We start from the raw sequence: 56,370 nt of genomic DNA on the forward strand, positions 1-56,370 counted from the left end.
CATCACGTGGCCGAGGCCGACTGGCTCTGGTATAACCTCGCCACCCCGCCGCGCCTGGGCCTTGCCGCCCCGGTCAAAACCTTGCTCGAACGCGCGGCCGCCGTATTGAACGCAGGAGAGTCGTCATGACCCGCACCATCATGTGCCGCAAGTACAAAGAAGAACTGCCAGGCCTGGAACGCGCCCCGTTCCCGGGCGCCAAAGGCCAGGACATTTTTGACCACGTCTCGGCCAAGGCCTGGGCCGACTGGCAAAAACACCAGACCCTGCTGATCAACGAAAAACGCCTGAACATGATGAACGCCGAAGACCGCAAATATCTGCAGGGCGAGATGGACAAGTTCTTTTCCGGCGAGGAATACGCCAAGGCCGAAGGCTACGTGCCGCCGGCCGAATAACCCACGAATTTCGTAAGCGACGGAATTAATTTAAGAAATTTTAAAAAAGTCGTTGACGTAAATCCGAAAAACCCTTTTAATGCGCCCCGTTGCCCAGATAGCTCAGTCGGTAGAGCAGGGGATTGAAAATCCCCGTGTCGGCGGTTCGATTCCGTCTCTGGGCACCAAATACCGAAAACCCTGAATCGCAAGATTCAGGGTTTTTTTATGCCTGCGGTTTGATGAGGCTCAATCCCGGAGCATCGAAAGGCAAGGCGCCCCTCCCCTCCCGCGCCTATCAATTTTTTGTTCGCAATACCGCACTAGCTCTCGCCATTCCAATGGAAGACCAGGTTACGAGCGGCACCGCTGCCGACATCCGCAACATCACGTCGCACCTCGCCGTTGCGTGTGGCGATGACGTTGTACTTCCCGGCTGGCAATTGCACATACACCAGTGGTCCGGCGTCGTGCAGTGTCAGTACGGTTTGCCCCTGGGCCTTCTCTATGACCACATCCACATCGGGAATGTATTTGTTCTCCGCCCCGATCGCGAAGGTCATGTGCAGGTTATAGCCAGTCGTTTGCTGGATAGCCTTTGCCTCATCCTCGCCAATCCCACCGGACAGATAGGTGATGCCATTTTGTTCCTGCCGCTGAACCTGAACGCCGGAGCTGTCGACGGGCTCAAGACTTGCGGCGGGCGCCATTGCAGGAAACAGCAGCATGCCGATGGCGGCGAGGGGCAACATGAATGAATGGAGGATTTTCATGATGACGACTCCCGGGCTCTGAAAAGCCCAATCGTTACCTGAATTTTGATCTCCCGCACATTGGTGATGTTTTAGATCGATTGGTACTTGTGCTGACTACGAAACGTACTACGTGATTTGCTCAGCAGGCTTGCTCTTCCGTCAGATCGATCCTGCTTGCGGCCCCGGCGATTCCTTCCGATATCTCAGCCGTGCCCTGCATCTTCGACCCAAGCTCTCTTGCCATCCTCTTTTGCCTGATCAATCAGCCGCAGAAGACCTCATGAACGACCTCAGAACCGAAGACACAAAAGACCCGCAACTCGCTTCGCTTGTCGGCAATCTTGGCGAACTGATACGCCAGGCGCGCCAGAAGGTGCTGCGGGCCGTCGACACCATTCAAGTGCAAACCTGTTGGCAGATTGGTCGGCATATTGTCGAATTCGAGCAGGAGGGTGCTCGGCGGGCAGGTTATGGCAAGCGCTTGCTTGCTACATTGGCTCACGCTCTTACCACCGATTATGGAAAAGGTTTTGACGAGCGCAACCTGCGATATATGCGGGATTTTTATCAAACATTCCCAATTTGGAACGCAGTGCGTTCCGAATTGAGCTGGACTCATTACCGGCGACTATTGAGAGTCGACAGCGAAAGCGCCCGACTGTGGTACATGAACGAGTCCGCCACTCAAAACTGGTCAAGTCGAGCACTGGAACGCCAGATAAACACACTTTACTACGAGCGCCTGCTTGCAAGCCGCGATCGCGCCCCCGTGATGCTGGAGGCAGCCACCCATATTCAGCAAATGAAGGCCAGCCCTCGGGAGTTCATTCGTGACCCGGTGGTGCTGGAGTTTCTTGGCCTGCCCCATGCCGGCAAGCTTCAGGAAAGCGAAATCGAACAGGCACTAATAGAACAACTGCAAGGTTTCCTGTTGGAGCTGGGCAAAGGTTTCGCCTTCATCGCCCGCCAGCAACGCATCAGCACTGACAGCAAGGACTTCTTCATCGACCTGGTGTTCTACAACTACCTGCTCAAATGCTTTGTCATATTCGATATCAAGCGGGGCGAGCTCACACACCAGGATGTCGGCCAGATGGACATGTATGTACGCATGTACGACGACCTCAAACGTGGAGCAGAAGATGGTCCCACCGTCGGCATCATCTTATGTGCGCAGAAAGATGAATCGGTGGTTCGTTATTCGGTTCTGGAAGGTCACGAACAACTTTTTGCCAGCAAGTACCAGTTGATATTGCCGAGCGAGGAAGAACTGCGTGCAGAGCTTGATCGAGAGCGCGCACGACTTGACGAGCGACTCGATCAGACACCGTGATGGCTCTCATGGATTGTTCATCCGCAGCTTGAAGACTATCGTTGGCATCTCCCCGCAAAGGTCCAGCGCCCATGAATTTGCAGGACATGCCCCCTCTGGCCCCCGTTCAAATCGAGCTGCCATTGGTAACTGACGCCGTTGCCGAGCCCTTCGAGCAACCCGCAGAAGACGGATTCATCATCGGCGGTTTCACCTGGCGGCACGCTGCCCCCGATAGCTCTCGCCCGGTGGTCATCATCAATGCGGCCACCTCGGTACGCTGCCGGCACTACTCGCGCTTCGCCGACTACCTGTTCGCCAATGGCCTGGATGTGATCACCTATGATTACCGCGGTATAGGTGAATCACGCCCGCCGTCACTAAAAGGGTTTCAGGCTTCATGGACTGACTGGGGTGCACTGGATTTCGAGGCGATGCTACGGCGCGCAAAGCGCGAGTTTCCGAATCAGCCCATCGATGTGGTGGGCCACAGCTTTGGAGGCTGTGCAGCAGGACTGGGGGCCTCCGGAAATGCGATCCGGCGCCTGGTGACGGTCGGTGCGCAGTTCGCCTACTGGCGCGACTATGCACCGGCCCATCGCTGGCGGATGTTTGGTAAATGGCATGTGCTGATGCCACTGCTGACGATGATCTTCGGTTACTTTCCCGGCAAACGCCTTGGCTGGCTGGAAGACACGCCTGCCGGTGTCGTCCGTGACTGGAGCTTCTCCACTGCACGTTACGAAAAACGCTTCAGCGGCAGCGTCATCCACGCAACCGCCGGTCGCCTGCCCTTTGCTGGCGTGACCGCGCAAACCCTCGCCATCAGCATCTGCGACGATCCCTACGGCACGATCCCGGCCATCGAGCGCCTGCTCGGTTACTTCACCGGCAGCACAAACACCCACTTGCGCATCGCCCCGCAAGACATCGGCGAAACAGAAGTTGGACATTTCGCCTTTTTTCGCAGCGCATACCAAGCCACACTATGGCCCATCGCATTGTCGTGGCTGCAAAACGGCGAGCTGCCCCCCGACACACCCGGGCGGACGGTGCCACGCAGCAATCCTACTTAACGCATACGGAACAACCTCCATGGCCTCCGCCAACAAGCAGCAAAAACGCGCCTCCCGCGCCAAGGCCAAGGCCAAGCAGAACCGCACCCAACGCGCTGCCGCGCCGGTCGAACTGGACCCGAACGATGACCGTATCGACTTCGAGTCGGTCGACCTGACTGAACTGTTCAAGAAAATGATCGACGCCGAGAAAGTCAGCCAGCAAGCCATGTGTGTAGCTTTCCTCGAAGACCCGTTGCTGGAACTGGTCTACGAACAGGAAGGCGAAGAAGGCGCGATGGACTTCATCCTGGCGGCGCTGATCGAGTATCGCCAATGGTCCACCGAAACCGACGAAGCCGGCGCCTTGGCGTGGATCGAATCGCCGGCCTTCCAGGCCGACTACGTGGCAGCCTCCGATGCTATCGCCGCGCAAACCCAACAGAAACCGAACTGAGCTCCCATGGCCTCCCTGAACAAGCAACAGAAACGCGCCAAGCGCGCAAAAGCCAAAGCCAAGCAAATCCGCATGGTCGGCAGAAAACCCGCGAACCTGGACGATGATCTCGGCCACCTCGCCGAGCCGATCCCGGAATACACCTTGGCGATGTTCAGCAAGATGCGCGATGCGGAAGCCATCAGCCGCAGTGAAATGCTCTCGGTTTTGCTGACCAACCTGGCCTTCATCATCATCGACCATCCAGAACTGCTGGACATGGAAAACGCCGAAGACGAAGGCATGGCCGCGACTCACCTGGCCGCCGACATGCTGATCGATTACCGCATGTGGGCCGACGGCATGGACCGCGAAACCGCCCAGGCCTGGCTGAGCGAGCCGCAATTCATCACCGACTTCGGCGATGCCTTGGACATCTACAGCCGGTCGCTGGAAGCATCGGAAGAAAAAGCCGAATAACTACCGGGTTTCGGCAAAAAAAACGGCCGCTTGTCTCCACTGACAGCGGCCGTTTTTTGTGAAGCGGCCAGTCAGAATGATCAGAGACCTCACTCACCACCCGCTTTGTATATCCCATTGACATATCCACAAAAAAATCTACTCTTTGGAGTACACCCCACAATGGCGGAGGAGGCAAAAATGGAACAGACCACCCTTTTCATGAGCAATCGCAGCCAGGCCGTTCGCCTTCCCAAAGCCGTAGCCATGCCAAGCGACGTAAAACGCGTCAACGTAATCGCCATCGGCCGATCCCGCCTCATTACCCCCGCCGAAGAAACATGGGATAGCTGGTTCGACGGGGATAGCGTGAGTGCTGACTTCATGCCTGATCGCGACCAACCCACCGATCAGGAGCGCGAGTCGTTCTGATGATCAAATACATGCTCGACACCAACATCTGCATATTCACCATCAAGAACAAACCGCAAATCGTCAGAGAGGCCTTCAACCGCCATGACGGGCAGCTATGCATCAGTGCTGTCACCCTCATGGAGTTGATCTACGGCGCCGAAAAGTCAGCAGCACCAGAAAAGAACCTTACCGTCATCGAGGGTTTGGCAGCCCGCCTTGAGGTCCTGCCTTTCGACAATGAAGCGGCCGCGCATACCGGAATGATTCGATCCGAGCTGGCGAAGGCTGGAACACCCATCGGCCCATACGACCAAATGATCGCCGGCCACGCGCGCTCACGTGGGTTCATCGTAGTCACGAACAACCTGCGGGAATTTGAACGGGTTCCTGGGTTACGCGTAGAGGACTGGGTGCATCCCCGTTGAATTTAATGAAGACATAAAAAAAACGGCCGCTTGTCATCACTGACAGCGGCCGTTTTTTTGCGTCATGCGCTACGAATCAGTTGAGTACCACCGCACCCGCCTTCTGCAGCTTGCGACGGCGAGCCACCAGCAAACCGGAAGCCACTACCAAAACACTGAGCAGGCCCGTCGCGAGGATTTCCACACGGTGGGCGTCCTGGAACAACATGATGGTCAGGGCCGCGACGATGAAGACGATCACCGCGTAGGTCAGGCCCGGGAACAGCCACATGCTGAAGACGATTTTTTCACCGCGAGCCATGCGCTGCTTGCGTATACGCAGTTGCGAGATCGCGATCACCAGGTACACCAGCAGTGCAATGGCACCGGAGCTGGCCAGCAGGAATTCGAACACCGCAGCCGGTGCCACGTAGTTGGCGAACGTGGCCAGGAATGCCGCGCCCGTGGACAACATCACCGCCCAGTAAGGCGTGCCGCTTTTGTTGGTGCGGGTGGAAACGGCTGGTGCATCGCCGCGCTTGCCCAGGGAAAACAACATGCGCGAAGAGGTGTAGAGCGCCGAGTTCAGGCAACTGGTCACAGCAACCAGTACCACGATGTCGACGATCATCTTGGCGTTCGGGATGCCCATGCGCTCAAGCACGGTCTGGTAGGAGCCCAGGCTTGCCAGTACAGGGTCGTTCCATGGCACCAGGGCCACAACGATGAAGATCGATACCAGATAGAACAAGCCGATCCGCCAGATCACCGAATTGGTGGCCTTGGAGATTTGCTTGCCAGGGTTTTTCGACTCCGCGGCCGCGATGGTCACGATCTCGGTGCCCATGAAGGAGAACATGGTGGTCAGGATCGCGCCCAACACCGCACCCATGCCGTTTGGCAGGAAACCCTGGGTATCGAACAGGTGCGAAACGCCGCTGACCTGGCTGTTCGGCAAGAAGCCGAAGATTGCCGCTACGCCGAGAATGATGAAGCCGATGATCGCCAGGACTTTGATCAGGGCGAACCAGAACTCGAACTCACCATAGTTCTTCACACTGAACAGGTTGGTCACGGTCAGCAGCATGGTGATCACAAGAGCGAAGGCCCAGATGTCCACACCCGGGAACCAGGCATGCAAAATGGTTGCAGCGGCGTTGGCCTCCAGCGGGATCACCAGAACCCAGAACCACCAGTACAACCAGCCGATGGTGAAACCGGCCCAGTGACCGATCGCCCGATCGGCATAAGTCGAGAAGGAGCCAGTGTCCGGCGAGGCAACAGCCATTTCACCGAGCATGCGCATCACCAACACCACCAGCATGCCAGCGGCGGCATAGGCCAACAGCACGGCAGGGCCTGCAGCAGCGATAGCATGACCCGAGCCCACGAACAGGCCGGCGCCGATAACCCCGGCGATCGACAGCATGGTCACGTGACGCGGTTTAAGCCCCTGTTCGAGGCCGTTAGAGCTTTGGGTACTGCTCATTGAAACTACCTTTGTAAGGAAAAGCGAATGCGTGCAGCTCCCGAAAATTCTCTCTTGTAAAAAGAAACAAACGGGGCGTTCCGGAATCTGCACGCAATAATTGCGCCAAAATATTTCAAAACCTTCTAATCCGGCGATCTCATCCTGACCGGACAGTCTTCGCAAGTCATTGAGATTAATGGCAATTTGCCAGAACGTTACCCTGCGACCCACTTTCAGGAACGCATCAAGGCAACAGAAACACACTTCAAAAACGCTCAGCGCACAATAAAAGTGCGTTTGGCCGGTTAGCGCTTCCCACCCCCTGCCAAAGCTGGCAACATCGCGCCCTTTTTGTGAAAGCCGCTGGGTTTTTGAATTGAAACTCAGGTTCAAACGGCTGTTCGGTTGTTGATGGGGCGACAGTCTGCTGTGCCGATGCGACAACCTGCCACATGCCACCCGTTTACTGCCCCCAGCGCTGTTGGCTGCCTTGGAAACGCTATGCTAGCTTGGCCGCCTCGCCAGGAAGGCCACCAACAGCAGGAGCGAAACACATAATGAGGAACGCACATGGCTGAGGCCACGCCCGCGCTTGAAATTCGCAACTTGCACAAACGCTACGGCTCGCTTGAGGTGCTCAAAGGTATCTCGCTGACCGCTCGCGACGGCGATGTGATCTCGATCCTCGGCTCCTCCGGCTCCGGCAAGTCCACGTTCCTGCGCTGCATCAACCTGCTGGAAAACCCGCACCAGGGCCAGATCCTGGTGGCCGGCGAAGAGCTCAAGCTCAAAGCCGCGAAAAACGGCGAACTGGTGGCCGCCGACGGCAATCAGATCAATCGTCTGCGCAGCGAGATTGGTTTTGTGTTTCAGAACTTTAATCTGTGGCCGCACATGAGCGTGCTCGACAACATCATCGAAGCCCCGCGCCGCGTGCTCGGCCAGAGCAAGGCCGAAGCCATCGAAGTGGCCGAAGCCCTGCTGGCCAAGGTCGGTATCGCCGACAAGCGCCATGCCTACCCGGCGCAACTGTCCGGTGGCCAGCAACAACGCGCGGCCATCGCCCGCACCCTGGCCATGCAACCCAAAGTCATCCTGTTCGACGAGCCGACCTCCGCGCTTGACCCGGAAATGGTCCAGGAAGTACTTAATGTCATCCGCGCACTGGCCGAAGAAGGCCGCACCATGCTGCTCGTGACCCACGAAATGGGCTTCGCCCGTCAGGTCTCCAGCGAAGTGGTGTTCCTCCACCAGGGCCTGGTAGAAGAGCAAGGATCGCCACAGCAGGTGTTTGAAAACCCGCTTTCGGCGCGCTGCAAACAATTCATGTCCAGCAACCGCTAACGGAGCTACCCACATGCAGAACTTCAAAAAGGTCTTCCTGGCTGCCGCCGTCACCCTCGCGTTCAGCGCCGGTGCCATGGCCGAAACCCTGAAGATGGGCATCGAAGCGGCTTACCCGCCGTTCAACAATAAAGATGCCAGTGGCAATGTCGTCGGCTTCGACAAAGAGATCGGCGACGCCCTGTGCGCCAAGATGAAAGTCGAGTGCACCGTTGTCACCTCCGACTGGGACGGCATCATTCCGGCCCTGAACGCCAAGAAGTTCGACTTCCTGATCTCCTCGATGTCGATCACCGACGAGCGCAAGCAAGCGGTGGACTTCACCGACCCGTACTACTCCAACAAACTGCAATTCATCGCGCCGAAAAACGTCGATTTCAAAACCGACAAGGCTGCGCTGAAGGGCAAAATCATCGGCGCACAACGCGCAACCCTCGCCGGCACCTTCCTCGAAGACAATTATGGTGACGACATCACCATCAAGCTCTACGACACTCAGGAAAACGCCTACCTCGACCTGACTTCCGGTCGTCTGGACGGCATCCTCGCCGACAAATACGTCAACTACGAGTGGCTGAAAAGCGACGCCGGCAAATCCTATGAATTCAAGGGTGACCCGGTAGAAGAAAGCGACAAGATCGGTATTGCCGTACGTAAAGGCGACCCGATCCGCGAGAAGCTCAACGTCGCGCTGAAAGAAATCGTTGCTGACGGTACCTACAAGAAGATCAACGACAAGTACTTCCCGTTCAGCATCTATTGATACTGACCTGCCGGACCGACGCCGCCTTATGACGGCGCCGGTTCTTGGCATTGCCTGCCGCGATTTGAAAAGAAATCCATGATTATCGACCTCTACGGATTCGGCCCGGCGCTCGCCGCTGGCGCGCTGATGACTGTGAAACTGGCACTCTCGGCCCTGTGCCTTGGGCTGGTGCTCGGTCTGCTCGGTGCCTTGGCCAAGACTTCCCCGTACAAGCCTCTGCAATGGCTTGGCGGCACTTACTCGACCCTGGTTCGCGGCATCCCGGAATTGCTCTGGGTGTTGCTGATCTACTTCGGCACGGTCAATTTGATGCGTGCCCTGGGTGAGTTTTTCGGCAACCCCGACCTTGAACTCAACGCCTTCGCCGCCGGCGTGATTGCGCTGGGCCTGTGCTTCGGTGCCTACGCCACCGAGGTATTTCGCGGCGCGATCCTCGCCATCCCCAAAGGCCATCGTGAAGCCGGCGTGGCATTGGGCCTGTCGAAGTGGCGCATTTTCACCAAGTTGATCATGCCGCAGATGTGGCGCATCGCCCTGCCCGGCCTGGGCAACCTGTTCATGATCCTGATGAAAGACACCGCGCTGGTTTCGGTGATCGGCCTGGAAGAAATCATGCGTCACGCGCAAATCGGCGTGACCGTCTCCAAACAACCGTTCACCTTCTATATGGTCGCCGCGTTCATGTATCTGGGCCTGACCGTTCTGGCCATGACTGGCATGTACTTCCTGGAAAAACGCGCCGCTCGCGGCTTCGCGAGGAGCACCCAATGAACTGGGAAGTGATCATCAAGTGGCTGCCGAAACTGGCTCAAGGCGCTACCCTGACCCTGGAACTGGTGGCCATCGCAGTGATCGCCGGCCTGCTGCTGGCGATTCCGCTGGGCATCGCCCGCTCTTCACGTTTGTGGTGGGTGCGGGCGTTTCCCTACGGTTACATCTTCTTTTTCCGGGGTACGCCGCTACTGGTTCAATTGTTCCTGGTCTACTACGGCCTGGCGCAGTTCGATGTGATCCGAAACAGCTCGATGTGGCCGTACCTGCGCGATCCGTTCTGGTGCGCCACCGCGACCATGACCTTGCACACCGCTGCCTACATCGCCGAGATCCTGCGCGGCGCCATTCAGGCGATTCCACCGGGCGAGATTGAAGCCGCGCGAGCGCTGGGCATGTCCAAGACCAAGGCGCTGATCTACATCATCCTGCCGCGCGCGGCGCGTATCGGCCTGCCGGCCTACAGCAACGAAGTGATTCTGATGCTCAAGGCCAGCGCCCTGGCCAGCACCGTGACCTTGCTCGAACTGACCGGCATGGCGCGAACCATCATCGCCCGGACCTACTTGCCGGTGGAGATCTTCTTTGCCGCCGGCATGTTCTACCTGTTGATGGCTTATGTGCTGGTACGCGGCTTCAAGCTGCTGGAGCGCTGGTTGCGCGTCGATGCCTGCCAGGGACGTTGATTCACAAGTATTGACGGGCGAGGCCTTGCTCGCCCGTTTCATGCGCCTGGATGCGTTTCTGATAGAACATCAGGCGCTTTGGAAGCCTCGACCGTTCACACATCTTCAGCTGCCGTGGGAAACGTCCCACCCGGAACTGGCAGCCTGGCTACGCGGGCGGTCATTGGAAGATGCGGAACACGCTCACAACCAACCAGCCCTTCTGAACGCGCCGGAACCCTTTGCATCATTGGCGGCAATGTCTGTTGCACTCAGTGCCGTGGGTGAACTGCCCGCCCATACTCTCGCCACAGCGGGTCATCGATTGAATGTCGACGTACCGGGACGCAAGTGGCAACAAATCGAAGCCTTCGCCAGCCGCTTGCAATTCGCCGATGCTCCCGGGCATTGGCTGGATTGGTGCTCGGGCAAAGGGCATCTTGGACGCCGATTGTTGCAAGCAGGCCAACAGCTGACCTGCCTGGAATATGACCCGACGCTGGTTGCCAGCGGCCAGGCCCTCAGTCAACGGCATCAATTGCATGCGTTGCATGTTGAACAAGACGTGCTCGACGTGACTGCGGCCTCGATGTTGGGCTCTGAGCACACACCCGTTGCCCTGCACGCTTGCGGTGATCTGCATGTGCGTTTGATTCGGCTGGCCAGTGCCTCTGGCTGCAGGCAGCTCGCAATCGCTCCTTGCTGTTACAACCGGACAAGCCTGGTTGATTACGCCCCCATGTCCTCTGCCGCCCAACGCTGCGGCCTGCAACTGTCGCTCGACGATCTCGCGCTGCCCATGAGCGAAACCGTCACCGCTGGCGCTCGCGTTCGACGTCAGCGCGACCTGTCCATGGCCCGACGCCTGGGGTTCGATCTGCTGCAACGGGAACTGCGGGGCATCGACGAGTATCTGCCAACCCCCTCCCTGCCCACCGCCTGGCTGGACAAATCCTTCGCCGATTACTGCCATCATTTGGCCGAACTCAAAGAGTTATCCACAATCGTCCCGCAAGACTGGTCGGCACGTGAAGCCGCTGGCTGGCAACGACTGGCGCACGTGCGCAATCTGGAGCTACTGCGCGGGCTGTTCCGACGCCCCCTGGAAATGTGGCTGGTTCTGGATCGAGCGCTGTTCCTTGTTGAACAGGGATACTCGGTTCGCCTCGGAACCTTCTGCGAAAGCCCGCTCACACCCCGAAATCTACTGTTACTGGCAAACTCCCATAAAACGCGAGAGCCTGTGGATAACTCTGTTGATGAAATTATCGTGGATCCAATATTTACAGCTGTTTCAGGGGTGAAACCAATCTGTTCAGTTTTCGTACAGCCCAATAAAAAACCCGAAAAACAGGCATTTGCGAACAGATGAGAACGAATCCACAAATCCTCATCAAATCCCGTGCATCTGAAATTCCGTTGTGCATAAGCATTCAATCAAAAGGACATAACTGCCAGAATTGGGTCGGCATGGGCAGAATATGCAGAAGCTGACTCGCCTTCGAGAAATGCGAATCAGCCGGCATGGACAGGGGAATTTGAGCGGCACCAGCGGCTGTCTACCAACTCCGTCAGATACGACGTTTCTCAAGGCCCGATGACGACTCGGGCGTGTCAGAAATCAGCAACAGAGGCTTGCGCAAAAATAGTCAGAATTCAGGGGTTTACAGAACCTGCCCAATCGCTATAATCGTCGCCCTGACACGCCGGTATAGCTCAGATGGTAGAGCAACTGACTTGTAATCAGTAGGTCCCGGGTTCGATTCCTGGTGCCGGCACCATACAAAACAAAGCCCTCGTAGCAATACGAGGGCTTTGTTGTTTCTGGCGTTTACCAGTCAGAGCTTAGTGACCCGCGCTCTGCCCGCCATCGACGTGGAGGATTTCGCCAGTGACGAACTTGGCGTTGTCCAGGTACACGACGGCTTGGGAAATGTCATCGATTTCGCCCATGTGCCCGACCGGGTGCAGCGCGCCCAGGGCGGCGTGGGTTTCTTCGCCGTGCATTGGGGTCTTGATGATGCCAGGGCTGACCGCGTTTACCCGGATACCGCGTTTTGCGTACTCGATGGCCAGGGATTTGGTCGCGGCGTTCAAGCCACCTTTGGTCAACGATGCCAGTACCGATGGCACGCCGTCGATGGCGTGGTCCACCAGGCTGGTGGTGATGTTGACGATGTGGCCGCTACCCTGTTTCTCCATCTCGTTGATGGCCAGCTGGGTGATGTAGAAGAAACCGTTGAGGTTCACCGACAGCACGTTGGCGTAGTCTTCAGCGGTGTACGCGGTGAATGGCTTGGCGACGAAGATGCCCGCGTTGTTGACCAGGGTGTCGACGCGGCCGAAACGGGCGACTGCTTCACTGATTACGCGCTGGGCGGTTTGCGGTTCGCCGATGTCGCCGGCCACGGTGAGAATGTCCGGATCGGTCGAAGGTTTGATCGAACGCGAGGTGGCGACGACTTGATAACCGAGTTCACGGAAAGCCTTGACCATGCCATCGCCCAGACCTTGGGATGCGCCAGTGATTACGACAACTTTTTTCGAATTGCTCATGATAAATACCTCTAACTAAAGTGGGGTTTGAAATTTGATGAATCAGGCTTCGGCAGATGCCTTGGCCATTTGTCTCAACATCTGTTCGTAGTACTCGACCGATTGCGAACCGGACACCAGGTGCCGACCGTTCAACACCATGGCAGGAACCGAATTGATGCCGTGCTGTTGGTAAAACGTCTCCAGTTCACGCACCTGGGCAGCAAATTCGCCGGATGCCAACACCTGGCGTGCGCGCTCCTCGTCCAACCCGGCTTCACCTGCCAGGCGCACCAGCGTCGACTGGTCACTCGGATTCGCGCCTTCGCTGAAGTAGGCACGCAACAGGATCTTCTTCAGTGCCACCTGGCGTCCTTCTTCCAGCGCCCAGAGCAGCAGGCGGTGAGCGTCGAAGGTGTTGTAGAAGTGCGTACGTTTTTCCAGGTCGAACTTGAAGCCGATGGCATTGCCGCGCTCGATCTGCATCGCTTTGCCATTGGCGACGTCCTGAGCGGTACGTCCGTACTTGCGCATCAAGTGCTCGACGGCTTTTTCGCCTTCGGGTGGCATGCTCGGGTTGAGCTCGAAAGGCTTGTAAGTCAGCTCGACCGACACCTCACCCGCTACGTTCTCGATCGCCTGCTCCAGCGCCGTCGCGCCCAGAGCGCACCATGGGCACACCACATCGGAGACGAAATCGATGGTGACCGACGGCGTCATGACTGCCCCTCTTCCGCCAGCTGCTTGCGGTACTGAGTGGTGGTGATCCCGGCGTAGCCCCAGTTATCGGTATCGACTTCCTCGATCACGATATGGGTCAGGTCAGGGCGTTTGTTGAGCACGCGCTCCAGTGTTTCAGTGATCTCGGCAATCACCTGAGCTTTCTGCTCAGTGGTAACGCCATCGCGGGTGATGCGTACGCTTACGAAAGGCATGAGGGAAACTCCAGTGACCTTCCCGTCGGGATGATGGGAGAGGCGTTGGAGCTCAATGTATGGCGTTAGCTGGAGGGGATAAAGATGGGGATGGGAACATCATTAGTGACTTAGTGTAATGAATCAAAGCCCGATCCTTCCGTGGGACTTATTGCTCGGGTTGACAACAACTGCGCAGGCAACAGAAAATCGGCACAAGAGCGCGAAACCGACTGCTTTCAGGTGGCAATAGTCGGCGTTAGGAACCCCGTTGATGACCTGAACCCAACGCCCGGGTGAGACCTCTTCTCCCCTGCTTGAGGGAGCACAATATCAAGCAGCGTACTCCGGAAAAGCAGCCTACTCAGGCTGCTTTTTTTGTTTTTGCCTTGAGTTTCGCTGATGAACCAGCTCACCATGACGGTGCTTGTTCAATGCCTTTTTATCGCAGTTCATGAAGTTCCAAAGCACATTGCCCCGGTCAATGTGAACCACAACCAGCATTTGATACTTGGAAATGTATGTACCAATAAATGCGAGACGGCTGGAGCCATCGGTGTAGGAAACTTGCCAGATTTCGAAAGGATTACGTACGGTATCCACTGCGAACTCAGTAAAACGCTCCCGAGCGTTTGGACGTTTTTCCACGATGTGCAATAAATGCTCACGTCGAATCATCACAGGTACATATGGCGTTTCGATCAACGCCGTCTCAGACCCTGCCTGCAATCCAAAACCTTGTGCGACCTGCTCTAAAGCAGTGCCAAAGTCGGCTGCGCCCGGCAGCTCCCGCGCGCTGTGAAGCAACGGGCAAATAAAAACGTCCCGTAAATCAAGCAACCCTAGATCTCTCCAGTTTTTCTGATCCGGAGCCTCCTTTACTCCAGGTTTCTTCATTCGATGTTCTCTTTAGGCATCAACCACTATTTCAGCCAGTTGAGTGCTCACGAGAAATCAGGCAAGTCTTCGTCTTTCCTCAGAGACTTCCGACAATCTTGCAGGGCATTGCCATCCAATCAGCTTTTAAGATTCTTGAGGGCAAAAAAAACCCGAACAAGTCGGGTTTTTTACCGGAGAACTCAACCCATCATCAGAAAATATTGATCGGGTAATCCACAAACACACGCACTTCGTTACCGCTGACGTTGTACTCGCTCGACTTCTGCGACACGCGCAGGATCGAACTGCGCAGTTTCACGCTGAGGTCTTTCGCCGGGCCGCTTTGTACGACGTATTTGAACTGGTTGAAGATTTCACGCTCGGTGCCGCCTTCGCTGGTGGAGGTGGTGATGTTGTCACCGCGCACGTAGGCGAAGTTGTAGCTCAGGCCTGGAACACCGAAGGTCGTGAAGTCCAGACCGTAGCCCAGTTGCCAGCTGCGTTCGTCTTCGGCGTTGAAGTCGGACCAGTAGGAGTTCGCCAGGTAGATGGTATTGCCACCGTCGCCGACGCGGTTCTGTTCTTTTTGGTAGCCGCCGTAGGCATAGCCCAGGTTGCTGTCTCCGGTGCTGCGCTGGTGCGCCAGCGTGAACGAGTGTGGACCGGTGGCGAAGGTGGCTGCCAGGCTCCAGATCTTGTTGTCATCGCCGGTGACGCCGTTGTCGCGAACGTAGGAATCGTCCAGCTTGGTACGGTAGCCGTTGAAGTCCAGGGTCAGGGACTGATCCTTGGCGAGCGGGAACACGTAGTTGGCGTTCACGTACTGCTTCTTCAGCACGTCTTCGACGTCCGATGCGTACAGGGACGCCTTGAATTGTTCGGTGAACTGGTAGCTGCCGCCCAACACGTTGATCGACTTCAAGCCGCCGCTGTCACGACCTTCAGCGCTCTTGCGCGATTCAGCGGTGAAGCGACCGGCATTCAGCTCCAGGCCCTTGATCTCCTTGGAGGTGATCAAAGTACCGGTGTAGCTTTCCGGCAGCAGACGCACGTTGTCGTAGCTCAATACCGGCAGGGCCGGCATCTGGTCGCCATAGGTCAGTGTGGTGCTGGACAGACGGAACTTGACGGCCGCGCCGCCCTTGGACAGATCGTCCGCTGCGTTGCCGCTGTCACCTTGTTTAAAGAAATCGATGCCCTGAGCGCCGCTTTTGCCCTTGCCACCGTCCAGGCGCAGCGCGTACAGACCAAAGGCATCCACGCCCACACCGACAGTGCCCTGAGTGAAGCCGGAAGAGAAGGTACCGATGGCCGCTTGGCCCCACTCGGCTTTGTCGGCTCGCCCATCCTTGTAATCACGGTTCATGTAGGCGTTGCGCAGCAGCACCTTGAGGCTGCTGTCTTCGACAAATCCCTTGGATTCGGCCTGGTCGTTAGCCATGGCCTGTGTAGCGCTCAAAATCCCCAGAGCGATCAAACTGATTCGCTTGTTCAACATTTTGTTTTCCTTATTACGGGTTGAAACGCGCTGTGTCGAACGGCTGAAACGGCACTATCGCGCTCTTTTTTCGTTCCGCAAACAAAAAGGCCCGCACACGAATTCTCGCGGCGGGCCTTTTTCTTATTTTTTTTAGGCATGGCGGTTGGCCACAGGCGTTGGGCAGAATCGTAGCTGCGGTCTCCACAATGTGTCAATTTCATGAATCGTCTGGAATTAGGCGAAAAACATCTAAGAAAGCCCTTTACGCGGCAGAAACATTCAATTGCACTGTATTTCCCCAGTCAAACTTGACGCTCCACAATCGACGATTCAGTGGGCGCCACAGCGGGATATAGGGTGATAACCGGTAACTAAAATCTCTAAAACGACAAGAGCAATGGTGATCGCTAAACTTCGCGCAAAAAAAAACGCTGCCATCCTGGCAGCGCTTTTTTTTTGATCAATCCGTTGTTTTTCTTTTTATCCTTCCATCACATCCCACAACGCATCCAGTTCCGCCTCGCTGAACAAACCAGCGGGGTAGCGCTCGATCATCGTCCGGCGCGGATCAGTTTCACTGATCGGACGCGTTCCATTGGACTTGAACCAATGCGCCAGAATCTGGAGCGATTCGCTGTTTACCGCCAGGGGATGCATTGCCCGCTCGCTCACTACATTCACTTCGGCGTTCATTTCAGCGCTCTCTCCCGGTTTGTGAGCGGCTAACTTATCCAAGGTTTATGACAGAACAACTGAGTTCTCCCCTCCCTGTTTTGCCCCATGTGCAATACAAGAGCTATGCCAATGTGGCTGGATGGTCGACCAGCGGATACAAAAAAACCCGCAGTCCTTGGTGGCTGCGGGCTTTGGGCGATGCAAAGAACGAAAACGTTTGCCTGAGCCGATTTAGCAATGAACTCAAGCTGTTACAACTGCACTCACTCTTTGTGCGGCGCTGGCTGTTGTTGGGTAAGGCAGTGGATATTGCCGCCTCCCAGTAACAGTTCGCGGCCAGGCACCATCACCACTTCGTGCTGGGGGAACAGGTTCTGCAAAATCTCTTTTGCCGGACCATCAAGCGGGTCGTCGAAACTCGGTGCGATGATGCCGCCGTTGACGATCAGAAAATTCACGTAGGAACCGGCCAGACGTACTGACGGATTGCGCTCCTGGGTGCCATCCACCGGATCGACACCGGCACATTCTTCCTCGGTCGCGTACAGCGGACCCGGAATCGGCATTTTGTGCACTGTGAATGGGCGCCCCTTGGCGTCGGTGCTGCTTTGCAGCACTTTCATCGCCGCCTGGCAGCGCGGGTAGTTAGGGTCCTGCGGGTCGTCAGTCCAGGCCAACAGCACTTCGCCAGGACGCACGTAGCAGCAGAAGTTATCCACATGGCCGTCGGTTTCATCGTTGAACAGACCGTCCGGCAGCCAGATGATTTTATCCACAGCCAGGTTGGCACTGAGCACCGCTTCGATTTCCGCGCGGTTCATGTGCGGATTGCGATTGCGGTTGAGCAGGCATTCTTCGGTGGTGATCAACGTGCCTTCGCCATCGACGTGGATCGAACCACCTTCGAGCACAAAGCCTTCGGTGCGATAGCGCGGGCTGCGCTCGATCTCGAGGATCTTGCCGCCCACCTGCGAGTCGCGATTCCATGGCGAATACAGGCCACCGTCAAAACCGCCCCAGGCGTTGAAATCCCAGTTCACGCCACGGACTTCGCCGTTGTTGTTGATGACGAATGTCGGGCCGGTATCGCGGACCCAGGCGTCGTCGCTGGACATCTCGACAACGCGGATATTCGGCACGTCCAGGCGGGCGCGGGCGTTTTCATACTGGCCGGCGGAAACCGCCACGGTCACGGGTTCGAAACGGGCAATGGCCTTGGCTACCGCGACGTGCGCGGCTTGCGCCGGTTTGCCGCCCAGGCGCCAGTTGTCCGGGCGCTCGGGCCAGACCATCCAGGTCTGGGTTTGCGGTGCCCACTCGGCCGGCATGTAGAAGCCGTCTGCGCGAGGGGTGCTGTTCAAAGTGGTCATGGCAGTCAGGACTCCAGGGATCCGTCGAGGGTTTTGATAGCACCATACAGGTTCGGACGGCGGTCGCGGAAGGAACCCCAGGCGCTGCGAGTGTGTTCGAGTTTGTCGAGGTCGAAACTGTGGACCAGTACGCCCTCTTCGGTCTCGTTGAGTTCTTGCACCTTCTCGCCGAATTGGTTGGCGATAAACGACGAGCCATAGAACGTGATGTCGTAGCCGTCCTGTTCCTCGTTGCCAATGCGGTTACTGGCAATCAGCGGCATCAGGTTGGCGCCGGCGTGGCCCTGTTGCACACGCTGCCAGTGATCACGGGACGAAATGGTCTTGTCGTGCGGTTCGCTGCCGATGGCGGTCGGGTAGAACAGGATTTCCGCACCTTGCAACGCCATGCTGCGCGCAGCTTCAGGGAACCACTGATCCCAGCAGATGCCCACGCCGATTTTCGCGTAGCGGGTGTTCCACACCTTGAAGCCGGTATCACCCGGGTTGAAGTAATACTTCTCGTGATACCCGGGACCGTCCGGAATGTGGCTTTTACGATAAATCCCAAGGTTGCTGCCGTCGGCATCGATGATTGCAATGCTGTTGAAACGCGCGCGACCGGCCAATTCGTAGAAGCTGATCGGCAGCACCACTTGCAGTTCCCTGGCGACTTTCTGGAAATGCTTGATCGCGACGTTGTCTTCCACCGTCGTGGCCAGTTGCAGGTAATCCGGATTGGGCTTCTGGCAGAAGTACGGCGCCTCGAACAGTTCCTGGATCAGGATGATCTGTGCACCTTTGGCGGCGGCTTCACGGACCAGCCGTTCAGCCACTTCGATGTTGCCTTCAAGGTCCCAGGAACAGGCCATCTGAGTGGCGGCGACGGTAACGATACGGCTCATGGATCATCTCCGGGCAAGTGCGTGACGTTCGGGCATGGTTGATCCACGCCCTGGCAATGGCGACTTTATATCCGATAAAAATCGGCTTTTAAAGCGATAAATATGCCTTGCGTCTAAAAATACCCACTTAAACTCGATAACAATCGAACTAAAACCCCAAAAACTGTAGGAGCGAGCCTGCTCGCGATAGCGGTTTTTCAGCCACGAATTCTGTGACTGTCACAACCTCATCGCGAGCAGGCTCGCTCCTACAGGGGGCCGTGTTTACAGGCCTTCCGACAACACCTTCGAGAGCATGTCGACAAAGAAATCCACGCTCTGGCGCGAAGTCACCATCGGCGGCTTGATCTTCAGGACGTTGAGGAAATCACCGGTCGGCTGCATGAAAATCCCCAGCTCACGCAAGCGATCGCACAGCGCCGTGGTTTCTTCGGTGGCCGGCTCCAGGGTCTCGCGGTTGCGGATCAACTCGACCCCCAGATAAAACCCGGACCCATGCACGGCACCCACCAACGGATGAATATCGATCAGCGCTTCAAGGCGTTCCTTGAAGTACCCGCCAACGACCTGGGCGTTTTCCCAGAGTTTTTCTTCCTCCATGACATCCAGCACCGCCATGCCAACTTGGCAACTGACCGGACTGCCGCCCGCCGATGAGAAGAAATAGCCCTCGGCCTCCAGCGCTTCGGCGATTTCCCGGCGAGTGATCACCGCGCCCAAGGGCTGGCCGTTGCCCATGCCCTTGGCCATGGTGATGATGTCCGGCACCACGCCCTGCTCTTCGAACCCCCAGAAGAAATGGCCCATGCGTCCATAGCCGACCTGCACTTCGTCGGCGATGCACACGCCGCCCTGGGCGCGAACCATTGCGTAAACCTGCTTCAAGTAACCCGGCGGTAGCGAGATACCGCCGGCATTGCCATACACCGGCTCGCAAATGAAACCGGCCAGTTGGCGCTTCTGTTCGGCGATTTTCGCCAGGTTGTGTTCGACGCTGCGCACGTAGTCCGGCGCGCTGTCCGGCCCACGGAACTCGCCGCGGTAGGTATTCGGGGCGGTCACCGGATGCACCCAGTCCGGACGGCTGCTCAAGGCCTTGGGATTGTCGGCAATCGACGTCGACACCGCGTCAGCACCCACCGTCCAGCCGTGATAGGCCTCAAGCACGCTGAGCATGTCGCGACCGCCGCTATAAGCCCATGCCAGACGGATCGCCAGATCATTGGCCTCGCTGCCGCTGTTCACCAGGAACACGCGGTCCATGGAATCCGGCGCCAGCTTCAGCAATCGCTCGGAAAACTCCGCGACCGCGGCATAGTTGAACCGCGAGTTGGTGTTGAGCAGCGACCACTGACGGCTGGCGACCGCGGCCATGCGTGGATGACCGTGGCCGAGCACCGCGACGTTGTTGAGCATGTCGAGGTAGGAACGGCCCTGCATGTCGATCAGGTGATTGCGCCAGCCGCGCTCGATACGCGGCGGGTCGACGTAATAGTGTTTTTGTGTGCGGGCGAAACTGGCGTCGCGGCGGGCCAGCAGGGTTTGCGAGTCGAGCTCTATTTGCGCATCACAGGCCAGGCCCAGCAATGCTGCCGGTGACGGACACAATGCCTGCCACGCTGCCGCACGCGACGGCGTGCAAAACAACGGCGCACTGAACGAAGACCCTCGGCACAACTGCACGATCAGCGGTCCGCTGACCGAGCCCAACACCTGGCCTTTGACCAATGCCGCACCTGCATGCAATGACGGCGTGACACCCCAGAGCCGCACGCTCAGTTGTGGACCGTCGAGTTGCAGCACATCCGGCAACGGCTGGTGAACCACGCCGGCAAAGGGTGCCTCGATCGTCGTGCCCGCAGGCACCCGCAACTCGACGTGCAACGGACAAGTGTCCGGTTCGGCGGCGCAATCCGGACGGGTGCGGGACAACCGGTATTGCCCGTACCGACTGGCCGCCAGACCGTGGACGGCGGCAGCTTCGTCGAGCAATCGCTGATCGGTGCCTGCTTGTTCCCAGTTCCCCGCTTCGAAGTGCGGGCTGAGAACGCCCAGGTCAATCAAGGCAAATTCACGCCCGACCAGGCTTGGCAGCAACGGCGCAAAACCTTCACTGCCAATGTCCGGCAGGTTCTGGCCAACCGCCGTCAGGATGGCCGCTTCCATCAGCGCCAGCGGCACCGAAGTCGCCACGCGGAAAATCTCCCACTCGTGGCTCAAATTATCGCGGCTGTAGGTGTTGCCCGGATCGATGCTGACCTGCTGTTCACCGCTGAGTACCAATACCGCGGCACGGGCGACGATCAGCGGCCACAACGCCAGCAACTCCTCGTGGGTCAGCGGATTCACCGCATGATAGGCCTGCACCGCCGGCAGTATGCAGAACGGATCGCCTTCACCGTGATGCAACAGCGCCGCGCAAGTCACCGACAAGTCAGTGATGCGCCAGGTGCGCACCAGATCGCCGAAATCGATCACGCCTTGCAACTGCCAATGACGCTGGGCATCACGCTGCCACACCACGTTGTCATCGGTGATGTCCATGTGAATGGCTTGCACCGGCAGCTTGTCTTCCAGGGGTTGCAGACGGCGTTCTGCCTGTTCCGCGGCTTCGGCGATCAGCCGGCGCTGGTTTTCGTCCTGGATGACCGGCAACAAATGCGTGATCAGGGCCTGCGCGTGGCGCGCATCCCATTGCAGCGTGCGCACCAGCCCCGGATGGTCGAAATCCGCCAGCGCCAGGTCCATCTCGCCGCACAAGCGACCGAAACCGGCCACCACCGTGGAGTTGAAGTATTCGAGGTGGGTCAGCGACTGGCCTTCGATGTAGTCCAGCAGGCGCACATGTACCGCCTGGCCCGCGACATTCAACGAGAGTAGATCCGCACCGTTTTTGGCCGCGATTACTCGTGGCACATGCACGTCGGGGTGCTGCGCCAAATGTTTGAGCCCGGCATGCTGGGCCTGTAACTCCAGTGCCGAGTAGTCTCCGCGACAGATTTTCAGAACAAACCGGCCCTGCTCGCTATCGACGCGGTAGTTGAGGTCCTGCTGGCTGCCAAGGGCCTGCAATCTGCCGCTCAGTCCGTAATGCTCCTGCAACAGCTCTAGCGCTTGCTCCGCAGACACTTGCGGGCTGGGCAAACTGGCGCGATGAATCAACGTGGCGAGCGGCATACAACGACCCCTGAAATGTTTTTAGGCGCCTATATCGCCACTGCCGAAGACGATACGCAACCCCCACCCCTCGCTTCGATCGGCCCCTTGCGCAAGAATGTCGGGCATTAGCCCATTTCTGGAGAAAGCCATGAAAGCCGTCACCACCGACCTGCCCGGTGTGCTGATCCTTGAACCCACCGTCATGGGCGATGAGCGCGGCTTTTTTTTCGAGAGCTTCAACACCCGCGCTTTTCAGCAAGCAACGGGGCTGGCCCCAACGTTCGTCCAGGACAATCATTCCCGCTCGAAGAAAGGCGTACTTCGAGGCCTGCATTACCAGTTGCAAAACACTCAGGGCAAATTGGTGCGCGTGGTCATTGGCGAAATGCTCGACGTGGCTGTGGACATCCGCCGCAGCTCGCCCCACTTCGGCAAGTGGATTGCGGTGCGCCTGTCCGCCGAAAACCGTCGCCAACTGTGGATTCCCGAAGGTTTTGCTCACGGCCTGGTGGCGTTGAGCGAGGTTGCCGAGTGCCTCTACAAAACCACTGACTATTACAACCCGGCCGCCGAACACAGCATCCGCTGGAACGACCCGGACCTGGCCATCGATTGGCAACTGGACTGCGCACCACAACTGTCGCCCAGGGATCAGAATGCAACACTCTTCAAGGACGCCGACGTCTTTGCCTAGGCATAATGCGTCGATATCCACAGGCGCTCGATGCTCATGACTCCGACCCTCCCCCGCAGACCCCGCTGGCGCAGCCTGGCGCTGCTGGCATTGTGCCTGGCGCCGTTGCTGTGGCCGCTCGAGCATCTGGCCGAGCGCTACTACCGCAGCGAACTGGCCGGGCAAAATCGCCAGACCCTCGACCTGTACGTCGCCAACCTGCTGGGCACTTTGCACCGCTACGAAGTATTGCCACAGATTCTCGGCGATCTGCCGGCCCTGCGCGCCGTACTCGGCGCTCCCGACGATAGCGTCACCCAGGGCAATGCCAATCGTCTGCTGAAAAACATCAGCACGCAGACCGGCGCCGAAGTCATGTACCTGATGGACACCACGGGCAAGACGCTGGCCGCCTCCAATTGGGACAAGCACGACAGTTTCGTCGGGCGCAATTTCTCCTTCCGCCCGTACTTCAGCGAAGCGATGGCAGGGCGCCTGGGACGTTTCTTCGGGCTGGGCACCACCTCGGCCAAACGCGGCTATTTCTTCGCCGCAGCGGTGCGCAATGGCGAGAAAATCACCGGTGTGCTGGTGGTCAAGGTCGACCTCGACCACACCGAAAGCCTGTGGGGCAAAACCCCTGAACAACTGCTGCTGACCGATCACAACGGCGTGGTGATCCTTACGTCGCGGCCGGAATGGCGTTTTCGCGCGACCCGACCGCTGAGCGAAGAAGAGCGCAAGGCAATCAGCGCGATCCAGCCCTATCCAACCCGTGATCCGCGACCGTTGAAACTCAATCCAAACGCCTGGCTGACCCAGTCCCAAGCGATTGCAGAAACCGGCTGGAACGTCAGCATCCTCGCCCCTCGCACCCTGATCGACCGCCCGGTGCGCACCGTGGTCGCCATCGGCGGCGCCACGCTGTTGGTGTTGATGCTGCTGCTCGGCCTGATGATGCAGCGCCGGCGCCACTACCTGGAACGTATCGCGTTCGAAGCCAAGGCCCGGCGCGAACTGGAAGGTCGGGTGGCCGAGCGAACCAGCGATCTGGAAGGCCTCAACCGTCGCCTGAAACAGGAAGTGCTGGAACGCGAGCAGGCTCAGCAAGACCTGGTGCGCGCCCAGGATGACCTGGTGCAGGCCGGCAAACTCTCGGCGCTGGGCACCATGTCGGCGAGCATCAGCCACGAGCTCAATCAACCGCTGGCGGCCATCCGCAGCTACGCGGAAAACGCCGAAGTGTTGCTCGACCATCAACGCACCGAAGATGCCCGCGGCAACCTCAAGTTGATCAGCGAACTGACCGGGCGCATGGCGTCGATCATCGCTCACCTGCGGGCCTTCGCCCGTCGCGACCGCCACGCGCCGGAAAGCGTGGCCTTGCAACCGGCGCTGGACGATGCCCTGGCCTTGCTGGCCAAGCGTCGACGCAGCATGGAAGTCGAGTTGATCCGTGACTTGCCTGCCGCGACATTGTGGGTCGAAGCCGGTGAAACCCGTCTGCGCCAAGTGCTCGGCAACCTGCTCGCGAATGCACTCGACGCCCTCACGGAAAAAGGTCCGCCACGCAAACTCTGGCTGAGTGCCCAGACCACTGCCGATGGCGTCCACCTGTACATTCGCGACAACGGCCCCGGCTTTTGCATGGAAGCCCTTGGTCGCGCCAGCGAGCCCTTCTACACCACCAAGACCCGTACTCAGGGGCTTGGCCTGGGCCTGGCCATTTGCGAGACGCTGATGCGCGCCTTCGGTGGTGAACTGTCGTTCGCCAACCACAAGGAGGGCGGCGCGTTGATTACCCTGAAGCTACGCGCAGGCGCACCCGGTGTGAGCCTGCAACCGTCCGAGGACCGAAGTGCATGACCATCGACAATCGCATTCAGGTCGTGTTGATCGACGACGATCCCCACCTGCGCCAGGCCTTGAGCCAGACCCTCGATCTGGCCGGCCTGAAAATCCTGCCGCTGGCCGAAGCCAAGGGCCTGTCCGGGCAACTGGAACGTGACTGGCCGGGTGTGGTGGTCAGCGACATTCGCATGCCGGGCATGGACGGTCTCGAACTGCTGACCGAACTGCACGCCCAGGACCCGGAGCTGCCGGTACTGTTGATTACCGGTCACGGCGACGTGCCGCTGGCGGTGCAAGCCATGCGCGCCGGGGCTTATGACTTCCTGGAAAAACCCTTCGCCAGCGACGCCCTGCTCGACAGCGTGCGCCGCGCCCTGGCCCTGCGCCGGTTGGTGCTGGATAACCGCAGCCTGCGTCTGGCACTGAGCGATCGCAATGAGCTGAGCACTCGCCTGGTCGGGCATTCGCCGTCGATGCTGCGCCTGCGCGAGCAGATCGGCGCATTGGCGGCGACCAAGGCTGACGTGCTGATCCTCGGCGAAACCGGTGCCGGCAAGGAAGTCGTCGCGCGGGCGCTGCACGACCTGTCGAGCCGGCGTAACGGTCCGTTCGTGGCGATCAATGCCGGGGCGCTGGCCGAATCGGTGGTCGAAAGTGAACTGTTCGGCCATGAACCGGGCGCTTTCACCGGCGCGCAAAAGCGTCGCATCGGCAAGTTCGAATTCGCCAACGGCGGCACGCTGTTCCTCGATGAAATCGAAAGCATGAGCCTGGATGTGCAGGTAAAACTGCTGCGTCTGCTGCAAGAGCGGGTGGTCGAACGCCTGGGCGGCAATCAACTGATCCCGCTGGACATCCGCATCATCGCCGCCACCAAGGAAGACCTGCGGCAATCAGCCGATCAGGGCCGTTTCCGCGCCGACCTGTATTACCGCCTGAACGTCGCGCCGCTGCGCATTCCACCGCTGCGCGAGCGCGGTGAAGATGCGCTGGTGCTGTTCCAGCATTTTGCCGATGAAGCCAGCGCTCGCCATGGCTTGCCGCCCCATGAACTGCAGCCGGGGCAACGTGCACTGCTGTTGCGCCACACCTGGCCCGGCAATGTGCGCGAACTGCAAAACGCTGCCGAACGCTTCGCCCTCGGCCTGGAACTGGCACTGGACAACAATGAGCCGCAGGGCGCCGTCGGGACCGTGGTTGAAATGGTCAGCGGAGGCTTGAGCGAGCAAGTGGAAAACTTCGAGAAAACCCTGATTGCCGCGGAACTGGCGCGCTCGCACAGCTCGGTGCGCAGCGTTGCCGAAGCCCTTGGCATTCCGCGCAAGACCTTGCACGACAAACTGCGCAAACACGGTCTGAGCTTCGCCGACAGCGGTGCCACCAGCCACACCGACGACCTCGATTGAGCCTCGTCAAACCATCAACTGCCAATAAGAGGCCCTGAATGAGCCGCGAAAGTCGTCAACTGGAATCCGTCCTCCACCACGACATCCCCCTCACCCGGGACATGGGCCTCAAGGTGCTCGACTGGCACGATCAGCAACTGCGCCTGCACTTGCCACTGGACGCCAACGTCAACCACAAGAGCACCATGTTCGGCGGCAGCTTGTATTGCGGCGCCGTGCTGGCCGGTTGGGGCTGGCTGCATTTGCGCCTCAAGGAAGAAGGCATCACCGACGGGCACATCGTGATTCAGGAAGGGCAGATCAGTTATCCGCTGCCGGTGACGGGGGATGCCAATGTCATTTGCCAGGCGCCGGATCCGGTGATCTGGAAGAAATTCCTGACCACGTTCCAGCGATACAGCCGAGCGCGATTGACGCTGCATACGCGGGTCTTCAATGAAGGCCGTGATGAGGATGCTGTGAGGTTTACCGGACAATATGTATTGCACCGTTAAACTTTCGGGCAATGAACAACCCTGTGGCGAGGGAGCTTGCTCGCGCTCGGCTGCGCAGCAGCCGTAAACAACGGAAATGGGGCCGCTTCGCGACCCAGCGGGAGCAAGCTCCCTCGCCACAAGTAAACTTGAAACTCAGGAGCGCGCGAGTTCCAGCAACCGCTCGCGCCATGCTGCCTTCGCCGGCAACGCCAGGAAGAACTCATTCAACAGCGATTCCCGCGCCGGATAACAGAACCGCGCGCCGCTCAAATCCAGCACCTCACCGCCCGCGCCTTCAAGCACACCTTGCGCCGCCGCGGTATCCCATTGCGAAGTCGGTGCCAGACGCGGGTAAAAATCCGCTGCGCCTTCAGCCAACAGACAAAACTTCAGCGAGCTGCCGATGTTGGCCAATTGCAATTCGCCAAGGCTGGCGCTCAACCCCGCCAACAAACGCTCCTGTTCCGGGCTAGTATGGCGGCGACTGGCAACCACGGTGAACGGCTGACCGGGAGCCAAGGCATCGCGCACCTGGATCGCCACCGGCGTAGCGCCTTTATCACCCCGCCACGCGCCGAGCCCGGCACCGCCGACATAGAAGCGTCCATTGGTCGGCATCGACACCACGCCGAACACCACTTGGCCGTTTTCAATCAGGGCAATGTTCACGGTGAACTCTTCGCTGCCGGCAATGAACTCCTTGGTGCCGTCCAGCGGATCGACCAGCCACCAACGCTGCCATCCCGCACGCACGCTTTGCGGGATATTGGCATCCTCCTCTGACAGCACCGCAATGCTCGGGTCCAACGCCGTCAGCCCAGCCAGAATCAGATGATGAGCCGCCAGGTCTGCCGCCGTGACAGGCGAGTCATCGGATTTGGCCGTCACCGCTGTGCCAGTTCGCCAAAACGGCAGGATCGCTTCACCGGCCTTCAGGGCCAGTTCAATCACGGGGGCCATCAATGGGTGAGGGAACGTCATGGCAAAAACACTCCACGCTGAGTCAAAAGATCACGGGCCAGATACAGCGCCGCCAAGGCACGGCCTTCGGTAAATTGCGGGTTTTGCGCCAGCGCCGACAACTCGCGCAGGTTGACTTTGCCCAGGCCCATCGGCTCCGGTTCGTCACCTTCCAGACGCTCTTCGTAGAGATCGGTGGCCAGCACCACCTGGATTTTCTGGCTCATGTAGCCGGGCGACAGCGACAACTCGGTCAGATGCTCCAATTGCCGCGCGCCAAAACCTGCCTCTTCCTTGAGCTCGCGCTCAGCTGCTGCGAGTACGTCTTCGCCCGGCTCGATCAGGCCTTTGGGCAGCGATAATTCGTACGCATCCGTGCCACCGCAATACTCCTCGACCAGCACCGCGTGATCGGCATCGAGCATCGCCACGATCATCACCGCGCCATACCCTGCACCCTTTCCAACCAATCGCTCATAGGTGCGCTCAACGCCATTGGAAAAGCGCAGTTTCAGCTCCTCAACGCAGAACAAACGGCTGGTGGCGACAATCTCGCGGGCGAGGATGGTGGGTTTCTGGCGCATGAGCGGCTCCTTGGCGTGAACGGGTTACTATACCCGGCCTATCCTGATTGTTTACCTCGGATATCTTTTTACCGCTGGAGAAGTTTTTTATGTCCCTGCTGCCCTGGCGCGACATCGACACCGTTCTGCTGGATATGGATGGCACGCTGCTGGACCTGCATTTCGATAACCACTTCTGGCTGGAGCATTTGCCCCAGCGTTATGCAGACCTGCACGGCGTGAGCCGGGCCATGGCCGAGATGGAGTTGCAACCGTTGTTCGAGCGCCATGCCGGTCAGTTGCAGTGGTACTGCCTGGATTTCTGGAGCGCCGAACTGAAACTGTCGGTGCGCGACCTGAAACTGGAAACCGCTCATCTGATCGCCCTGCGCCCGGACGCGGACACGTTCCTGGCGGCGATCAAACAGGCCGGCAAACGCGTGGTGCTGATCACCAACGCACACCGCGATTCGCTGTCCTTGAAACTGGAAAAAATCGAACTGGCGCCCTACTTCGAGCGGTTGATCAGCTCACACGATTACGGTTTCCCCAAGGAAAACCCGCAGTTCTGGGAGGCGTTGCAGGCCGACATCGACTTCGACCCGGCGCGCAGTTTGTTCATCGATGACACCCTGTCGATCCTGCGCAGTGCGCGAAACTTTGGCGTGGCGCATTTGCTGGCCGTAAAAGAACCGGACAGCCGACAAGGGCCGAGGGATACGGCGGAGTTTGCGGCAGTTGAGGATTATCGGGATTTGATTGCCGGGCTTTGAGACCTTGTGGCGAGGGAGCTTGCTCCCGCTCGGCTGCACAGCAGGCGCACTTCAGCTGACATGATCTATCAGAAAGAACACATCAGCCGGATTGGGAGTGCTTCGCACGCCAGCGGGAGCAAGCTCCCTTGCCACGGGTTTTGTTTTTACTCGGGAATCCGCAACGACTGCCCCGGATAGATCTTGTTCACATCCTTGAGCATCGGTTTGTTCGCCTCGAAGATTTTGTTGTACAGGTTGGCATTGCCATACACACGCAGGGAAATGGCGCTCAAGGTGTCGCCCTTCTCGACCACGACGAACTTGGCGGCCACGACCACAGGTCCAGTAACAGTGATCTGGTCGTCAACAGCGCTGACACCGGCAACGTTGCCCAACGCCAGGAGGATCTTTTCTTTCTCTTCCTGGCTGTTTGCTTCGCCAGTGGCGATGACTTTATCGCCTTCGACCTTGACCTGGATCTTTGAAGTGTCGATCCCTGTCAGCGCGCTCTGCACGTGTTTGGTCAACGCTTCACTGTTGGCTTCAGCCTTGTCGGGCGTCAGTGCATCGAGGATTTTTTCACCAGCTTCTTTCAGAAAACTGAACAGGCTCATCGTGTGCTCTCCTTGGGAATTGATTGTTCCAGACGCAAAAGCCTAGACCACCGCCGTCACTTGCGAATCCAACCCGACCAATGACCCCGCTTGCGATAGAATCCGTAGCTTCCCGACCCCTGGAGCGAAGATGGACATCAAGCAGCTGAAATTCCTGATCGCTCTCGACGAAACCCGGCACTTCGGCCAGGCCGCCGCGCGTTGTCACATCACCCAGCCGACGCTGTCCATGCGCCTGCGCAGCCTTGAAGAAGAGCTTGAGCTGCCACTGGTCAATCGCGGGCAACGCTTCGAGGGCTTCACCGCGCCGGGCGAACGCGTGCTGGCCTGGGCGCGGACCGTGTTGGCCGCCTATGACGGCTTGTACGCCGAGGCAGCGGCCTGTCGCGGCAATCTGGTGGGGACTTTGCGTTTGGGAGTGGTGCCGCTGTCGAGCTTCGATCCGCTGCCGTTGATGCAACGCCTGCACGCCGAACACCCGAACCTGCGCTTTGAACTGTCGGCACTCAGCTCCGAACAGATCCTCGAACAATTGGCGAACAATCGTCTGGATCTGGGAGTTTCCTATCTGGAACGCCTGGACGGCGAACACTTCGACTCGCTGGCCTTCAGCGAAACCCGCATGGGTCTGCTCTACGATCAGCGATTCTTCAGCTTTGGCGAGGCGCCGCTGAGTTGGGAGTCGCTGATCGAATTGCCGCTGGGCATGCTCACCAGCGGCATGCACTTTCGCCAGTCCATCGATCACAACTTCCACAGCCGTGGCCTCACCCCGCAGCCCCTGTTACAGACCGACGCCGTGCATCAACTGTTACAAGCTGTGCATGGCGGCCTGTGTTGTGCGGTGATGCCGCTGGAGGGGGGTCTCGAAGGCCTGACCGAGCACTTGCGCCTGCAACCGATTGCAAATGCCCAGACGCTCGGCCGGTTGGGGTTGATCATGCGTCGCAGTGCTCCACGCTCGGCTTTGGCAGAAGCTTGCTTTGCGATCTATCAGCAATCGTTGACCCAAGCTTGATCGACGGCATCTATCGGCACATCAGTAATAGCGATTAGACGCGACAGTTTGCCGCGCCTAGTCTTAAAGCTGACCAAACCGTCGGTGATGCCATGAAAGCCAAGCGCCCTGCCTGCGCGGCGCCTGCCCTCGAAACGCCCGCGCCCGCCGCCAGCCAGACCTATAGCTACAGCAATCTTGAATATTCGGAATCGGACAGCACAGCGCTGGCCGAAGAAGTCGCGTTGGCGATTGCCTATAACGGCATCAGCCAGGCCGTGATGCTGGTGACGCCGACTGACCTCGAAGACTTTATTGTCGGCTTCAGCCTGGGCAGCGGCATCATCGAGGACGCCAATGATATTTATGATTTGCAGCTCAGCGGTTCAGGGTCAGCTCAATACGCGCAAGTGACCATCGCCAACCGTGCGTTCTGGAACCTCAAGCAGCAGCGTCGGCAACTGGCCGGCACCAGCGGTTGCGGCCTGTGCGGCGTAGAAGCGGTGGAGCAGGCCCTGCCGGATCTCAAAGTGTTGTCCGGCGCCCCGCTACCGCCCGCCGAATGGCTCGACGGCCTGCGCCAGCGCATCGGCGCGTTCCAGCCTTTGGGCCAGCATTGCGGTGCAGTGCATGCCGCAGTGTTCATGAATGACCGCGGCGAATTGTTGCTCGGTCGTGAAGACATTGGCCGGCACAACGCCCTCGACAAGCTGATCGGCGGACTGGTTCGCCAGAACATTTCGATTGAAGGCGGGCTGGCGATTGTCACCAGCCGTTGCAGTCTCGAATTGATTCAGAAAGTCTTGCGCGCCGGCATCCAGACCCTGGTCAGCCTGTCGTCGCCCACGGGCCTTGCCGTGCAGTGGGCCCGACGACACAACCTCAACCTCATCCATTTGCCACAGAAAAATGCGCCACGGGTTTACAGCCCTGCTTTGGAGAATCAAGCGTGAGTCAACACCGTCAAGCCGACCAGACACCCGTTCCTCGCTACAAACCCTACAAAGGTCCGGCCGGTGGTTGGGGCGCACTGATCAGCGTCGCCCAGGCCTGGTTGACCAGCGACAACGCGCTGAAAAACCTGCGCATGATGCTCAAGACCAACAAGAACGGCGGCTTCGACTGCCCCGGTTGTGCCTGGGGCGATTCCAATGAAGCCGGTATGGTGGCGTTCTGTGAAAACGGCGCCAAAGCGGTGAACTGGGAAGCGACCAAACGCCGGGTCGATGGCAAGTTCTTCGCCAGACACAGCGTCACTTCATTGCTGGAGCAGAGCGACTACTGGCTCGAATATCAAGGCCGTCTGACCGAGCCGCTGCGTTACAACGCACAAACCGATCGCTACCAGCCCATCAGCTGGGACGAAGCCTTTGCACTGATCGCCAAACACTTGAAGGGCCTGTCGAGCCCGGATCAGGCCGAGTTCTACACCTCGGGGCGGGCCAGCAACGAGGCGGCTTTTCTTTATCAATTGTTTGTGCGCGCCTACGGCACCAACAATTTTCCCGACTGCTCGAACATGTGCCACGAGGCCAGTGGTGTTGCGTTGTCGCAAAGTGTCGGTGTCGGCAAAGGCACCGTAACCTTCGATGACTTCGAACACGCCGATGCGATTTTCGTCTGGGGACAGAACCCTGGCACCAACCACCCGCGGATGCTCGAACCGCTGCGTGAGGCGGTGAAGCGCGGCGCACAAGTGGTGTGCATCAACCCGCTCAAGGAGCGCGGCCTGGAACGTTTCCAGCATCCGCAACACCCGATCGAAATGCTCACCAATAGTGACAAGCCAACCAACACCGCGTACTTCCGCCCGGCACTGGGCGGAGACATGGCGATCATGCGCGGCATGGCCAAGTTTCTGCTGCAGTGGGAACGCGATGCGCAAAAGACTGGCGCGCCGGCGGTGTTCGACCACGACTTCCTCAACGAGCACAGCGTCAACGTGCTGGACTACCTGGCTGTCATCGACGACACCCCGTGGGAGCAGATCGTCGCGCAATCCGGCCTGCCGCTGGTGGAAATCGAGCAAGCCGCGCGCATGTACGCCAAGGGCAAGAACGTCATCATGTGCTGGGCGATGGGCATCACCCAGCATCGCCACTCGGTGGCAACTATCCAGGAAATCGCCAACCTGATGCTGCTGCGCGGCAACATCGGTCGGCCGGGCGCAGGCCTGTGCCCGGTGCGCGGCCACAGTAACGTGCAGGGCGACCGGACCATGGGCATCAACGAACGTCCGCCGGTGGCGTTTCTCGATGCGCTGGAACGGCGCTTCCAGTTCAAGGTGCCCCGTGAAAATGGCCACAACGTGGTCGAGGCCATCCACGCCATGGCCGAAGGCCGGGCGAAAGTGTTCATTGCCCTGGGCGGCAACTTCGCCCAAGCCACCCCCGACAGCACTCGAACCTTCCAGGCCCTGAGCAATTGCGACCTGACCGTTCAGATCAGCACCAAGCTCAACCGCAGCCATTTGGCTCACGGTAAAGACGCGTTGATTCTGCCGTGCCTGGGCCGTACCGACATCGACCGGCAAACCGAAGGCCCGCAAGCGGTGACCGTCGAAGACTCGTTCAGCATGGTCCATGCCTCCAATGGTCAACTGGAGCCGCTGTCGAACCAGATGCGCTCTGAGCCGGCGATCCTCGCCGGCATCGCCGCCGCAACCCTGGGCAATCATCCGGTGGACTGGAACTGGCTGGTCGGCGACTACCGCCGCATCCGCGACCTGATCGCCGAGACCATCCCCAACTTCAAAGACTTCAACGAAAAGATCAAGAACCCGGGCGGCTTCTACCTCGGCAACAGTGCCGGTGCGCGCAAGTGGAACACCGTATCGGGCCGGGCCAATTTCAAACCGAACCTGTTGCCCAAGGACCTGGTACACGAACGCACTCGCGCCACCGGCAAGCTGCCGGACCTGATCATGCAATCGATGCGATCGCACGATCAGTACAACACCACGATCTATGGCCTCAACGATCGTTATCGCGGAGTGAAGGGTCAGCGCGATGTGTTGTTCGTCAACGAAGCCGACATCATTCGCCTGGGCTTCAAACCGGGGCAAAAGGCTGACATCGTTTCGCTCTGGGATGACGGCGTTGAACGCCGGGTGAAAGGCTTCACGCTGCTGGCATTCGACATCCCGGCCGGGCAGGCGGCGGCGTACTACCCGGAAGTGAATCCGTTGGTGCCGCTGGAAAGCACCGGGGACGGTAGTCATACGCCGACGTCGAAATTTGTGGCGATCCGCCTCGAAGCGGCGAGTGAGACCGGGTTGATCATGGCCAGGTCGGCGTAACGCGACGTCTGATCTGCCCCCATCGCCAGCAGGCTCGCTCCCACATTCGATCTTCAGTGAACACATCATTGGTGTTCGACGGAAATCCACTGTAGGAGCGAGCCTGCTCGCGATGGCGCCGGACGGTTCAATCCATGTTTCAATACTGTCGAAAAATTTCCAAACGCCCACAAAAAAGGCCGTTTTCTAACGAAAACAGCCTTTGCGAAGTAGTAAAAGACCGGCGAAAAACAGTTAAGTTCCGCCCAAAAAACAGCAACTTATAGAAATGTGCTGAAGTCGTGTTACTCGTCGGATTTCGATTGTCACACCTCTGACACAGCCTCAGGATCGCGTCGTCATCCCCTTGAGGTTCCTCCATGAAGTTCTCCTCGATTCTCTTGTTGTCCCTTGGCCTGGTCAGTGGCATTGCCTCTGCCGGCGGCACCACCGAAGCAGGTGTGGGCGGCGCATTGGGCGGGGTTCTAGGCTCAGTCGTCGGCCAATCGATTGGCGGCAATACAGGTTCCACTATCGGCGCGGCCCTGGGTGGCGCGGGTGGTAGCGCAGTTGGCGCAGACAAACGCAGCCGTGGCGAAGCCGCCATTGGTGGTGCGTTGGGCGCGGCTGGCGGTAACGTGGTCGGCCGCAGTGTGGGCGGCACCACCGGCAGCCTGATCGGCTCCGCAGCAGGCGGCGGCGCCGGCGGCGCGCTGGGTAACTACATGGGCAACAAGAGCGATGACGATGACGATGATGATCGCCGTTATCGTGGCCATGATGATCGTCGTTACTACCGTGACGGTCACCCGGGCCGTGGCCATGCCTATGGTCATCGCAAGCACCACAAACACTACCGCCATCGCGACTGACCGAAGAGGTCTCGCTGGTAACGAAATCGCAGCCCGAGGGCTGCGATTTTTTTTGCCGGCGTTACACCACCAGACGCTCCAGTGCCTCGCGCAAACCGGCCGGAATCGCCACCGGCTGATTCGAAGCGCGGTCGACAAACACATGCACGAAGCGACCCGCTGCGCAGGCTTCGCCCTCTCCTTGCTTGAACACCGCCAACTCGTACTGGACCGAGCTGTTGCCCAGTTTTGCGACCCGCAACCCGATCTCGATCCGCTCCGGAAAAGCAATGGAAGCAAAGTAATCGCAGGCTGAGCTCACCACGAACCCCACCACTTCGCCGTCATGGATATCCAGACCACCGACTTCGATCAGGTAAGTGTTCACCGCCGTATCGAAGAAGCTGTAGTAGGTGACGTTATTGACGTGACCGTAGGCATCGTTGTCATGCCAGCGGGTGGTGATGGGCTGGAAGTGTCGGTATTCGGTGCGTTGCGGCATCTGCGTTGCTTCCTGGGGCTTGAACTTCGATTTTAAAGTGAAACCGCGTCGTGATCATCGCTGGCAGCCAGCTCCCACAGACCACCACTAACCTTGTGGGCGCTGGCTTGCCAGCGAAGGCGCCCTCCCAGGCGTCCCATCGATCACCTGTCGGCAAACCCTTTACCCGCCGCCGCCAGTTCGCCTATCAACCGCGCCGGGCTCCAGTGATCCCCCTGGCGGGTCTCAAGCGCCAGCAAACGCTGATGAATATCCGCCAACCCCTGCTGGTCCGCCCAAGCCATTGGCCCACCCTTGTCGGCCGGGAAGCCGTAGCCGTTGAGGTACACCAGATCGATATCGTGGGCGGACTCTGCGATGCCTTCCTGAAGAATCTTCGCGCCTTCATTGACCAGGGCCAGCAGGCAGCGTTCGAGGATTTCTTCCTGGCTTATTTCGCGACGATGAAAGCCCAAGCCTTCGCTGACTTCCAGCACCAGCGCGTCGACCTGCGGATCGTGCTCGGCCTGACGGCTGCCCGGCTCATAGTGATAAAAACCGTTGCCGCTCTTCTGACCGAAACGGCCCAGTTCACACAGGCGGTTATCCACCTGAACCTCTGGCGCATCCTGCCCCACACCGGACAGTTTCCGGGCGCGCCATTGCAGGTCGACACCGACGACGTCGAACATGCGGAACGGACCCATGGCGAAACCGAAACCTTGCAGCGCCGCATCCACCTGATAGGGATAAGCCCCCTCCAGCAGCATTTTGCGCGCTTCAAGCACATAGGTATTGAGCATGCGGTTGCCGATGAAGCCGTCGCAATTGCCCGCCACCACACTGACCTTGCCCATGCGCTTGCCCAGCGCCAGCGCTACCTCAATTACCGCGGGAGCGGTCTGGGCACCGCGGACGATTTCGAGCAGTTTCATGATGTGCGCGGGGCTGAAAAAATGCAGGCCCAGGACTTGCTGAGGGCGACCGGTGACAGCAGCGATTGCGTCGATGTCCAGCGCCGAGGTGTTGCTCGCCAGAATGGCTTCAGGTTTGAGCAGGCTATCGAGCTCACGGAAAATCGACTGCTTGAGTTCCAGGTTTTCGTAAACGGCTTCGATCACCAGGTCAACGTCACGGATGGCCGCATAATCAGCCGCGCTGGTGACCCGGGCAATGCGGGCATCGGCCTCGGCCTGATTGATTCGCTCCTGCCGCACGCTGTGGGCGTAGGTGTCGGCGACGGCAACCAGTGCCTGCTCAAGCATCTGCGGATTGTTGTCGACCCACTGCACCGCTACGCCGGCGTTGGCCAGGCACATGACAATGCCACGGCCCATGGTGCCCGCGCCGATCACGGCTGCGCGCTGAATGTCGAACGGTGTCTGGCTCATATCTTGTTCTCTTGTTGGCGATCCAAAGACAGCCCTCACCATAGTCAGCCACCACCCTTTTTTGAAATTTATTCCTGTGATGAGCGACATTCAGCGGATGGATGCGCCCCAAGACATTCGCCAATCCCTGCAGGTTAAAGGTGTGACTGGGACCAGTTGCGCACCTCGGCATACGGATACTCCTCCAGCACCGCAAACCCCGGAATCGTGCGGGCCTTGAGCTTGGTAAACAGCGGCACACTGATCCCGCACAAGAACCGCGTCACTCGCTCAGCCGACGGCATGCTGCCCGTGTGCTGCTCATGCCTGTGGATAAACTCGCCGCACAGCGCCTCGAAGTGTTTATCCACAAGTGCCGGCAGCTCCGGCGGTGCCGGTAGCCGGGCGACCTGACCGTGACACACCGAACAATGCCCGCACTGTTGCGGGGCATTGCTGTCGCCGAAATACTCAGCCAATCGAAATCCCAGGCAACGGTCGGTGGCGAACAGATCCAGCATCGCGTGTATCCGCGTGATTTCGGTGTGTTCATGCTGAGTGAAACCGGCGTGAAGTTCAGCGCTGAGTGCCTGGGGGTCGAAATCTGTTTTCAGCAGGGTATAGACCTCGGTCATCAACTTGCTTTCAAGCTCGACCCAGCCCTTCTCCTGGAAGTAATCCAGCGCCTTGACCACCCGGTTGCGCTCGGCCTGATGTTGCTCGTACAGCGCGTCGAAATTCACCGTGGCCCAGCTCCGCGCTCGCTTTGAGGTCTGGATGATCGCCGCGACGAAATCCCTGCGCTCGCCTTCGAAACGAGCCAGCAACGCTTCGGGTTCCTCCAGGTATTTGAAACGGTACTCAGCGTAATAGGCGTAACGCGGGGCGATGATTCCACGAAGCTCCAGTTGTACCAGCAAGGTCTTGAGCGGGAGCTGGCGAATATTGCTGTTGTCCGCCAAGGGACCCCACATAAACTCCCACTCCCCTTGCGGCGCGCACGCTTGCAACTCGTCTAGCACATGGCGGATACCGTCGAGCTCAGGGGTATCGCCGTAAACGAAGTTTTCCAGCACGTTGAGGCTGTCGCGGTTGGCCAGCACCAAACAATCGGACGGCTGACCGTCACGCCCGGCGCGGCCAATTTCCTGGCTGTAGTTTTCGATGGATTTGGGCAAATCGAAATGCACGACGTTGCGGATATCGCTCTTGTCGATGCCCATGCCGAAAGCGATGGTGGCGACGATGCAATTGGACTGCCCGCCCATGAAACGCTTCTGGATGCCATCGCGCTGCTCGTGGGGCAAACCGGCGTGATAAGCCTCGGCCTGAATGCCATGGCGTTGCAAGTGTTCGGCAATATGCTCGGCGGTTTTTTGCAAGGTGACGTAGACGATACTCGGCTGTCCGGGACGTTCGCTCATCCATTCAACGAGGCGCCGTCGCTTGTCCTGACCGCGCACCGGTTCTACCCAGAGATTGAGGTTCGGGCGATAGAAACCGGTGGTCACCACGTCTTCGGCAGCGATGGCGAATTTCGCCTGCATGTCGACGATGACCTTGGGCGTTGCGGTCGCCGTCAGCAGCAGCACTTGCGGGATGTTGAATTGCCGCTGATAGTCCGGCAGCTTGAGGTAATCCGGGCGGAAGTTGTGGCCCCACTCCGAGATGCAGTGCGCCTCATCCACCACCAGCAACGAAATCGGCACTTGCTGCAGGAAATTGCGGAAACGCTCGTTCTTCAGGCGTTCCACCGACACCATCAGGATCTTCAATTCGCCGGACCTGGCGCGGGCCATCACCTCGCTGGCGTCATCGCGACTCTGCGCCGAATCGATACTGCCCGCCGCAATGCCGTGGCGTTGCAGAAACGCTAATTGATCCTGCATCAACGCCAGCAACGGCGAAACCACCAACGTCAGGTGCGGCAGCAGTACGGCCGATAATTGATAGCACAGGGATTTGCCGGAACCGGTGGGAAAAATCGCCGCCGCCGAGCGCCCCGCCATGATGGCGTTGAGCGTTTTTTCCTGACCGGGTCGAAACTGTGGATAACCGAAAACCTGTTCCAGGGTGTTGTGCATAAGCTGTCACTCCGTTGACCGCTGCGATGAGCAAAGCCTAGCCGGCGATCGCAGCGAGTCGAGAAAAGGTCGGGGCAAAAAACGATACGGGATGATACAGCGGATGGCTCGCATGGATTGCACGGCTTGCGGGAAGAGGTCAGCCCAATCACCACAGAAGCCGAAACAACCTACAGCGTCTGAGGCACCATCAACCAAGACGTAGTCCATTTCCTTATTAGCCAATAAAAACCCTACAAAACCTGTCGACCTCAGCCGTCTTGTCGCACCACACCACGCCCTTCTATAGTCACCGGCGCGGCTGAAACCAGTGACTCGGCCTGCCGGGAACACTTGCCGCTTTCGCACAGGACGCAACTCAATGACGCTCCCCGATCCTCCGACCGACCGCTATCGTCCCCTCAAAACCAGTTACAGCGAATCGCCCGTCCTCGTCATCGACACCACGGCCAGCACCGGCGACATCCTCGACGCCGCGCATCAACGCCTGCGGGCAGCCAGCGATTTGCTCGAAACGCTTTATTGCTTGTGCTTCAAACAGGCCGACGTTAAAGACATCCCTCACATCGTGAATGCGCTTTATCTATTAACGCAGGATGGCTGCCAACTACTGGAAGTTGCAAAACAAAGAATAAGACATTAAAGCCAAAAACAAATACTACAACCCCGGTAACAACTAACCACTTCATAATCCAATTTACTCAAACTAGTCTGCAGGCTCTTAAAACAAAACAGAGCAGCACAATGACTACATTAACTATTTTCTTTTGCGGTACCGGTTCGACCAAATTCGACAACCAAAACCCAACTTACTGGAATGGCGAACTGGTTTCGGCACTCGCCTCCCATCATGCTGGCAGAGAATTTGCCGAATGGATCGTGGTCGACGGCCCCGGTACCAGCAACCTGCAAGCTGATGAGCTGTTCACTCAATCCAAGGACTATGGCTTGAGCGGCACCTTGTTCGGCAAGGGCTGGGAGGAGAACGTCAAGCACGCCATCAACATCATCAAAGGCCAATGTGACTGGCAACGTGAAAAGCTGACCGAGACCGAATACAACCGCCTGAAGGCAGCCGGCATTCCAATCGAAGACGTGATCGTCGAAGGTTCCTGGCTGTGGCGTAAATATAACTACGGCGACCGCAGTGTGACCCAGCAGAAGTTGCAAGAACAAATCATCAAAACGTTTCGCAAGGACGGTGTTATTCCGACCAAGGTCAACTTGGTAGGCTGGAGTCGCGGCGGCATTAGTTGCCACATGCTGGCCAATGCCATGTTTAACGACAGCGAATTGAAGAACATCCCGGTCAATATTTTTGCGATTGATCCGGTACCGGGCATCGGTAACTTTCAGGAAAGCAAAGTAAAACTGAGTGCCAACGTAAAAGAATATGTCGGCTTCTACGCCCGAGACGAGCGCTCCAAAGGCTTCAGCTGTGTCATCCCGCAAACGGCCACCGGCACCCGAACCCACATCTACCCGATGCCCGGCCGCCATGGCACGCTGGTTGGCAACGCCGCAGCAGACGGGGTCAGCGGCCCTAAAGTGCTGGCCGAACCCGGCCTGATCGTCCGTCACTTTGCCGAAGTGTGCCTGAAGCGCTGGGGCGTGCCGCTGGACAAAACCCTCAACCTGAGCGCGGCCGACCTGCAGAACCACCACAACGCCATGGTCAGCGCCGCCGCGAAATACAAAGCGATGGAGAAGTGCTCGTACACCTACTTCACCGAATTGGACCAGGGCGAGCGTTACGTTTCACTGGGCAGCAATGGGGTCAGGTTCTCGGCAGTGAAAGGCACGATCTATGTGCCGGCAGCCGGGCTGAGCAATGACCTTCTGGATGTGGCTTCGTACCAGCATATTCGTTGAGATGGCGGGCGCGGGATGGTGGAAAGCGCGAGAACACTCTTCGCGAAAATTCCCATGGAAAGGGCCTAGCCGAGGTTCGGCCCGATCCTACAAGCGGGGACTCCTTATCGTTCCCACGCTCTGCGTGGGAATGCCTCAAGGGACGCTCCGCGTTCCAGCTCTCGAAAGGGACGCAGAGCGTCCCGGGCTGCATTCCCACGCAGAGCGTGGGAACGATCAAACGGTGACGTGGAAGACATCCCGCACATCACCCACGCGCTCTACCTGCTAACGCAGGACGGCTGCGACCAGCTGAAAGTCGCCCAACAACGCATGCTCAACTGGAAAGCGCCAGGCTAAAGTGGAGTGAACAGATCGTTCCTACGCTCTACGTGGGAACGATCATCCTCCGCGAAGCATCAAAAATACCGGTCTATCGACCGGATCGTTTGAGCTACACTTGGGCATTGCACAAAGAGGCAGATGTCATGAGCGAACTGACTTTTCAGCAAAAACAGGATTATTACGACAAAGTACGCCGTTCAAATTACTTGGCGAGCTTGCGTCTTGAAGGCTTCGACACTTCCCGTGCCGATGCTGAAAAACCGCTCCCATCGCGGGAGGCGGTACTCAATAAATATCGTCAGAATCCTCGTTAATGATGGATAAATACGGGGTCGGTCAAGACCCCTACTGCTACCCTGGTAGCGACGTGCTGCGTAACCTGCTCAACATTCATGATGAAGAGCAACTACACAAAGCAGAGCGAGAACTCTCAGAAATCGCCGTCAGCAAATTCCGCCTCCTCCCCCCTCCGTACGACCTCAGCCTTTTACAGCATATTCATAAATCCTTGTTTTCCGATGTCTACGAATGGGCGGGACTATTGAGGACAGTGAATATCCAGAAAGGAGATACACTTTTCTGCACAGCAGACCGAATCGCCCCTGAAGCCGAAAAGATTTTTCGCGTCATGGAAAATGCCGCGTGGTTCGAAGGCGCCAGTAAAGCAGAGCTCATCGTCAAGGTTGCTGAAACGTATGGTGATTTAAATGTGATTCATCCTTTTCGCGAAGGTAACGGTCGGGCTCAACGGATCCTGTTTGAGCAAATCATCATCAATGCAGGGTTTGCTGTTGATTGGTGGCTGATCAAAGACAGCGCATGGATTCCCGCGAACATTGATGCGGTCACCTGCGATTACAGTGGCCTCCAAACTATTTTCGAGCGTTGCATTGGGGATCAGCTGAACATGCCACCACTACTGAATTGACCATTTCTATATTGGCAGTTGTGCGTCTGACGGTTAAACAGCACCCACAAAAAAGCCGCCCGAGGGGCGGCTTTTTCATTGCATCAAACCAACACTTACAACTTAGGCCCAGCGGCCTTGATTGCATCGCTCACTTCGAACTTCTTGAAGTTCTCGATGAACAGGCCGGCCAATGCTTTGGCGGCTTCGTCGTAGGCGGCTTTGTCGGCCCAGGTGTTGCGTGGGTTCAGCAGGCCAGTCTCAACGCCCGGTACGGCCAGTGGCACGTCGAGGTTGATGGTGTCCAGGTGCTCGGTTTCGGTACCGATCAGCGCGCCGCTCTGGATCGCTGCGATCACCGCACGGGTGGTCGGGATGTTGAAGCGCTTGCCGACGCCGTAGCCACCGCCGGTCCAGCCGGTGTTGACCAGGTAAACCTTGGAGCCGAAGCCGCGGATGCGCTTGATCAGCAGTTCGGCGTATTCGCCGGCTGGACGCGGGAAGAACGGTGCGCCGAAGCAGGTCGAGAAGGTCGACTTGATGCCGCTGCCCGAACCCATTTCAGTCGAGCCCACCAGTGCGGTGTAGCCGGACAGGAAGTGGTAGGCCGCTTGTTCTTCGTTGAGGATCGACACTGGCGGCAGCACGCCGGTCAGGTCGCAGGTCAGGAAGATCACAGCGTTCGGCTCGCCACCGAGGTTCTTCTCGGAACGCTTGGCAACGTGCTCCAGCGGGTACGCGGCACGGCTGTTCTGGGTCAGGCTGACATCGGCATAGTCGGCGTGCTTGGCATCGTCGATGACGACGTTTTCCAGGACCGCGCCGTGCTTGATGGCTTTCCAGATAACCGGCTCGTTCTTCTCGGACAAGTCGATGCACTTGGCATAGCAACCGCCTTCGATGTTGAACACTACGCCCTCGCCCCAACCGTGTTCGTCGTCACCGATCAGGTAACGGCTTTCGTCGGCGGACAGGGTGGTTTTACCAGTGCCGGACAGACCGAAGAACAGGGTCACGTCGCCTTCTTCGCCGATGTTGGCGGCGCAGTGCATTGGCAGCACGTCAGCGGCCGGCAGCAGGAAGTTCTGCACCGAGAACATGGCTTTCTTCATTTCACCGGCGTAACGCATGCCGGCGATCAGCACTTTTTTCTGTGCGAAGTTGATGATCACGCAACCGTCGGAGTTGGTGCCGTCACGCTCAGGCACGCACTCGAAGTTGGCCACGTTGAGCACTTGCCATTCTTCACGGCCAGCCGGGTTGTACTGGGCCGGGTTGATGAACAGGCAACGACCGAACAGGTTCTGCCAGGCAGTCTGGGTGGTCATTTTAACGGCCAGGTAGTGCTCGGAAGCGGCACCTACGTGGACGTGGGAAACGAAATGCTCTTGCGCGTTGTTGAACGCCTCGACACGGTTCCACAGGGCGTCGAATTTGTCGGCCGGGAACTTGCGGTTGATCGGGCCCCAGGCGATGGCGCCCGTGGTGCTCGGCTCATCAACGATGAAACGATCGACTGGCGAACGGCCGGTACGGTGACCGGTACGAACAACCAGTGCGCCGGTATCGGCAAGCTCGCCTTCACCGCGGTTGAGGGCTTCTTTAACCAGATCATCAACACTCAGATCGGTGTACACGGCGTTATTGGCTTGCGTCATGAGGTTCCCCGTCGGCCAGTGGCCGAGTGCTCCAAACGTTTTTGTAGTAGAAAGTCGTGCACTACTACCGCGAAAAAAGTGGCCCGGATTATGCCAGAAAAGCCCAAAAAAAGTAGGCCCCTCCTGTCGTAACGGCGTAAATCCGGCACCGAGCAGTGAATTTACCTGCGCTGAACCGTTTTAGTGACGGGTATCTGACGGGGTCTCGACACCCGCGCCGGCGAACAATTGAGCGACATCGGCGGCGTCGAACAGGTATTGCTGGTTGCAGAACTGACAGTCAATTTCGATCTTTCCACCGTGTTCAACCACCAGATTCTGCGCGTCTTCCATACCCAGACTGACCAGTGCGTTGGCTGAACGTTCGCGCGAGCAGCTGCAACGGAAGCGCAGTTTTTGCACGTCGAACAAACGCACTTGCTCTTCGTGGTAGAGACGATGCAGGACGGTTTCGTTGTCCAGGCCCAACAGCTCATCGGCAGTCAACGTCCCGCTCAACGCGGTGAGGTGCTGCCAGCTGGCGGCGCGTTCTTCTTCGTCTTTCAGGCGATCGGCAGGCAGTTGCTGCAGCAACAGGCCACGGGCGCGACGGCCATCGGCGCAAAGCTTGATGCGTGTGCCGATCTGTTGGGACATCACGAAGTAGTTGGTGAAGCAGTCAGACAGCGTTTCACCGTCCAGATCGACCACGCCCTGGTAGCGCTGGCCTTGTGTCGGGTCGATGGTCAGTGTCAGCGAGCCGTCGGGCATCAGATCGGCCAAGGTGGCGTCGGGCGCAATCCGCTCGGCCTCGTAACGGGCCAGGCCTCGGATGTCGCGCTCGCTGGAGCATTCGATCATCAGCAACGGGATCGGGCCTTCGGAGCGGGCCTGAAGGATCAGCAAGCCGTCAAACTTCAAGGTGCCGACCAGCAACGCCGCCGCCGCCATCAGTTCGCCGAGCAGTTGCGCAACCGGCTCCGGATAGGCGTGTTTGGCCAGGACTTCAGCGTAGCTGAGCTCCAGCGAAACCATCTCGCCACGGGTGTCGCTGTCATCGAAGATGAAGCGTTGAGTGAAGTCGTTATCCGGTAGGTCGGTCATAAGTCTGGGTATCTGAAGTGGAGACAAAAGTGATTACAGAATTCGAGGTTACGCCTTGGCCACAGCCCCTGGCTGTCTGGTTATGGCTTACAGGCCGGCGACTGCGCGCGTTTTACGACGAACGGCACATACACGGCAGGCGAATTACCTCATATGGCTACGCGCAGGTGCAATTACAAGTCTTGGCCGGGTTGGTGCGATCGGCGGCGAGGGCAATCATTCGTTGCTGCTGCCCCGAAACTTGAACAGATCCCGGCGCTGCTTCTTGCTCGGCTTGCCATCGGTGCTCACGCCCAGGGCGCCCGCCTTGCGCTCGGCGGCGGCGTTTTCTCGCTTGGCGATACTGGCGTCAGTTTCCGCGTACAGCATCTGCGCTTCCGGCGCGCCTCGGCGCACGATCGACAGCGCCTTGACCACCACCGTGCGTTCCTCGAAACCGGTGCGGATCACAAATTCGTCGCCAATACGTGGCTCCTTGCCAGGCTTGCAACGCTCACCGCGGCAATGCACCTTGCCACTTTCAATCGCTGCCTTGGCCAAGGCGCGAGTTTTGTAAAACCGTGCAGCCCACAACCATTTATCGAGGCGGACTTTGTCGTCCTCTTCGTTTTTTTGTGCCATGGGATTTCCTCGTTCTGAAATATTGGTGAACTGTACTACCGTTCTGTCGTACCAAGAATTACTCCGGCCCGGACTACAATGCTGACATTCCATAACCTCCTTGCGGGGCTGGCAATCCGGGCCGTAGATATCTGTCGCCTTTTAACCATTATTCTGCGTGAATACCGCGGATTCGGCCGCCTGCGGCCACCGTGGTTTCTACCGGTTGAGCCATTTTGAAGACATTTGACCATTTGACCGTTGTCGGTCTGCGCGAGTGGGTGGCGCTCCCGGATCTGGGAGTCGCCGGCCTTCGCGCAAAAATCGACACCGGCGCCAGCACCTCCAGCCTGCATGCCACCGACATCGAGACGTTCGAGCGCGACGGTGGGCAGTGGGTACGCTTCACGGCGCACCTGGGCACGGTGGTGCAGTTGCGTCACCGGCGCTGCGAAGCCCCGCTGGTGACAAGAAAAACCATCAAAAGCTCCAACGGTCACGCGCAAGTGCGATACGTGATCAGCACCACCCTGGCCCTCGGTGATCGGGTCTGGCGGGTCGAGTTCACCCTCGCCTGCCGCAAGTCCATGCGATATCGCCTGTTACTCGGTTCCAAAGCCTTGATCGACGGCCAACTGGTGGTCAATCCGGGTATCAAGTATGTACAAGACAAGCCGGTGTTCCCGGTATCTACCTCCTCCACAGGTGTTGCATGAAGATCGCTGTGCTGTCGCGGAACCCGCGTCTGTATTCCACCCGTCGCCTGGTCGAAGCCGGTACCGAACGCGGCCATGAAATGGTGGTGGTCGATACCCTGCGCGCCTACATGAACATTGCCAGTCATAAACCGCAGATCCACTACCGCGGCAAGCCGCTGGAGGGCTTCGACGCGGTGATTCCGCGGATCGGTGCATCCGTTACTTTTTATGGCTGCGCAGTGTTGCGCCAGTTCGAAATGATGGGGGTTTTTCCGCTCAACGAATCGGTGGCTATTGCCCGTTCAAGGGACAAGCTGCGGTCGCTGCAATTGTTGTCGCGCCGGGGCATTGGTCTGCCGGTCACCGGTTTTGCCCACTCACCGGATGACATTCCCGATCTGATCGAAATGGTCAACGGAGCGCCACTGGTGATCAAGGTGCTGGAAGGCACCCAAGGCATCGGTGTGGTGCTGTGCGAAACCGCCACCGCGGCTGAGTCGGTGATCGAGGCGTTCATGGGCCTCAAGCAGAACATCATGGTCCAGGAGTACATCAAAGAAGCCGGTGGCGCCGACATTCGCTGCTTTGTAGTCGGCGACAAGGTGATTGCGGCCATGAAGCGCCAGGCCAAACCCGGCGAATTTCGCTCCAACCTGCACCGCGGTGGCAGTGCCAGCCTGATCAAGATCACCCCGGAAGAACGCATGACTGCTTTGCGTGCGGCAAAGGTCATGGGGCTGGCGGTGGCGGGGGTCGATATCCTGCGCTCCAATCACGGGCCGCTGGTGATGGAAGTGAACTCATCGCCGGGGCTGGAAGGGATCGAGACCACCACTGGCAAGAACGTGGCGGGGATCATCATTGAGCATCTGGAGAAGAATGGCGGCCCGAACATGACCCGGACCAAAGGCAAGGGCTGAGACACAACCACTGTGGCGAGGGAGCTTGCTCCCGCTCGGCTGCGTAGCAGTCGCAAGATCGGTGATCGTTCCCACGCTCTGCGTGGGAATGCAGCCCGGGGCGCTCCGCGCCCCCCCAAGAGCCGAACGCGGAGCGTCCGAAGAGGCATTCCCACGCAGAGTGTGGGAACGTTCGGGTTAGACGGCATCCCGCGGTAGCATCAACCCCAACGGCAAGCGCACCCGCGCTTCCAATCCGCCACCGGTACGGTTACGCAGTTCAACATTGCCGCCGTGCATCGAGGCAATGCGTTTGACGATCGCCAGCCCCAACCCCGTGCCTTTGCCGCCTCTGGCACGATCACCGCGGGTGAACGGGTTGAAGATCGCCTCCAGCTCGGACGGATCGATCCCGGCACCACGGTCCATGACGCTCAACACCACGTACGGTGCGCTCACATCCCCAGACACGTACGCCGCCACCTCCACACCACTGCCTGCGTGGTGCAGCGCATTGCCGATAAGGTTGTTGAGCAAGCGCTTCATCGATACCCGACGCAATGGAAACGGCTGGATCGGCTCCAGGCGCAAGCGTACTTTTTCTTCGTTCTGGTTAAACGGCGCGGCGACCTCGCGGACCAGATCGCTCAGGTCCACCTCTTCCACCGACTCATCCCGGCCGTCGCGAATGAACGCCAGGAACTGATCGAGAATCGCATCCATGTCCTCGATATCCCGAACCATGTCATCGGTCAGGTCTGTGCGGTCGCCCATCAATTCCAGGGACAAGCGCAAACGGGTCAAGGGCGTGCGCAAGTCATGTGAAACTCCGGCCAGCATCAGTTCGCGCTCGCGACCGGCCTGCTCGACGTCTTCGGCCATTTGGTTGAAGGCGCGATAAACCTCGGTCATTTCGCTCGGTGTATCGCTGATCGGCAGGCGCACACTGCGACCCTGGCCGAGTTGTCGCGCGGCGTAGACCAGGCGCTTCAGAGGTTGATTGAGCTGGCTGACGAAGATCCACGCCGAAGCGGTAGACAGCAAACCGATGGCCAGGAACCAGCCCAGTACGTTCCAGATTTTCTGGCCACGCAATGGGTGCGGATACAGCGGCACTTTCAGCCAGCCATCCCCCAGGCTTGGCGCGCGAACCCACAGCGCCGGAGGCGAATGCATGCGCAACCGGACTTCGGTGTCGGCCCCCAATTCAGCCTGCATCTGCCGCTGATAGATCTCGCTGTAGGGCCAATGCTGTTCGCCTTCCGGCACGCCAGCGCCCACCACCCTGATCAGGGTCGCGGCTTCGGCAATCTTGTCACGATTGTTTTCATCGGCCGCCCAATAGGCGCGTAGCGTCAGGGCAACGCCGTGGCTGTACTGACGATCCACCAGCACGTCTTCGTTCATCAACAGATAAACCAGGGTCAGCGCCTTGGAGAACAGAACGACGATGAGCACCAGCCAAAGGGTGCGGGAGAAAAAGCTCTGGGGGAACCAAACGGGGGTTTTCATGGGTAACCGCTAAACACTTGCAGGAGCGAGCGATGCTCGCATATTGCGGATCGCGAGTCTGCGAGCAAAGTCATCTGACCCGTTGCCCGCAAGACCCGCTCCTACAAATCGCCGATCACTTGGTGGCGGCGCCATCCGGAACGAACACGTAGCCCACGCCCCAGACCGTCTGGATATAACGCGGTTTGGATGGATCGGGTTCGATCATCCGGCGCAGACGGGAAATCTGCACGTCGATGGAACGCTCCAGGGCATCCCACTCGCGGCCACGGGCCAGGTTCATCAGTTTGTCGCGGGTCAGCGGTTGACGGGCGTTCATCACCAGGGCCTTGAGCACGGCGAACTCACCGGTGGTGAGCATGTGCACTTCGTCACCGCGCTTGAGTTCGCGGGTGGCCAGGGACAGCTCGTAGTCACCGAAGGTCACGCTTTCGTCTTCGCTGCCAGGAGCGCCCGGCACCGGAGCCGACTGGCGACGCAGGACGGCTTTGACACGGGCCATCAGCTCATCGGGGTTGAACGGCTTGGCCAGGTAATCGTCGGCACCCAGTTCCAGGCCCTTGATACGGCTCAGCTCATCGCCCTTGGCGGTCAGCATGATGATCGGAATCTGGTTGTTCGCGCCACGCAGGCGGCGGCAGGCGGTCAGGCCGTCTTCACCGGGCAGCATCAGGTCGAGGATGACCAGGTTGAACACTTCGCGTGCCAGCAGGCGGTCCATTTGCTCGGTGTTCGGTACGGCGCGGGCGCGATAGCCCTTGCCGACGAAAAAACGTTCCAGCAGGCTGCTGAGGCCCGGGTCGTCGTCAACAATAAGAATTTTTTCGCCTTCAGCAATGTTTGCAGTGCTGCTCATTGGATGCTCCTTTTAGCTCGGCGCGCATTATGGCGTAGCTGCCGTTATACGCACCGTGTGCATTGTTAGCAGATTTTTCCTTTACCGCCAGAAAACCGGCCATTGAAGCCTCGGCCCGCAATGCCCCCGAATGCCGGAACGCTGGTTATAATGCGCGGCCTTTTGTGTCAGGCAACATCAGACAGGTACTACAGTCAGGCGTCGTTTTTTTCAGGGCGTCGGCAGTAATTGTTCGATTTCACGGGTCAACGGGATACCTTTTGATCCAGGTAGCGGCGCAGGCCAGGCCGCTCAACCAGACTCGCCGAGGCCCTAACTGCGTGCCTGCGAGCCTGCTTTCACAATTTGTCAGGTGGTTTTATGGACAGCATCAACAGCCGCATCGCCGAGGAACTCGGTGTACGCCCACAACAGGTCGAAGCGGCCGTCGCGCTACTCGATGAAGGCTCTACCGTTCCCTTCATCGCCCGTTACCGGAAAGAAGTGACCGGCAGCCTCGATGACACCCAGTTGCGTCATCTGGAAGAGCGTCTGCGCTACCTGCGAGAACTCGACGAACGGCGCATCAGCATCCTCGCCAGCATCCAGGAGCAAGGCAAGCTGACGCCGCAACTGGAACGCGACATCAAACTCGCCGACACCAAGACCCGCCTCGAAGACTTGTACCTGCCGTACAAGCAGAAGCGCCGCACCAAGGGCCAGATCGCCCTGGAAGCCGGCCTCGGCGAATTGGCCGACGGCTTGTTCAACGACCCGACCCTGAGCCCGGAAACCGAAGCCGCACGCTTCATCGACGCGGAAAAAGGCGTGGCCGATGTGAAGGCGGCCCTCGAAGGCGCCAAATATATCCTGATGGAGCGCTTCGCCGAAGACGCCGGCCTGCTCGACAAGCTGCGCAACTACCTCAAGCAGGAAGCGACCCTCAGTGCCCGCGTGATCGCCGGCAAGGAAGAGGAAGGCGCCAAGTTCCGTGATTACTTCGAACACGACGAACCGCTGAAAAGCATGCCGTCGCACCGCGCCCTGGCGATTTTCCGAGGCCGCAACGAAGGCATCCTCAGCTCCGCACTGAAAGTCGGCGACGAACTGCCGGGCACCATGCACCCGTGCGAAGGCATGATCGGCCAGCAATTCGACATCCAGAACCAGAACCGTGCCGCCGACAAATGGCTGGGCGAAGTGGTGCGCTGGACCTGGAAGGTCAAGCTCTACACCCATCTGGAAACCGACTTGCTGGGTGAGCTGCGCGACGGCGCGGAAACCGAAGCGATCAATGTGTTCGCACACAACCTGCACGACCTGCTGCTGTCGGCGCCGGCCGGCCCGCGCGCGACCCTGGGCCTCGACCCGGGCCTGCGTACCGGTTGCAAGGTGGCCGTCGTCGATTCCACCGGCAAGCTGCTCGATCACGCCACGGTTTACCCGCACGTGCCGCATAACAAGTGGGACCAGACCATCGCGATTCTCGCCGCCCTGTGCGCCAAGCATTCGGTGGATCTGATCGCCATCGGCAACGGCACCGCCAGCCGTGAGACCGACAAGCTCGCCGCCGAACTGATCAAAAAATACCCGGCGATGAAGATGACCAAAGTCATGGTCTCGGAGGCCGGTGCATCGGTTTACTCGGCTTCGGAACTGGCGTCCAAGGAATTCCCGGATCTGGATGTATCGATCCGTGGCGCGGTGTCGATTGCCCGTCGCTTGCAAGACCCGTTGGCGGAGCTGGTCAAGATCGATCCGAAATCCATCGGTGTCGGCCAGTACCAGCACGACGTGTCGCAACTGAAACTGGCGCGTGGCCTGGACGCCGTGGTCGAGGATTGCGTGAACGCCGTAGGCGTGGACGTGAACACTGCTTCCGTGGCGCTGCTGGCGCGCATCTCCGGCCTCAACGCGACCCTGGCGCAGAACATCGTCAGCCATCGTGACGAGCACGGCGCGTTCAAAACCCGCGCAGCCTTGAAGAAAGTCGCACGCCTGGGCGAGAAAACCTTTGAACAGGCCGCCGGTTTCCTGCGTGTCATGAACGGTGAAAACCCGCTGGACTCGTCGGCAGTGCACCCGGAAGCCTATCCACTGGTACAGCGCATTGCCGCTGAAACCGACCGCGACATCCGCTCGCTGATCGGCGACGCTGCGTTCCTCAAGCGCCTCGATCCGAAGAAGTACACCGACGAAACCTTCGGTTTGCCAACCGTGACCGACATCCTGCAAGAGCTTGAAAAACCTGGCCGCGACCCACGCCCAGAGTTCAAGACCGCCGAGTTCCAGGAAGGCGTCGAAGACCTCAAGGACTTGCAACTGGGGATGATCCTCGAGGGCGTGGTGACCAACGTGACCAACTTCGGCGCGTTCGTCGACATCGGTGTGCATCAGGACGGTTTGGTGCATATCTCGGCTCTTTCCGAGAAGTTCATCAAGGATCCACGCGAAGCGGTGAAAGCCGGTGACGTGGTGAAGGTCAAGGTGATGGAAGTCGACATCCCGCGTAAACGCGTAGGGCTGTCGATGCGCATGAGCGACACCCCGGGCGAGAAAATCGACGGTGCTCGTGGCGCCCGTCCGGGCTCGGCCCCGCGTCAATCGCAGAACAGCGCGCCGCGCAAGGAAACCACTGCAGCGGCTCCGGCCAATAACGCCATGGCGTCGCTGTTCGCCAACGCCAAGCAGTTGAAGAAGCGTTGATGGAGATCCCTGCGGGGTATACCGAAAGCGCTTTTTTCAAGTTGCTGGGCTGTCGCTTGCACAGCCTGGAAACCGGGGTGGCGCAAGTCGCCCTGGGGCTTGCGCCAGAACTGCGCAATCGCGCCGGCAAGCTGCACGGTGGGGCTTTGTTCAGTCTGGTGGACATTGCCATGGGGCTGGCCTGTTCCAGCAGCCATGGCTTTGACCAGCAGAGCGCGACCATCGAGTGCAAGATCAACTACATCCGCGCCGTCGAAGGCGGTGAGGTGATGTGCACGGCGCGGGTGATACACCCGGGCCGCCGCACGCTGGTGGTCGAGGCCGATGTGATGCAAGGCGACAAATTGGTCGCAAAAGCGCAAGGCACGTTCGCTGTCCTGTAGCTAGATGTCATCGATTTGAGTTAATTTCGCGATTAGAAACCTGTGGGAGCGAGCCTGCTCGCGATGACGGTGGGACAGACGACATAAATGTTGACTGATCCGCCCTCATCGCGAGCAGGCTCGCTCCCACAGGGATTGCGCAGTGATTGACTGACCGGCATATGGCCTGAGCGGCTCCAAAACCAGGCGAAAACGCCAGTTTCAACTTCACCCTTGTAGACCGTCTTGCCCACCCCCATATTGGGGCGACTGACGCGTGAAGGAATCCAACTTGAGCGAACTTCTCAACCGCCGCCTGGCCCTGCTCGGCGAGCGCGCTAACCTCTCTCTGCTCGAACAGTGCCTTCACGGCATCGAACGTGAATGCCTGCGCGTGACCGGCGAAGGTCGCCTGGCGCAAACGCCGCACCCGGAAGAATTGGGTTCCGCGCTGACCAACGAACAAATCACCACCGACTATTCCGAGTCGCTGCTGGAGTTCATCACCCCGGCCCTGCCCGATCCTGCCGATACGCTGGCGAGCCTGGACAGCATTCACCGTTTTGCCTACAGCAAGCTCGGCAACGAGTATCTGTGGAGCCCTTCGATGCCGTGCCCGCTGCCGGCCGAGGAAGATATCCCGATCGCCTATTACGGCACCTCCAACATCGGGCAGCTCAAGTACGTGTACCGCAAGGGCCTGGCCCTGCGTTACGGCAAGACCATGCAGTGCATCGCCGGGATTCACTACAACTTTTCCCTGCCCGAAAAGCTGTGGCCGCTGCTCAAACAGGCTGAAGGCTTTGTCGGCACCGACCGCGATTATCAGTCGTCGGCGTACATCGCACTGATCCGCAACTTCCGCCGCTACAGCTGGCTGCTGATGTACCTGTTCGGTGCCTCGCCGGCGCTGGATGCAGGTTTCCTGCGCGGTCGTTCGCACCAATTGGAACAGCTCGATCCGGATACCCTGTACCTGCCGTACGCCACCAGCCTGCGCATGAGTGACCTGGGCTACCAGAGCAACGCCCAGGCCGGCCTGACGCCGTGTTACAACGACCTGGTCAGTTACACAGACAGCCTGCGCAAAGCGGTGGCCACGCCTTACGCGCCTTACGTCGAAGTCGGCACGCACAAGGACGGTGAGTGGGTTCAGCTCAACACCAACATCCTGCAGATCGAAAACGAGTACTACTCCAACATTCGCCCCAAACGCGTGACCTACTCCGGCGAGCGGCCGATCCAGGCGCTGATGGCCCGTGGTATCCAGTACGTCGAGGTGCGTTGCCTGGACATCAACCCGTTCCTGCCGATGGGTATCGATATCACTGAATCGCGTTTCCTCGACGCCTTCCTGCTGTACTGCGCGCTGAACGACAGCCCGTTGCTGACCAATACCAGTTGCAGCAACGCGACTTCGAACTTCCTCAGCGTGGTCAAGGAAGGGCGCCGTCCGGGCCTGCAATTGCAACGCGACGGGCAACCGGTCGACCTCAAAGAGTGGGCAGGCCAATTGCTGGAAAGCATCGCGCCACTGGCGGCGCTGCTGGACCAGAGCCACGGCGGCGATGCTCACAGCAAGGCGCTGGATGCGCAGCTGGCCAAGGTCCAGGACCCAGCCTTGACGCCGTCCGCCCAGGTGCTGGCGGCAATGGCTGAACACAAGGAAAGCTTCGCTCAGTTCTCCCTGCGTCAGAGCCAGGCCCATGCGCAGTTTTTCCGCAGCGAGCCGTTGCCGGCCGAGCAACAGGCGAAGTTCGAAGAACTGGCTCGTGCGTCGCTGGCACAGCAGGTTGAGCTGGAGCAGAACGAAGTCGGCGATTTCGATGTGTTTGTCGGGTCGTATCAGGCGAGCATTCTGGCGATCAGTAACTGACAGCAATCCCTGTGGCGAGGGAGCTTGCTCCCGCTCGGCTGCGCAGCAGTCCAGACAACGCGTTGACCTGACACAACGCGTTGGATGAAATTGGGAGTCCTTCGTCCTCCAGCGGGAGCAAGCTCCCTCGCCACAAAGGCTCTCTCCACCATCCGCCTTAGAACTATGATCGTTCCCACGCAGAGTGTGGGAACGATCAGGGTAGCTACTTAGATTTTTCCGCTCATAAGCTCATTCGAAAAAGTTATTTATTTTCGGATTCTTAGATCATTTAGTCTCCTTTCACGCCGACTTTCGTCCGCCTGACAAGGAGCATCCTGATGAAACTGCACTTCCCTCTTCGCCTGCTGGCGGCCGCGTCATTGGCAGCAGTCAGTTTGTTTGCCCAGGCGGCCGACGTCACTGTTGCTTACCAGACCACCGTTGACCCGGCGAAAGTCGCTCAGGCTGACGGCGCTTACGAGAAAGCCACCAAGGCCGACATCAGCTGGCGCAAATTCGATAACGGTGCCGACATCATTGCTGCAATCGCCTCCGGCGACGTGCAAATCGGCTATCTCGGTTCCAGCCCGTTGACCGCGGCCATTACCCGTAAAGTCCCGGTGGAAACATTCCTCATCGCTACCCAGATCGGCGCTGCCGAAGCCCTGGTGGCCCGCGACGGCTCCGGAATCAAGACCCCGCAAGACCTGATCGGCAAGAAAATCGCCGTGCCGTTCGTTTCCACCGGCCACTACAGCCTGTTGGCGGCGCTCAAGCACTGGAACATCGACCCGTCGAAAGTCACCGTCCTCAACCTCGCCCCGCCGGCCATCATTGCCGCGTGGAAACGCGGTGACATCGACGCTACTTACGTTTGGGACCCGGCCCTGGGTGTCGCCAAGGAAAACGGCAAAGTGCTGATCACTTCCGGCGAACTGGCCAAGTTCGGTGCGCCGACTTTCGATGCCTGGATCGTGCGCAAGGACTTCGCCGAGAAGCACCCGCAAATCGTCACCGCGTTCGCCAAGGTGACCCTGGACGCCTACGCCGATTACCGCAAAGACCCGCAAGCCTGGCTCGCCAACCAGAGCAACGTCGACAAACTGGTGAAGCTCTCCGGCGCCAAGGCCAGCGACATTCCACTGCTGCTGCAAGGCAACGTCTACCCATTGGCGGCCGATCAAGTGACCAGCCTCGGAGCACCAACCACCAAGGCCATCACCGACACCGCCGTGTTCCTCAAAGAACAAGGCAAGGTCGAAGCCGTGCTGCCGGACTACGCGCCGTACGTCAGCGCCAAATTCATCACCAACTGATCGGGAGTCGACGCGATGGCTTTGCTACAGCTGGAGCGCATCAGTGCACAGTACCCTGGCAGCCCTGCACCTGTACTGGCGGATATTTCCTTGAGCCTGGGGCCGCAGCAATTGCTGGTCGCCCTCGGCCCGTCCGGCAGTGGCAAGACTTCGCTGTTGAACCTGATTGCCGGATTCGTCGCACCCAGCGCCGGGCGCATCACCCTCGATGGCGTGCCGGTAAAAGGCCCGAGCGCCGAACGTGGCGTGGTGTTCCAGGACGACGCCTTGCTGCCTTGGCAAGACGTGCTGGCCAATGTCGGCTTTGGCCTTGAGCTGGCGGGCGTCCCTCGGGACAAACGCGAAATCCGTGCCCGGGAAATGCTCGCGCTGGTGGATCTTTCAGGCTTCGAAAACCGCCGGATCTGGCAACTCTCCGGCGGTCAGAAACAGCGCGTCGGCCTGGCCCGCGCCCTCGCTGCCGACCCTCGCGTCTTGCTGATGGACGAACCTTTCGGCGCTCTCGACGCGTTCACCCGCGAGCAGATGCAGGAGCTGCTGCTGCAAGTCTGGCGGCGCACTGCCAAACCGGTATTCCTGATCACCCATGACATTGAAGAAGCGGTGTTCCTCGCCACGGATCTGATTCTGCTGGCGCCCAATCCCGGGCAAATCGTCGAACGCCTGAGCCTCGATTTCGGCCAGCGTTACGCCGCCGGTGAGTCGGCGCGCTCGATCAAGTCCGACCCGCGCTTTATCGAAACCCGCGAACACGTGCTCGCCAAAGTGTTCTCCCAACGCAGCGCCGTTCCACGGCAGGAGCACGCATGAGCAGCTATGAAATTCCCGCAGCGGCAGTCAAGACAAACACCACCGCAATCGTGGTGCGCCGCAGTTTGAGTACGCGCTGGATCAGTGTGCTGACGCTGGTCGCGCTGATTGTCATCTGGTGGGCCGTGACGGCGACCGGTTTGATCGAGCCGCTATTCCTGCCGTCACCATCGGCTGTGCTGCAAAAAGGCTGGCTGCTGGCGACCAGCGGCTACATGGATTCAACCCTGTGGCAGCACTTGGGCGCGAGTCTCAGCCGCATCGGCCTGGGCCTGGGCTTCGCGGTGTTGACGGCTGTCCCGGTCGGCATTGCCATCGGCCACAATCGCATCGCTCGCGGCATTCTCGATCCGCTGATCGAGTTCTATCGCCCGATTCCACCGCTGGCCTATCTGCCGCTGATCGTGATCTGGTGCGGCATTGGCGAGTTGTCGAAAGTGCTGCTGA

Annotated in this window: 54 protein-coding genes, 2 tRNA genes and 2 pseudogenes (1 of these 58 only partly in view); 36 read left to right on the forward strand and 22 right to left on the reverse strand. The window is 59.0% G+C overall.

Translation table 11 applies throughout. From position 1 onward, the window contains the following. From D8U73_RS11085 to D8U73_RS11095, 3 genes and pseudogenes are all read left to right on the forward strand, one after another. Positions 1-129 (forward strand): annotated as a pseudogene (locus tag D8U73_RS11085) (A/G-specific adenine glycosylase); the annotation flags it as partial. Next, on the forward strand, positions 126-398 hold the full coding sequence (locus D8U73_RS11090; RefSeq protein ID WP_130904474.1) for an oxidative damage protection protein: 273 nt from the start codon (positions 126-128) through the stop codon (positions 396-398). The pseudogene D8U73_RS11085 and the gene D8U73_RS11090, both read left to right, overlap by 4 nt. 91 nt (positions 399-489) lie before the next feature. Further along, positions 490-565, forward strand: a tRNA-Phe gene (locus tag D8U73_RS11095). A 135-nt stretch (positions 566-700) separates the two neighbouring features. Here the strand turns inward: D8U73_RS11095 and D8U73_RS11100 are convergent. Then, positions 701-1,150, reverse strand: a complete 450-nt coding sequence (locus D8U73_RS11100) for a hypothetical protein (RefSeq protein ID WP_056852191.1) — start codon at positions 1,148-1,150, stop codon at positions 701-703. A gap of 262 nt (positions 1,151-1,412) precedes the next feature. On the opposite strand from D8U73_RS11100, the gene D8U73_RS11105 reads away from it, so the two are divergent. The 6 genes from D8U73_RS11105 (at position 1,413) to vapC (ending at position 5,233) form a co-directional block, all read left to right on the forward strand. Beyond that, positions 1,413-2,465, forward strand: a complete 1,053-nt coding sequence (locus tag D8U73_RS11105; protein ID WP_130904475.1) for a PDDEXK nuclease domain-containing protein — start codon at positions 1,413-1,415, stop codon at positions 2,463-2,465. 71 nt (positions 2,466-2,536) lie between these two features. Continuing rightward, positions 2,537-3,520, forward strand: coding sequence for an alpha/beta fold hydrolase (locus tag D8U73_RS11110; RefSeq protein WP_056852189.1), 984 nt, complete (start codon positions 2,537-2,539; stop codon positions 3,518-3,520). A gap of 19 nt (positions 3,521-3,539) precedes the next feature. Continuing rightward, the gene (locus D8U73_RS11115) at positions 3,540-3,956 is read left to right on the forward strand and encodes a hypothetical protein (RefSeq protein ID WP_056852188.1); all 417 of its coding nucleotides are present in this window, start codon (positions 3,540-3,542) and stop codon (positions 3,954-3,956) included. A gap of 6 nt (positions 3,957-3,962) precedes the next feature. Beyond that, positions 3,963-4,415, forward strand: a complete 453-nt coding sequence (locus tag D8U73_RS11120) for a hypothetical protein (RefSeq protein WP_130904476.1) — start codon at positions 3,963-3,965, stop codon at positions 4,413-4,415. Positions 4,416-4,595: 180 nt separating this feature from the next. Continuing rightward, on the forward strand, positions 4,596-4,826 hold the full coding sequence (vapB, locus tag D8U73_RS11125; protein WP_130904477.1) for a type II toxin-antitoxin system VapB family antitoxin: 231 nt from the start codon (positions 4,596-4,598) through the stop codon (positions 4,824-4,826). Then, on the forward strand, positions 4,826-5,233 hold the full coding sequence (gene vapC, locus D8U73_RS11130) for a tRNA(fMet)-specific endonuclease VapC (protein WP_056852186.1): 408 nt from the start codon (positions 4,826-4,828) through the stop codon (positions 5,231-5,233). Before vapB ends, vapC begins: the two co-directional genes overlap by 1 nt. Before the next feature lie 76 nt (positions 5,234-5,309). On the opposite strand, the gene gabP is transcribed toward vapC, so the two are convergent. Beyond that, entirely contained in the window at positions 5,310-6,701 is a 1,392-nt protein-coding gene (gabP, locus tag D8U73_RS11135) for a GABA permease (protein ID WP_130904478.1), read from the reverse strand. A 552-nt stretch (positions 6,702-7,253) separates the two neighbouring features. Here gabP and D8U73_RS11140 point away from each other — a divergent pair. From D8U73_RS11140 to D8U73_RS11165, 6 genes and pseudogenes are all read left to right on the forward strand, one after another. Further along, complete coding sequence (locus D8U73_RS11140) at positions 7,254-8,027, forward strand: ABC transporter ATP-binding protein (protein WP_130904479.1); 774 nt, start codon at positions 7,254-7,256, stop codon at positions 8,025-8,027. Positions 8,028-8,040: 13 nt separating this feature from the next. Continuing rightward, entirely contained in the window at positions 8,041-8,790 is a 750-nt protein-coding gene (locus tag D8U73_RS11145; protein WP_056852184.1) for an ABC transporter substrate-binding protein, read from the forward strand. Between the two features lie 78 nt (positions 8,791-8,868). Beyond that, on the forward strand, positions 8,869-9,564 hold the full coding sequence (locus tag D8U73_RS11150) for an ABC transporter permease (RefSeq protein ID WP_056852183.1): 696 nt from the start codon (positions 8,869-8,871) through the stop codon (positions 9,562-9,564). Continuing rightward, entirely contained in the window at positions 9,561-10,250 is a 690-nt protein-coding gene (locus D8U73_RS11155; protein ID WP_056852182.1) for an ABC transporter permease, read from the forward strand. Before D8U73_RS11150 ends, D8U73_RS11155 begins: the two co-directional genes overlap by 4 nt. Then, positions 10,231-11,448: pseudogene (locus D8U73_RS11160) on the forward strand (methyltransferase); the annotation flags it as partial. The gene D8U73_RS11155 and the pseudogene D8U73_RS11160, both read left to right, overlap by 20 nt. A gap of 486 nt (positions 11,449-11,934) precedes the next feature. Beyond that, positions 11,935-12,010: transfer RNA gene (locus D8U73_RS11165), tRNA-Thr, on the forward strand. 64 nt (positions 12,011-12,074) lie between these two features. Here D8U73_RS11165 and D8U73_RS11170 read toward each other — a convergent pair. From D8U73_RS11170 to D8U73_RS11210, 9 genes are all read right to left on the reverse strand, one after another. Then, the gene (locus D8U73_RS11170; RefSeq protein ID WP_130904481.1) at positions 12,075-12,785 is read right to left on the reverse strand and encodes an SDR family oxidoreductase; all 711 of its coding nucleotides are present in this window, start codon (positions 12,783-12,785) and stop codon (positions 12,075-12,077) included. A gap of 42 nt (positions 12,786-12,827) precedes the next feature. Next, a complete protein-coding gene (locus D8U73_RS11175) occupies positions 12,828-13,484 on the reverse strand; it encodes a DsbA family oxidoreductase (protein ID WP_130904482.1) in 657 nt (218 codons plus the stop codon). Next, complete coding sequence (locus tag D8U73_RS11180; RefSeq protein ID WP_056852134.1) at positions 13,481-13,699, reverse strand: 4-oxalocrotonate tautomerase family protein; 219 nt, start codon at positions 13,697-13,699, stop codon at positions 13,481-13,483. The genes D8U73_RS11175 and D8U73_RS11180 overlap by 4 nt, the downstream gene beginning before the upstream one ends. 339 nt (positions 13,700-14,038) lie before the next feature. After that, positions 14,039-14,575, reverse strand: a complete 537-nt coding sequence (locus tag D8U73_RS11185; RefSeq protein WP_130904483.1) for a PBECR2 nuclease fold domain-containing protein — start codon at positions 14,573-14,575, stop codon at positions 14,039-14,041. A 193-nt stretch (positions 14,576-14,768) separates the two neighbouring features. Then, positions 14,769-16,055, reverse strand: coding sequence for an OprD family porin (locus D8U73_RS11190; RefSeq protein ID WP_130904484.1), 1,287 nt, complete (start codon positions 16,053-16,055; stop codon positions 14,769-14,771). A gap of 462 nt (positions 16,056-16,517) precedes the next feature. Further along, on the reverse strand, positions 16,518-16,730 hold the full coding sequence (locus D8U73_RS11195) for a hypothetical protein (RefSeq protein WP_056852132.1): 213 nt from the start codon (positions 16,728-16,730) through the stop codon (positions 16,518-16,520). 245 nt (positions 16,731-16,975) lie between these two features. Continuing rightward, positions 16,976-18,082, reverse strand: coding sequence for an agmatine deiminase (aguA, locus tag D8U73_RS11200; RefSeq protein ID WP_056852131.1), 1,107 nt, complete (start codon positions 18,080-18,082; stop codon positions 16,976-16,978). A 5-nt stretch (positions 18,083-18,087) separates the two neighbouring features. After that, a complete protein-coding gene (gene aguB / locus D8U73_RS11205; protein ID WP_130904485.1) occupies positions 18,088-18,966 on the reverse strand; it encodes an N-carbamoylputrescine amidase in 879 nt (292 codons plus the stop codon). Positions 18,967-19,230: 264 nt separating this feature from the next. Next, on the reverse strand, positions 19,231-22,143 hold the full coding sequence (locus tag D8U73_RS11210; RefSeq protein WP_130904486.1) for an aminotransferase: 2,913 nt from the start codon (positions 22,141-22,143) through the stop codon (positions 19,231-19,233). 130 nt (positions 22,144-22,273) lie between these two features. Here D8U73_RS11210 and rfbC point away from each other — a divergent pair, with 130 nt between their 5' ends. Genes rfbC through D8U73_RS11230 form a run of 4 tightly spaced genes read left to right on the forward strand, consistent with a single transcriptional unit; the run spans position 22,274 to position 26,549 of the window. Beyond that, entirely contained in the window at positions 22,274-22,819 is a 546-nt protein-coding gene (gene rfbC, locus D8U73_RS11215; protein ID WP_130904487.1) for a dTDP-4-dehydrorhamnose 3,5-epimerase, read from the forward strand. A gap of 36 nt (positions 22,820-22,855) precedes the next feature. Next, positions 22,856-24,664 carry an ATP-binding protein gene (locus D8U73_RS11220; RefSeq protein WP_056852532.1) on the forward strand — a complete coding sequence of 603 codons (1,809 nt, stop codon included), beginning with the start codon at positions 22,856-22,858 and terminating at the stop codon, positions 24,662-24,664. Continuing rightward, complete coding sequence (locus tag D8U73_RS11225; RefSeq protein WP_130904488.1) at positions 24,661-26,055, forward strand: sigma-54 dependent transcriptional regulator; 1,395 nt, start codon at positions 24,661-24,663, stop codon at positions 26,053-26,055. The genes D8U73_RS11220 and D8U73_RS11225 overlap by 4 nt, the downstream gene beginning before the upstream one ends. Positions 26,056-26,093: 38 nt before the next feature. Then, on the forward strand, positions 26,094-26,549 hold the full coding sequence (locus D8U73_RS11230; protein WP_130904489.1) for a YiiD C-terminal domain-containing protein: 456 nt from the start codon (positions 26,094-26,096) through the stop codon (positions 26,547-26,549). 135 nt (positions 26,550-26,684) lie between these two features. Here D8U73_RS11230 and cysQ read toward each other — a convergent pair whose 3' ends face one another. Both cysQ and nudE read right to left on the reverse strand, forming a co-directional pair. After that, positions 26,685-27,512 carry a 3'(2'),5'-bisphosphate nucleotidase CysQ gene (gene cysQ, locus D8U73_RS11235; RefSeq protein WP_130904490.1) on the reverse strand — a complete coding sequence of 276 codons (828 nt, stop codon included), beginning with the start codon at positions 27,510-27,512 and terminating at the stop codon, positions 26,685-26,687. Next, positions 27,509-28,075: an ADP compounds hydrolase NudE gene (nudE, locus tag D8U73_RS11240; RefSeq protein ID WP_034148495.1), complete on the reverse strand. Its 567-nt coding sequence runs from the start codon at positions 28,073-28,075 to the stop codon at positions 27,509-27,511. Before nudE ends, cysQ begins: the two co-directional genes overlap by 4 nt. 89 nt (positions 28,076-28,164) lie before the next feature. Between nudE and yrfG the strand changes: the two genes are divergently transcribed. Next, positions 28,165-28,827, forward strand: a complete 663-nt coding sequence (yrfG, locus tag D8U73_RS11245; RefSeq protein ID WP_056852122.1) for a GMP/IMP nucleotidase — start codon at positions 28,165-28,167, stop codon at positions 28,825-28,827. 146 nt (positions 28,828-28,973) lie between these two features. Here the strand turns inward: yrfG and lysM are convergent, their stop codons facing one another. Then, positions 28,974-29,423: a peptidoglycan-binding protein LysM gene (gene lysM / locus D8U73_RS11250; protein ID WP_056852121.1), complete on the reverse strand. Its 450-nt coding sequence runs from the start codon at positions 29,421-29,423 to the stop codon at positions 28,974-28,976. A 130-nt stretch (positions 29,424-29,553) separates the two neighbouring features. On the opposite strand from lysM, the gene D8U73_RS11255 reads away from it, so the two are divergent. From D8U73_RS11255 to D8U73_RS11270, 4 genes are all read left to right on the forward strand, one after another. Beyond that, positions 29,554-30,441 (forward strand): LysR family transcriptional regulator, encoded by an 888-nt coding sequence (locus D8U73_RS11255; protein WP_056852120.1) that lies wholly within the window; start codon positions 29,554-29,556, stop codon positions 30,439-30,441. 92 nt (positions 30,442-30,533) lie between these two features. Next, positions 30,534-31,373 (forward strand): formate dehydrogenase accessory sulfurtransferase FdhD, encoded by an 840-nt coding sequence (fdhD, locus tag D8U73_RS11260; RefSeq protein ID WP_130904491.1) that lies wholly within the window; start codon positions 30,534-30,536, stop codon positions 31,371-31,373. Then, positions 31,370-33,718, forward strand: a complete 2,349-nt coding sequence (locus D8U73_RS11265; RefSeq protein WP_130904492.1) for an FdhF/YdeP family oxidoreductase — start codon at positions 31,370-31,372, stop codon at positions 33,716-33,718. Before fdhD ends, D8U73_RS11265 begins: the two co-directional genes overlap by 4 nt. A 359-nt stretch (positions 33,719-34,077) precedes the next feature. Continuing rightward, complete coding sequence (locus D8U73_RS11270) at positions 34,078-34,569, forward strand: glycine zipper domain-containing protein (protein ID WP_056852117.1); 492 nt, start codon at positions 34,078-34,080, stop codon at positions 34,567-34,569. 61 nt (positions 34,570-34,630) lie between these two features. Here the strand turns inward: D8U73_RS11270 and D8U73_RS11275 are convergent, their stop codons facing one another. The 3 genes from D8U73_RS11275 to D8U73_RS11285 all read right to left on the reverse strand — a co-directional run bounded on the left by D8U73_RS11275 (position 34,631) and on the right by D8U73_RS11285 (position 38,483). Beyond that, complete coding sequence (locus D8U73_RS11275) at positions 34,631-35,050, reverse strand: thioesterase family protein (protein WP_130904493.1); 420 nt, start codon at positions 35,048-35,050, stop codon at positions 34,631-34,633. A 143-nt stretch (positions 35,051-35,193) separates the two neighbouring features. Continuing rightward, entirely contained in the window at positions 35,194-36,420 is a 1,227-nt protein-coding gene (locus D8U73_RS11280; RefSeq protein WP_130904494.1) for a 3-hydroxyacyl-CoA dehydrogenase, read from the reverse strand. Between the two features lie 134 nt (positions 36,421-36,554). Beyond that, a complete protein-coding gene (locus tag D8U73_RS11285; protein ID WP_130904495.1) occupies positions 36,555-38,483 on the reverse strand; it encodes a RecQ family ATP-dependent DNA helicase in 1,929 nt (642 codons plus the stop codon). Positions 38,484-38,844: 361 nt separating this feature from the next. Between D8U73_RS11285 and D8U73_RS11290 the strand changes: the two genes are divergently transcribed. From D8U73_RS11290 to D8U73_RS11310, 4 genes are all read left to right on the forward strand, one after another. Then, a complete protein-coding gene (locus tag D8U73_RS11290; protein WP_056852113.1) occupies positions 38,845-39,126 on the forward strand; it encodes a hypothetical protein in 282 nt (93 codons plus the stop codon). A 101-nt stretch (positions 39,127-39,227) separates the two neighbouring features. Further along, on the forward strand, positions 39,228-40,355 hold the full coding sequence (locus tag D8U73_RS11295; RefSeq protein ID WP_056852112.1) for a hypothetical protein: 1,128 nt from the start codon (positions 39,228-39,230) through the stop codon (positions 40,353-40,355). 467 nt (positions 40,356-40,822) lie between these two features. After that, positions 40,823-40,993 (forward strand): YhfG family protein, encoded by a 171-nt coding sequence (locus tag D8U73_RS11305; RefSeq protein ID WP_082557510.1) that lies wholly within the window; start codon positions 40,823-40,825, stop codon positions 40,991-40,993. Next, positions 40,993-41,607 (forward strand): putative adenosine monophosphate-protein transferase Fic, encoded by a 615-nt coding sequence (locus D8U73_RS11310; RefSeq protein ID WP_056852111.1) that lies wholly within the window; start codon positions 40,993-40,995, stop codon positions 41,605-41,607. Before D8U73_RS11305 ends, D8U73_RS11310 begins: the two co-directional genes overlap by 1 nt. A gap of 95 nt (positions 41,608-41,702) precedes the next feature. On the opposite strand, the gene D8U73_RS11315 is transcribed toward D8U73_RS11310, so the two are convergent. From D8U73_RS11315 to D8U73_RS11325, 3 genes are all read right to left on the reverse strand, one after another. Continuing rightward, on the reverse strand, positions 41,703-43,244 hold the full coding sequence (locus D8U73_RS11315; protein ID WP_056852110.1) for a phosphoenolpyruvate carboxykinase: 1,542 nt from the start codon (positions 43,242-43,244) through the stop codon (positions 41,703-41,705). A 180-nt stretch (positions 43,245-43,424) separates the two neighbouring features. Next, the gene (gene hslO, locus D8U73_RS11320; protein ID WP_056852109.1) at positions 43,425-44,327 is read right to left on the reverse strand and encodes an Hsp33 family molecular chaperone HslO; all 903 of its coding nucleotides are present in this window, start codon (positions 44,325-44,327) and stop codon (positions 43,425-43,427) included. A 216-nt stretch (positions 44,328-44,543) separates the two neighbouring features. Then, a complete protein-coding gene (locus tag D8U73_RS11325) occupies positions 44,544-44,948 on the reverse strand; it encodes a S4 domain-containing protein (protein WP_056852108.1) in 405 nt (134 codons plus the stop codon). Positions 44,949-45,223: 275 nt separating this feature from the next. Here D8U73_RS11325 and D8U73_RS11330 point away from each other — a divergent pair, with 275 nt between their 5' ends. Together D8U73_RS11330 and rimK are read left to right on the forward strand one after the other, a co-directional pair. Beyond that, positions 45,224-45,643, forward strand: coding sequence for an ATP-dependent zinc protease (locus D8U73_RS11330; RefSeq protein WP_236708394.1), 420 nt, complete (start codon positions 45,224-45,226; stop codon positions 45,641-45,643). Next, a complete protein-coding gene (gene rimK, locus D8U73_RS11335; protein WP_007972871.1) occupies positions 45,640-46,545 on the forward strand; it encodes a 30S ribosomal protein S6--L-glutamate ligase in 906 nt (301 codons plus the stop codon). Before D8U73_RS11330 ends, rimK begins: the two co-directional genes overlap by 4 nt. 177 nt (positions 46,546-46,722) lie before the next feature. Here rimK and D8U73_RS11340 read toward each other — a convergent pair whose 3' ends face one another. Next, entirely contained in the window at positions 46,723-48,036 is a 1,314-nt protein-coding gene (locus D8U73_RS11340) for an ATP-binding protein (RefSeq protein WP_130904497.1), read from the reverse strand. 115 nt (positions 48,037-48,151) lie between these two features. Next, positions 48,152-48,892, reverse strand: a complete 741-nt coding sequence (gene ompR / locus D8U73_RS11345) for a two-component system response regulator OmpR (protein WP_056852105.1) — start codon at positions 48,890-48,892, stop codon at positions 48,152-48,154. A 360-nt stretch (positions 48,893-49,252) separates the two neighbouring features. On the opposite strand from ompR, the gene D8U73_RS11350 reads away from it, so the two are divergent. The 6 genes from D8U73_RS11350 to tauC form a co-directional block, all read left to right on the forward strand. Beyond that, a complete protein-coding gene (locus D8U73_RS11350) occupies positions 49,253-51,577 on the forward strand; it encodes a Tex family protein (RefSeq protein WP_130904498.1) in 2,325 nt (774 codons plus the stop codon). Beyond that, a complete protein-coding gene (locus tag D8U73_RS11355) occupies positions 51,577-51,960 on the forward strand; it encodes a PaaI family thioesterase (RefSeq protein WP_056852103.1) in 384 nt (127 codons plus the stop codon). The genes D8U73_RS11350 and D8U73_RS11355 overlap by 1 nt, the downstream gene beginning before the upstream one ends. 271 nt (positions 51,961-52,231) lie before the next feature. Beyond that, complete coding sequence (gene gshA, locus D8U73_RS11365; protein ID WP_056852102.1) at positions 52,232-53,815, forward strand: glutamate--cysteine ligase; 1,584 nt, start codon at positions 52,232-52,234, stop codon at positions 53,813-53,815. Positions 53,816-54,135: 320 nt separating this feature from the next. After that, entirely contained in the window at positions 54,136-55,113 is a 978-nt protein-coding gene (gene tauA, locus D8U73_RS11370) for a taurine ABC transporter substrate-binding protein (protein ID WP_056852101.1), read from the forward strand. A gap of 15 nt (positions 55,114-55,128) precedes the next feature. After that, a complete protein-coding gene (gene tauB / locus D8U73_RS11375; protein WP_056852100.1) occupies positions 55,129-55,923 on the forward strand; it encodes a taurine ABC transporter ATP-binding subunit in 795 nt (264 codons plus the stop codon). Continuing rightward, on the forward strand, positions 55,920-56,370 hold the 5' portion of the coding sequence (gene tauC / locus D8U73_RS11380; RefSeq protein WP_056852099.1) for a taurine ABC transporter permease TauC. Its footprint extends 383 nt past the window's final position; only the first 451 of its 834 coding nucleotides appear in the window; its start codon is at positions 55,920-55,922; the stop codon falls past the right edge of the window. The genes tauB and tauC overlap by 4 nt, the downstream gene beginning before the upstream one ends.

The sequence above is a fragment of the Pseudomonas sp. Sample_22 genome, from assembly GCF_004307635.1.
Taxonomy (GTDB): domain Bacteria; phylum Pseudomonadota; class Gammaproteobacteria; order Pseudomonadales; family Pseudomonadaceae; genus Aquipseudomonas.

Coding starts and splice junctions, on each gene's coding strand:
- D8U73_RS11090 (WP_130904474.1), top strand. CDS start 126: ATGACCCGCACCATCATGTGCCGCAAGTACAAAGAAGAACTGCCAGGC.
- D8U73_RS11100 (WP_056852191.1), bottom strand. CDS start 1,150: ATGAAAATCCTCCATTCATTCATGTTGCCCCTCGCCGCCATCGGCATG.
- D8U73_RS11105 (WP_130904475.1), top strand. CDS start 1,413: ATGAACGACCTCAGAACCGAAGACACAAAAGACCCGCAACTCGCTTCG.
- D8U73_RS11110 (WP_056852189.1), top strand. CDS start 2,537: ATGAATTTGCAGGACATGCCCCCTCTGGCCCCCGTTCAAATCGAGCTG.
- D8U73_RS11115 (WP_056852188.1), top strand. CDS start 3,540: ATGGCCTCCGCCAACAAGCAGCAAAAACGCGCCTCCCGCGCCAAGGCC.
- D8U73_RS11120 (WP_130904476.1), top strand. CDS start 3,963: ATGGCCTCCCTGAACAAGCAACAGAAACGCGCCAAGCGCGCAAAAGCC.
- vapB (WP_130904477.1), top strand. CDS start 4,596: ATGGAACAGACCACCCTTTTCATGAGCAATCGCAGCCAGGCCGTTCGC.
- vapC (WP_056852186.1), top strand. CDS start 4,826: ATGATCAAATACATGCTCGACACCAACATCTGCATATTCACCATCAAG.
- gabP (WP_130904478.1), bottom strand. CDS start 6,701: ATGAGCAGTACCCAAAGCTCTAACGGCCTCGAACAGGGGCTTAAACCG.
- D8U73_RS11140 (WP_130904479.1), top strand. CDS start 7,254: ATGGCTGAGGCCACGCCCGCGCTTGAAATTCGCAACTTGCACAAACGC.
- D8U73_RS11145 (WP_056852184.1), top strand. CDS start 8,041: ATGCAGAACTTCAAAAAGGTCTTCCTGGCTGCCGCCGTCACCCTCGCG.
- D8U73_RS11150 (WP_056852183.1), top strand. CDS start 8,869: ATGATTATCGACCTCTACGGATTCGGCCCGGCGCTCGCCGCTGGCGCG.
- D8U73_RS11155 (WP_056852182.1), top strand. CDS start 9,561: ATGAACTGGGAAGTGATCATCAAGTGGCTGCCGAAACTGGCTCAAGGC.
- D8U73_RS11170 (WP_130904481.1), bottom strand. CDS start 12,785: ATGAGCAATTCGAAAAAAGTTGTCGTAATCACTGGCGCATCCCAAGGT.
- D8U73_RS11175 (WP_130904482.1), bottom strand. CDS start 13,484: ATGACGCCGTCGGTCACCATCGATTTCGTCTCCGATGTGGTGTGCCCA.
- D8U73_RS11180 (WP_056852134.1), bottom strand. CDS start 13,699: ATGCCTTTCGTAAGCGTACGCATCACCCGCGATGGCGTTACCACTGAG.
- D8U73_RS11185 (WP_130904483.1), bottom strand. CDS start 14,575: ATGAAGAAACCTGGAGTAAAGGAGGCTCCGGATCAGAAAAACTGGAGA.
- D8U73_RS11190 (WP_130904484.1), bottom strand. CDS start 16,055: ATGTTGAACAAGCGAATCAGTTTGATCGCTCTGGGGATTTTGAGCGCT.
- D8U73_RS11195 (WP_056852132.1), bottom strand. CDS start 16,730: ATGAACGCCGAAGTGAATGTAGTGAGCGAGCGGGCAATGCATCCCCTG.
- aguA (WP_056852131.1), bottom strand. CDS start 18,082: ATGACCACTTTGAACAGCACCCCTCGCGCAGACGGCTTCTACATGCCG.
- aguB (WP_130904485.1), bottom strand. CDS start 18,966: ATGAGCCGTATCGTTACCGTCGCCGCCACTCAGATGGCCTGTTCCTGG.
- D8U73_RS11210 (WP_130904486.1), bottom strand. CDS start 22,143: ATGCCGCTCGCCACGTTGATTCATCGCGCCAGTTTGCCCAGCCCGCAA.
- rfbC (WP_130904487.1), top strand. CDS start 22,274: ATGAAAGCCGTCACCACCGACCTGCCCGGTGTGCTGATCCTTGAACCC.
- D8U73_RS11220 (WP_056852532.1), top strand. CDS start 22,856: ATGACTCCGACCCTCCCCCGCAGACCCCGCTGGCGCAGCCTGGCGCTG.
- D8U73_RS11225 (WP_130904488.1), top strand. CDS start 24,661: ATGACCATCGACAATCGCATTCAGGTCGTGTTGATCGACGACGATCCC.
- D8U73_RS11230 (WP_130904489.1), top strand. CDS start 26,094: ATGAGCCGCGAAAGTCGTCAACTGGAATCCGTCCTCCACCACGACATC.
- cysQ (WP_130904490.1), bottom strand. CDS start 27,512: ATGACGTTCCCTCACCCATTGATGGCCCCCGTGATTGAACTGGCCCTG.
- nudE (WP_034148495.1), bottom strand. CDS start 28,075: ATGCGCCAGAAACCCACCATCCTCGCCCGCGAGATTGTCGCCACCAGC.
- yrfG (WP_056852122.1), top strand. CDS start 28,165: ATGTCCCTGCTGCCCTGGCGCGACATCGACACCGTTCTGCTGGATATG.
- lysM (WP_056852121.1), bottom strand. CDS start 29,423: ATGAGCCTGTTCAGTTTTCTGAAAGAAGCTGGTGAAAAAATCCTCGAT.
- D8U73_RS11255 (WP_056852120.1), top strand. CDS start 29,554: ATGGACATCAAGCAGCTGAAATTCCTGATCGCTCTCGACGAAACCCGG.
- fdhD (WP_130904491.1), top strand. CDS start 30,534: ATGAAAGCCAAGCGCCCTGCCTGCGCGGCGCCTGCCCTCGAAACGCCC.
- D8U73_RS11270 (WP_056852117.1), top strand. CDS start 34,078: ATGAAGTTCTCCTCGATTCTCTTGTTGTCCCTTGGCCTGGTCAGTGGC.
- D8U73_RS11275 (WP_130904493.1), bottom strand. CDS start 35,050: ATGCCGCAACGCACCGAATACCGACACTTCCAGCCCATCACCACCCGC.
- D8U73_RS11280 (WP_130904494.1), bottom strand. CDS start 36,420: ATGAGCCAGACACCGTTCGACATTCAGCGCGCAGCCGTGATCGGCGCG.
- D8U73_RS11285 (WP_130904495.1), bottom strand. CDS start 38,483: ATGCACAACACCCTGGAACAGGTTTTCGGTTATCCACAGTTTCGACCC.
- D8U73_RS11290 (WP_056852113.1), top strand. CDS start 38,845: ATGACGCTCCCCGATCCTCCGACCGACCGCTATCGTCCCCTCAAAACC.
- D8U73_RS11295 (WP_056852112.1), top strand. CDS start 39,228: ATGACTACATTAACTATTTTCTTTTGCGGTACCGGTTCGACCAAATTC.
- D8U73_RS11305 (WP_082557510.1), top strand. CDS start 40,823: ATGAGCGAACTGACTTTTCAGCAAAAACAGGATTATTACGACAAAGTA.
- D8U73_RS11310 (WP_056852111.1), top strand. CDS start 40,993: ATGATGGATAAATACGGGGTCGGTCAAGACCCCTACTGCTACCCTGGT.
- D8U73_RS11315 (WP_056852110.1), bottom strand. CDS start 43,244: ATGACGCAAGCCAATAACGCCGTGTACACCGATCTGAGTGTTGATGAT.
- hslO (WP_056852109.1), bottom strand. CDS start 44,327: ATGACCGACCTACCGGATAACGACTTCACTCAACGCTTCATCTTCGAT.
- D8U73_RS11325 (WP_056852108.1), bottom strand. CDS start 44,948: ATGGCACAAAAAAACGAAGAGGACGACAAAGTCCGCCTCGATAAATGG.
- rimK (WP_007972871.1), top strand. CDS start 45,640: ATGAAGATCGCTGTGCTGTCGCGGAACCCGCGTCTGTATTCCACCCGT.
- D8U73_RS11340 (WP_130904497.1), bottom strand. CDS start 48,036: ATGAAAACCCCCGTTTGGTTCCCCCAGAGCTTTTTCTCCCGCACCCTT.
- ompR (WP_056852105.1), bottom strand. CDS start 48,892: ATGAGCAGCACTGCAAACATTGCTGAAGGCGAAAAAATTCTTATTGTT.
- D8U73_RS11350 (WP_130904498.1), top strand. CDS start 49,253: ATGGACAGCATCAACAGCCGCATCGCCGAGGAACTCGGTGTACGCCCA.
- D8U73_RS11355 (WP_056852103.1), top strand. CDS start 51,577: ATGGAGATCCCTGCGGGGTATACCGAAAGCGCTTTTTTCAAGTTGCTG.
- tauA (WP_056852101.1), top strand. CDS start 54,136: ATGAAACTGCACTTCCCTCTTCGCCTGCTGGCGGCCGCGTCATTGGCA.
- tauB (WP_056852100.1), top strand. CDS start 55,129: ATGGCTTTGCTACAGCTGGAGCGCATCAGTGCACAGTACCCTGGCAGC.